This window comes from Haloarcula sp. Atlit-120R (assembly GCF_003665885.1).
Classification (GTDB): domain Archaea; phylum Halobacteriota; class Halobacteria; order Halobacteriales; family Haloarculaceae; genus Haloarcula; species Haloarcula taiwanensis.
This window is the reverse complement of sequence record NZ_QPLN01000001.1, coordinates 443,752-499,997: the sequence shown is the minus strand read 5'-3', so window position 1 is coordinate 499,997 and position 56,246 is coordinate 443,752. Positions and strand designations below refer to the sequence as shown.

The window sequence follows — 56,246 nt, the reverse complement described above, 5'->3', positions numbered from 1 at the left end:
GAGCCTATCACGCGTCACCGCAGCGACTCGTGACTCGAAGTCTGTGCCGGCGCTCGATACCCGTTCGCCGTCCACGGTGACACCGCTCATCGCAGCCTCACCGAGTAGTCCTGCGACGGTCCCGTGACTCGTCCGTTGCCGCCGTGTCGCGTGGTCGGGCGGCCTGCCGTACTCTGACGGTGGGACGAGCAAATCGTACTCGACGCTTGCGGTACTCGTCGCCAGCGTCGACGCGTGGTCAGCTGCAGGGCTTGTGGTCGCCGCCGGCTTCTCGACGCTGACGCCGCTCACGAGGGTCCCTGCGGCCGCACCAACGAGCAGGAGGAATACTGTCACGTCGGCGACGGCACTCATCGCCCTGTTCATCGCCACACCCGAACCGTGAGCGTTCCGCGACGGACTGCCCCCGATCCGACTCGCACGCTCACTGTTCTGGCTTCGATGTCAGCGCTGGTCGGTGGCTTTTGGCCACCGCTCCATCGCGCGCCGGTCGTCGCTGTGATGGTCGCGTTTCCGTGGTAGTTTTCTGGCACGCCCTCGAGCGCACCGTCGAGTTTTTCGGGCCGAACGACGCCAGCCGACGAGAGCCGCTGTTCCACAGTATCGGCGGTCGGCGTGGCGATATTTCGGTCGTCGTCAAGTGTGCTGAACGCGTCGTCTACCACACCGGCATACAGGGACACGCCAAACGTGACGGCGAAGACAGCGACAAGCGCGACCAGCGGTTCCGTCGTCGCTCTATCCGACGACCGTGACATCGGTTCCTCCCCAGGCGACGTGCCTGACAGTCACCCGGTCCGGAGCCGGTCGCCACCCGTCGTTCGCGGTCCGTGCCTGTCGGGTCGCTCGACTGAACGCGACCGGTGATTCGTACACGGCCTCCGGGCGCTCGCCGTTCACCACATTCTGTAGCCGGTCGGTCTGTGCCGGGACGGCCGTTCGAGTCAGTCGCGCGGTGGCTGACCCGCCGTCGTTGCGGAGACGGATTTCGCTGCCATCGAACGCCCACTCTGTAGCGACGAGTCGTCGATGTGCGACGGACCCGGGCGGGCTGGTCGTGACCTCATCGATAGTCGCCGCTGCCGCCGTCGCGTCCGGCGCTGCGGTCGTCGGGAGGCCGACGACGACACCAAGGACGGCCACGCTCACTGTTCCTAGGCCGACCCAGAGAGACAGCGTGTCGACGTGCGTCTCGAACATGGACCGTCTTGGCCGCGTTCTCCGGTTTAAACACTTAGACCAGCAGCCCGGTCGCGACGACGGCGGCGAGGAAGGTGGCCGTGGCCGAGAGGAGCGCCAGACCGGTTCGGTACCCAGCGAGCGCGCGGTCGAGGCCCCGATGCAACCCCGTCGATAGCATCGTCAGCAACACAGCCAGAACGAGCACGTACCAGCCGACAACCGGCCCCAGCAGCGCACTCGAAACGGTAGCGAACTGCTCGCCGCCGCCCATCGACCCGGCCAGCGCGACGGTCGCACCGCCAATAAGCGGACCGAACAGCGCAGCGGTGTTTGACAGCGTTTCGGTTATCTGTGCGAGGTCTCGGCGCGTCTCGCGCTCAATGGCCCGGAGCGCGTCGAGATGCTCGCCCATCGCCGTCACGGATGTTCCCGCCGGTGGCCCGATTGTCGCGGCCGTATCCAGCAGGATTGCCGCACGATGGGTGCGACGGCTCGGAACGTCAGCGAGCGCCCCGCCGGGACCCAGAAACGCTCCCTCGACGCTGGTCCCGAGGCATTCCTGACGCGCGACGGCGGCTTCGATGACGGCACTTGTCGGTGTGGGTGTCTCATCGACGGCCTCGACAAGCGCGGTTTCGACTGACTCGCCGCGACCCAGCCGTCGACCGACAGCCGATAGCACGTCCGGCAGGCCTGCTTCAACGTCGGTGACGTAGTCCCGGACCTCGGCGACGGGTCGGTAGTAGCTGACGAGCGCGCTCCCGACGCCGGCCCCGAGTGCCCCGATAGGAGACGCCCACGCAGCGACGAGCGCGCCGGCAAGGAGCCACCCCCCGATTCCGGCGCCGATTCCGACCACAACTGAGGGGAGTGCCGACGCCGGCACGTCCGGGTGGCTTCGCGGGATTGTTGCAGGCGGGAACGCGACCGGTCGCCGTCCTAAAAGCCAGCAACAGGCGACCAGCAGCGCGGCGGGCATGACGACGCCGTAGGTCCCAGCCAACACGGGAGCTGTCACTGGCACACCTGCGGCAGCGGCGGCGGGCAGCAGTGACGCCATCGCCAGCGGCAAGAGCACACCGAAGGCGTACAGGCCGGTCGCCGGTCCGCGAATCGAGGCCGCAAAGGCCGCCATCTCGTCGCGCGTCCCGTCGAGGATGCATCGCCGTGCACGTTCGAGGATCTCGGGCCGCTCCTCGGCCGGGGCCGCCGTCGCGTTCTCGACCAATCCGACTGCGCGTTCGAGCGCCGGGAACCGGTCGCTCCAAGCCGCCGCGAACGTTCCCAGACCGCTCCGTGGCGTGCCCGCGGCTCGCTGCCGATGGTGGTCCAGCCGTGTGGCGAGGAGCCCGCGTCCGGTTCGTCCGGCGAACGCCGCCGCCCGTTCGGCGCTTGGCCACAGTGTCACGCCGAGCACCAGCGTCGTGACAAGCGAGGGTGCGGCCCCCAGCGTTCGAATCCGCTTTGCTTTCGCGGCGAACGGCACGCCGTACCGTCCCAGCGCCGCAACGCTCAGAGACAGGGCGAGGAACCCGAGGCTGACGGTTGTCGCCAGCAGTCCGGTCACCGTCACAGCGACGAGCAGTGCGAGCAGGGAGCCACACACGGCAACGACGTAACTCGCCGCCAGCAGTGCCTCAGGCGGAGTCGTAACCGAGAGCAACTGACACGCTCGCCGGTAGTCGTCTGGTACCTCGACAGTGCCCGGGTAGGCCGCAACGACCGCGGTTGTGAGCGGTGCGGCTGGTGCCGTGCTCGCGCTGTCGCCGGAGTCGTCTGAACCGCTGGCGTAGCTCACGGCTGGGCCTCGTCTGTGGGCGGCTCGTTCCCGCGTGTCTCGACAGCCACCGACTCCTCGAATCGTTTGGTTCGCGCCTCGATAGTGTCGAGTACCTCGGCGTAGGACTCGTCGGGCGCGGCGATGGACTCCACCAGACGGCTGTTACCCCGCGTCAGGCGACCGGTAGCTGTCGCTGTCGGTCCGTCGCGTTCGTAGAGTGTCTCGAAAGATACACAATCGCCATGAGAGACGATTTCCGCGACAGATTCGATACCGCGGCCGTGCGCCGACGCGGGCGGAGCCAGCGTTATCACGAGGTCTGTCGCGGCGAACGACTGGACCGGGACGTCGAGGTCCGACACCAACCGTTCCCGAACGGCTTCGGGGCCGTTGCCGTGAATCGTCCCGAGGACGGCCCCGTCGCCGCCACCGACACGCATCGCCTCGTAGAGAACGCCGGCCTCCTCGCCGCGGACCTCTCCAACGGCGAGCGCGCCTTCGCCGAGTCGGAGCGCGGTCCGCAGGGCCTCTGTAGCATCTACTGATGGTCCGTCTCCGCTGGTGGTCCGAAGCGCCTGCACGTCCCGGCCGTCGGACTGCAACGACGACGCCGGAAGTTCGGGCGTGTCCTCGATCAGGATTGTCCGGACCTCGTGGGGAAGTTCCCAGAGCAACGCCCCGAGCGTTGTCGTCTTGCCCGCACCGCGGGGACCGGCGACGAGGCAGGCCCTGCCGCGCTCCACGGCGACGGAGAGCAGTCCGGCGACGGCGGCCGGCATCGTCCCGTTGTCGACGAAGTCGGCCAACCGCCACACGTCGCTGTTGTGGGCGCGAAAGGCGAAGGCGAGGCCGTCACTGACCGGTTCACTCACACCGGCGACGCGAATCTGCCGGTCAGCCACCGTCGCCGTTGCATCGAGCGTCGGGTTCGCTCGCGAGAACGCCCGGCCGCTCGACCGCCTGAATGTCGATGCAAGCGTGTCCGCACCTGAAGGCGTCAGCCGGACGTTCGTTCGCATCGTTTCACCGTTACAACGCACTCGGAGCCGGATGTCACTCACTGGGGCTGTGGCGAACACGTCGGACACCCGCTTATCGGCGAAGATATCTTCCAAGATCCCGAGCCCGCCCGTGTGCTTTTCGAGCACGGCACCGACCGCGGTTGCCGTCGTACTGTCACCGGCCACCGCGGCAGCTGCATCGTACGGGTGACAGCCGCCGTCGGTGGCAGCGGTCGCGACTCGCCTGTACGCTTCGACAAGCGTCTCCATCGTGTCTGGGTCGAACCGCTGTTCGCGGGGCTCGATATGATACACCGGCAGTTGGTCGCCGTGCGCGTCGTATCTCCGAACGATGGCATCTGTCGGGAGCGCCTGCTGGCCCCGGAGCGTCGCATCCGCCGGCGGCGCTGTCTCGACACGGGCGTCGCTAATCGTTGGCCCGGTGTAGGCAGTAAGCACCTGTTCACTGGTGTCGAAGCCCTCGGTGGCGACAACCAATCCGGTCTCTGCCGCTAGGTCGGCGACCGGCCCCGCTCGGCCGACTGCCTCTGTCGCGGCAGCGACGGGGTCCCGTCGGGCACGGGCTGCGAGGCGGTCGTCCAGCGCGGTGACTCTGGTCGCGAACCGGCCAGCCGCAGTGAGTACTGCCGCCGCCCGCTCGGCGTACACTCGCGCCTGTCCAGCTTGCGCTGTGACGACTGTCTCGATACCGGCCGACGAGAGCGAATCGACGACTGTCGCCCGGCAGTCAGCCGACGCGGCGAGGTCGCCGCCGCCCGGACACTCGTCGGCCGTCACCACCAGCCGCCCACTCTCGATAGTCGTTTCACAGCGACAGTCGGCCGCTGTCGATGACCCGAAGAGCCACTCACGCATGACTACGCCTCGCCGCGGCTTCGAACTTAAACCGATGGACCCGCAGCATCCGCTGGCCGTTTGACCGCGTCAGCACGAATACGAGCCGATGTGTGCCGGGTTCGTCGAGTCTGTCGGTCGCGGCTGTCGTTCGGATCGGAATGCTGACCAGCCGTTCGGTCTGTTTCCGGGACTCGACCGTCCAAGTCGCGACGCCGACACCGCCCCGATCCACGAACTGTAGCTGACTGACGCCGGCATTCGTGTAGGTCCCTACGGGAATTCGTATCGACACTGCTCGCCGTGCGTCGCCGTTCACTGTCGCGGCGTCGGTCTCGGCTAGCCTCGTCAATTCGGTCCTCAGCCCGTCTACTTGACGCTCCATCGTGCCGCTGGCTGCGTCCGCTCGGGCTGTCGACAGTGCCGGGGCTGTTACACCGAGGAGTGCGGTCATGACCACGACGGCAAGGACCAGCCGGTATATCACAGCAGCGCGCGAATGCGGCTGACGACGCCCGAATCAGGCGTCTCGTCCCTGTCGTGGGTGCTGCTGTCAGTGATCGCGGAGAAGTCGGTCGCGGTGTCGGGCGCTGCATGGGTGCCGTCCGACGAACGTGGAGCAGTCTGTACTCCCTCGGTTCGATTCTGATCGCTCTCAGCCGCCTGTAGACTAGATGCCGACGGCGACGACAGTGCGTCGTTGAGTTGCTCCTCCAGTCGGTCAGTGGCCGCCAGCGCCGCATCGGCGCGCTGCTCGATATCCTCGTTGACCGTGCGAACATTCCCCACGTAGCCGCGGAGGGCCTGTGTAGCGGCTTCGAGTTCCGCCGTCCGCTCGTCGATGTCGTCGATACGCTGCTCGACGGCGTCCACGCGCTTCTCCAACTCAGCGAGTTCCGTCACTTCCGGGAACTCCGTCGTTCCGTCTGTGACAGCGCGTTCGACCGTACGGAGCCGTTCGGCCAGCGTCTCGATATCTGTCATGCTCGGCGCTGGTCCCGTGCTATTATTTGAACGCTTGGACGGGGTCCTGCGGGAAACGCACCGGTCGCTGCCAGAAAACGTTCGCCCCGCCCTACCCGCCGAGGATGAACAGCGCGAGGATGACGGAGATGAGCAGGGTTGCCAGAATCAGCAGCGCGACGACTGTGATTGACGAAAGCGCCGTGTCGTCGGAGCGGAATTTGCACAGCGGCATGATAAAATACTATTATTTCGTTGTCAGCTAGCACTATCGCAGGACCGTTAGTTCTATCGAACGAATCACCTCACTATCTTGTACGCGTTCTCGATCAGTTCGGTTGGGCGATTGTCTCCACAGCGTCATTATCTGCCTCGGTACCGGTGAACATTTATATAGGATGCCGTGGCCACGCCACGCTATGGCCGATAGCGACCAGGTGAAAGCGGCACTCTCGGCGCTCGCTGCCGGTGAGGGCAACAGCGACGACAGGGGCCAAGCGACCCGAGCAGCCGACCGAGAGGGCGATAGTACCACAGCCCGGATGGCGACCGACGAGACGGGCGGTGACGCCGGCTACCAGACGGTCATCGAGCGAGCGTCTCGGGCAACCGACGATTTAGACAGAGCAGTCGCCTTCGTCGAGACGTTCGGCGTCGGCCAACTCCAAGCGGCCGTCGAACAGGCCGAACACGAAGTGAGCGGGCTGGCAGATGAGGGGCGGGCGGCTTTGCGAGCGTTCCGGCGGTACCGGGACGCCGCGGCGGGGCCAAACGATGGGTCGTAGTCACCGGGTCAATTACAGTCCTGTCGACCACTTTCACTCCGCTCACGATACCCCTTTAGGTGGCGCTGGCTTACAGGTGGGCAAATGACACGGGTGATACACACCGGCGATACCCACGTCGGATATCAGCAGTACAACGTCCCTGACCGACGGGACGACTTCCTTGATGCGTTCCGGCAGGTGGTCCGAGACGCCATCGCGGACGATGCTGACGCTGTCGTCCACGCCGGTGACCTGTTCCACGACCGCCGTCCGGCTTTGGCCGACATCATGGGCACGCTGAGCGTCCTCGAAGAACTCTCTGAAGCCAGTATCCCCTTCCTTGCTGTCGTAGGAAACCACGAGGCAAAGCGGGACGCCCAGTGGCTCGACCTGTACGAGTCACTCGGCCTGGCGACGCGGCTCAACGACGAGCCGACTGTCATCGGCGACACCGCCTTCTACGGCCTCGATTTCGTGCCACGCTCGCAACGCGACGACCTCGACTATGATTTTGCCGCCCACGACGCAGACAGCGCCGCGCTGGTCACCCACGGCCTGTTCCAGCCCTTCGAGTACGGCGACTGGGACGCCGAAGAAATTCTGACCGAATCGTCGGTCGAGTTCGACGCGATGTTGCTCGGTGACAACCACGACCCCGGCAAACAGCAGGTCGAAGATACCTGGGTCACCTACTGCGGGTCGACCGAGCGCGCGAGTGCGAGCGAACGCGAGGACCGCGGCTACAACATCGTCACCTTCGACGACGAAGTACGCATCACACGTCGCGGTCTCGACACCCGCGAGTTCGTCTTTGTCGACGTGGACCTCGGGCCCGAGGAAGGCGTCGAACGGGTCCGGAGCCGCGTCGGCCAGCACGACCTGGCGGACGCCGTCGTCATCGTCTCCATCAGCGGCGACGGCGACCCGGTTACTCCGGCCAGCGTCGAATCATTTGCACTTGACCGGGGTGCGCTCGTGGCTCGCGTCACCGACCACCGGGAAATCACGGCCGAGGAGCGAGAAACGGAGATCAGCTTCGCCGACCCTGACGACGCCGTCACCGAGCGCGTCCGCGAGCTCGGACTGAGCGAGGCCGCCCACGACATCGACGAGACGATACGCGCCTCGAAGGTCGCCGACGCGAACGTCAAGGACGAGGTCGAACGGCACGTCCGCGAACTGCTTTCCGAGGAGTCAGATGCCCTCGCAGCCGACACCGAGACGGCGGCGAGCGATGGCGCGTCCGACACCGACGCCACCGCGGGTGCAAACGAGGGCGAAGGCGACGACGGAACACCAGCGAACGAAGCCGACGGCACAGACAGCGAGAGTCAAGCGAGCGTCGAGGAGTTCCTGTGATGGAGGGTCAACAATGAAATTCCAACGGGTCAAGCTATCCAATTTCAAGTGCTACGACGATGCCGACCTGCGACTGGACAACGGCGTGACCGTCATCCACGGACTCAATGGGAGCGGGAAGTCATCCCTACTTGAGGCCTGTTTCTTCGCGCTGTACGGCTCGAAGGCGCTGGACGAGAACCTCGGCGATGTGGTTACTATCGGGGCCGACGACTGCACTGTCGAATTGTGGTTTTCTCACGCCGGCGGCGACTATCACCTCACGCGCCGGGTCCGCGCGACCGGGGCGCAACCGACGACGGCGAAGTGTGTGCTCGAGACGCCCGAGGGGAACTACGAGGGGGCACGCGACGTGCGCCGACGCGTTACGGAGCTCCTACGGATGGACAGCGAGGCGTTCGTTAACTGCGCGTACGTCCGTCAGGGCGAGGTAAACAAGCTCATCAACGCCTCTCCCGGCGACCGACAAGATATGCTCGACGACCTCCTGCAACTGGGGAAACTGGAGGAGTACCGCGAGCGGGCCAGCGACGCCCGCGTCGGGGTCGGTCGCGTGCGCGATGACAAACAGGGGGCACTATCACAACTCGACGAGCAGATACAGGAGAAAGAGTCGAAAGACCTCCACGAGCGCCTGAACAGCTTGGAAACAAAGGAATCGGAACTGCAGGACGAAATCGAGCACATTGAGGACCAGAAGGCCACTGCCGAGGAGACGCTCACGCAGGCCGAATCGGTCCTCGAAGAGTACGAGGAGAAACGCGAGGAACTGGCGGCGCTGGAAGACGACATCGAAGAACTGGAGACGACCATCACAGAGACGGAGACGGAACGAACCGACCTCAAAGAGCGCATCGGGGAACTACAGGACCGCCGGGAATCGCTTCAGGAGCAACTCGCGGAAACGGTTTCCGAGACCGACCTCGACAGTTCGGAGCCGGACCCCGACACCGTCGATGCGCGACTCGAAGAGCGACAGTCTCGCGACGACGACCTGCAGGGCCGCATCGAGGACCAGCGCGTCGACGCAAAGGAACACAGCAGCACGGCTGATGCGCTCGCTGACAGCGCTGCCGACCTCGAATCCCGGGCCGAGGAGAAACGCAAAGAGGCCGACGAACTGGAAGCAGACATCGAAGCCGCGCGGGAGGCCATCGCCGAGCGCCGGGAGCAGATCAGCGACATCGACGACCAGATCGCTGCCCTCGAAGCCCGGTTCGAGAACGCGCCGACCGACCGCAACGGGGCGCAGTCGTACAAAGAATCTGTCGCCAGTGACCTCGAAGAGGCCCGACAGCAGGTGACCGAACTGGAGACGAAACTGGAGAGCGAGCGCGAGTCGCTCGCGGAGGCCGAGGCGCTGCTGGAGGCCGGCAAGTGCCCCGAGTGCGGGCAGGACGTGGCCGAGTCACCGCACGTCGACTCCATCGAGGACGACCGCGAGCGAATCGCGGAGCTGGAGTCGACGCTCGCAGACGCTCGCGAAGAAGTCGAAACACTGGAGTCGAAACACGAGACGGCGGCGGAGCTGGTCGAGACAGCGGACGAACTGGCGACGCTCGAAAACAACCGCTCGAACATCGTCCAACTCGTTGAGGAGAAGGCGAACGGGCTGGACGCGGATCAAGAGCGTATCGAAACCCTCCGAGAGGAAGCAGCGGACCACGAGTCCGAGGCCGAGACGAAACGTGAGAAAGCCGCCGAAGCCCGCGAGCAGGCGGAAGACTGCCGCTCGGTCGTCGCGGAGTGCAATCAGGAGCGCCAGCAGGTCAAGCAGTCGATTGAGCGTCTAGAGCGGGTCGAAGACCTGCTTGGGAAGATCGACGACTGCGACGACGACATCGAGCGCTTGCGGGAGAAGCGCAGTCAGCAGGCCGAACTAAACGACCAGCGCCGCGAACAGCTCGCGGAGAAGCGCGAGCGCAAGCAGGACCTGGCCGAATCGTTCGACGAAGAGCGAATTGATGAAGCCCGCAACGAGAAGCAACGCGCGGAACAGTACATCGAGCAGGCCGAAGAGGCGCTGGCGGAGAAACGCCAGAAGCGCGACGAACTACAAAACGCCATCGGCGGTGTCACGAACGAAATCGAGGAACTGGAGTCACTGCGGGACCGGCGCGAGAACCTCGAAGTGACCCTGGAGAAACTCGAAACGCTGTACGAGGAGACCGAGGAGCTACAGGAGATGTACGGCGCGCTTCGAGCGGAACTGCGCCAGCGCAATGTCGAAACCCTCGAACGGATGCTCAATCAGACGTTCGACTTGGTGTACCAGAACGACTCGTACTCACACATCGAGCTTGATGGACAGTACCAGCTGACGGTGTACCAGAAGGACGGCGAACCGCTGGAACCCGAACAGCTCTCCGGCGGCGAGCGCGCGCTGTTCAACCTCAGCCTGCGATGTGCTATCTATCGTCTGCTCGCGGAGGGTATCGAAGGAGCCGCACCGATGCCGCCGCTAATCCTCGACGAGCCGACGGTATTCCTTGATTCAGGCCACGTCACGCAACTGCTTGACCTTGTGGAGTACATGCGCGACGAGGTTGGCGTCGAACAGATTCTCGTGGTCAGTCACGACGAGGAACTCGTCGGTGCAGCGGACGACCTCGTCCGTGTCGAGAAGGACGCAACGACCAACCGCTCGCGGGTCGAGCAGGTCGAAGCGACGGTCGCGGAACTGGCCTGACCGCAGTCACGACGCTGACCAGACCTCAGTCGCGGAGCTGCGCCAGCCCATCGCTGGCCGTGTCGGTCGTGTCGTACCCCGGCTGGCCGTGGACTCTGGCCTCCGTGAGCAGGCCGGCGGCGCGAAACTCGGCTAGCAAGCCGTGCAGGTCGCTCTCGCAGAGATCGTAGGCTGAGAGCAGTTCCGCCACGGGGAGCGGCCCGCGCTCGTCGAGTTCCACGAGCAGGCCTAGCGCGCGCTCATCATGGGCCGCCGTAATGACTTGACGGGTGGCGTCGGGAACGGCTTTGGCGGCCGTGGTCAGCGGTGAGTCGCCATCCACAGGTTCGAGGTCGGCGTTCGGAACGTGTCGTTGTTCACCGGTTTCAGGGTCCCTGACCAGACTCGAATCGGTGGACTCCTTCAGCAGTAAGTACCGCGTGCCGTCGTCGTCCCGCACAGTACGCATATAATGCTTCGTAGCTGGCCGGACCGGTTAGCCGTTGTGGTCGCCTGACTCTGTGCCGTCGGACTGCGTATGTGTGGTCTCGGCTGTGTCGCCCTCGTCGTCCGATTTGCGCTCGCGCTCGAACTGGATGTACCGAAACGTTCCGTAGCCGAAGGCGATGACGCCGACGAGGAATATCCGGACCCCGAGGTCGACCTGTCCCTCGAAGTACGCAAGCATCGGGCCGAGCGAGAGGGCAAGCAGCGCGACGTTGAACACGATGACGAGTTTGACGAACAGCCCTGTGGTGTCGCCGCTGTAATCGCCGTCCGTCGGGGACGGAACGTCCGGTCCGAGGCTCTCTGGGTCGAACTCCTCTGGTTCGTACTCGCTCTTTTCCGAGAGGACGCCGCCGCTCTCGTTCGGGTCGTCCTCGCCGGGGATGTCCATCACACTAGCTACGACGCGTGGACGCTAAAAGTACTTCCTGTCAGGCGATTTCCTGTAAAGTGAGCGCCGTATCAGTCTGTAGCCACGCAAGCGGGTTCTCGGCGTCGTAAAACACTGTCCCCTCCTCGGTCTCGTAGGTCTCGGTCGTCTGGATGGCGTCCGGGAGCGCCGGCTCCGACCGCAGTTCTTCGGACCTATCCGCCTCGCCGTGGGGGGATGCGTGGTGCGACATTGGCCGTCAAACTTGGGTATGTTACTCGATGGCATATACTTTCTGCCTGTGGCAATACCCCGTCGACCGCCGGTGTTTTTATGCGGCATCTCGAAACAAGGCCAAGAATGAGTGACGGCACCCAGGGCACGCTGGGGGACTTCGGGCAGGACGCGGGCACAGACGACCGCCCGGTCGCCGACGAAGCGGCGGCCATCGCGGGCAACGGTGGGAGCGACGGCGGGACGAGCGTCGTCGATCTCGACGAGCGTCAGTTCCCGCCCGTCGAGGAGACCGTCGAGTTCGTCGTCACGCAGGTCGACTACACCATCGAGGGCCAGGGCGACGACGAATTCCCGGTCGTCCACGTCTTCGGCCGCACCGACGACAACGAACCGGTTCACGCTCGTGTCTTCGATTTCAAGCCGTACTTCTACGCGCCGACCGACAGCGTCACCGACGACGGACTCCGTCAGTACGATAGCATCACTGGCTGGGAAGAAGCCGACGCGGACGGCGAGCCCTACGAATCGATTCGGGGCGAGCGCCTGACGAAGATATTCGGCCAGACGCCACGCGACGTGGGGCAGATACGCGACGACTTCGACCACTACGAGGCGGACATCCTCTTTCCCAACCGGCTGCTGATCGACAAGGATATTACGAGCGGCGTGCGCGTCCCCGCCCGCAAACTCGACGACGGGAGCCTGAAGGTCCACCACGAGGAGATTCAACCGGTCGAGGCCCACGCCGACCCGCGGGTCAACACCTTCGATATCGAGGTCGACGACAGGCAGGGGTTCCCCGAGGACGGCGAGGAACCGATCATCTGCCTTACCTCCCACGACTCCTACCGCGACGAGTACGTCGTCTGGCTGTACGAGTCCCCCGACGGCATCGACGGCCCCGAGGCGCTGGCCGGCTACGACCCGATTCGGGAGGACTTCGAGGCCGACGTGCGCGTCTTCGGCGAGGAGGAGGCCATGCTGGAGGCCTTTGTCGACTACATCATCGACACCGACCCCGACGTGCTGACGGGCTGGAACTTCGACGACTTCGACGCGCCGTACTTCCTCGACCGCCTAGAGGAACTCCAGAGTTACAACCACGACTACGACCTGTCCGTCGACCGCCTCTCCCGCGTCGACGAGGTCTGGCGGTCGGGCTGGGGCGGCCCCGATATCAAGGGCCGGGTCGTCTTCGACCTCCTGTATGCCTACAAGCGTACGCAGTTCACCGAACTCGAATCCTACCGGCTCGACGCCGTCGGCGAGCAGGAACTCGGCGTCGGCAAGGAGCGCTACACTGGCGACATCGGCGACCTCTGGGAGCAAGACCCCGAGCAGTTGCTGGAGTACAACCTCCGGGACGTGGAGCTGTGTGTCGAACTCGACCGCGAGCAGGACATCGTCGACTTCTGGGACGAGGTCCGCACCTTCGTCGGCTGCAAACTGGAGGACGCGACGACGCCTGGCGACGCCGTCGACATGTACGTCCTGCACAAGCTCCACGGCGAGTTCGCGCTGCCCTCGAAGGGCCAACAGGAGAGCGAGGACTACGAGGGCGGCGCGGTGTTCGACCCCATCACCGGCGTCCGCGAGAACGTCACCGTGCTGGACCTGAAGTCGCTGTACCCGATGTGCATGGTGACGACCAACGCCAGCCCGGAGACGAAGGTCGACCCCGAGACCTACGACGGTGACACCTACTGCGCGCCCAACGGCACGCACTTCCGGAAGGAACCGGACGGCGTCATCCGGGAGATGGTCGACGAACTCCTGACAGAGCGCGAGGAGAAGAAAGAACGCCGGAACAGTTTTGACCCCGAAAATCCGGAGTACGAGCGCTTAGACCGTCAGCAAGCGGCAGTGAAGGTGATAATGAACAGCCTGTACGGCGTACTTGGGTGGGACCGCTTCCGCCTCTACGACAAGGAGATGGGTGCGGCGGTCACCGCCACCGGCCGCGAGGTCATCGACTACACCGACGAGGTCGTCGCGAGCGAGGGCTACGAGGTCGTCTACGGGGACACCGACTCTGTCATGCTCCAGTTGGGCGACATCGGCCCGGCGGACGTCGAGGGCGACGTGACCGTCACCGACGAGATGCGCGAGAAACACCCGGAGATGAGCGACGACGAACTCGAACTCATCGCCGCGACCATCGGGAAGGGGTTCGAACTGGAGGAGACCATCAACGACTCGTACGACGAGTTCGCGATGGAGGAACTCAACGCCGACGAGCATCGCTTCCAGATAGAGTTCGAGAAGCTCTACCGGCGGTTCTTCCAGGCCGGCAAAAAGAAGCGCTACGCGGGCAACATCGTCTGGAAGGAGGGCAAGCACGTCGACGACATCGACATCACGGGCTTCGAGTACCAGCGCTCGGACATCGCGCCCATCACCAAGCGGGTCCAGAAGGAGGTCATCGACCGCATCGTCCGCGGCGAAGACGCCGAGTCCATCAAACAGTACGTCAGCGATGTCATCGAGGACTATCAGGACGGCAACGTCAATTATGACGACGTGGGCATCCCCGGAGGCATCGGCAAGAAACTCGACAACTACGACACCGACACTGCGCAGGTCCGGGGCGCGAAGTACGCCAACCTTCTGCTGGGGACGAACTTCCAGAGCGGCTCGAAACCCAAGCGCCTCTATCTCGACCGGGTCCACTCGGACTTCTTCCAGCGCATCGAGGAAGAGGAGGGACTGGACCCCCAGCGGGACCCGCTGTACGGCGAGTTCCGACGGGACCCCGACGTTATCTGCTTCGAGTACGCGGACCAGATCCCCGAGGAGTTCGAAATCGACTGGGACAAGATGCTCGATAAGACACTGAAAGGACCGATTGCTCGGATCTTGGAAGCCATGGATATCTCCTGGGAGGAGGTCAAGTCCGGGCAGGAACAGACGGGACTCGGCAGCTTCATGTAACCCACAGAAAGCAGGGGCTTACTGCTGCAAGAAATATTATTTCTATATACAGAAGTTGAGTTCGCAGCAATGCGAAAGCTTCATGGGTGAAACGTACCTTCTTTCGGTTGACCTAAGAGATACCTATGGCGAAACTCGAAATCAACAATCTCCACGCAGAAGTCGCAGAAGAGGACGGTGAGACGATTCTCCGCGGTGTCGACCTCGAAGTCGAGTCCGGTGAGATCCACGCGCTGATGGGTCCCAACGGCTCGGGGAAGTCGACGACGGCGAAGATTATCGCCGGCCACCCGGCCTACGAGGTAACCGACGGCGAAGTGCTCATCCACCTCGAAGAGGACGAGTTCGGCGACGAGGAGATCCCAGAAGATCTCCGCACCTGGGACCTGCTCGACCTCGAACCGAACGAGCGCGCCGCGCTCGGCATCTTCCTCGGCTTCCAGTACCCGGCCGAGATTGAGGGCGTCACGATGGTGAACTTCCTGCGGACCGCGCTCAACGCCAAGCTCGAAGAGCGCGAGGAACTGTTCGAGGACGACGACGAAGAGGAAGCTGACGCAGAGGGCGGCGACACCAACGAGGACGCCGCCGGCTACGACACCTCCCCGATGGAGGGCAACGTCGAAGAAGGAGAAATCGGCGTCGCCGAGTTCCAGGAAATCCTCCAGGAGAAGATGGAGCAGCTGGACATGGACGAGAAGTTCGCGTCCCGGTATCTCAACGCTGGCTTCTCGGGTGGCGAGAAGAAGCAAAACGAGGTCCTCCAGGCCGCGATTCTCGAGCCCTCGATTGCCGTGCTCGACGAAATCGACTCCGGACTGGACATCGACCGACTGCAGGACGTCTCCAACGGCATCAACGCGCTCCGTGACGAGCAGGGCGCAGGCATCCTCCAGATTACCCACTACCAGCGCATCCTCGACTACGTCGAACCCGACCACGTCCACGTGATGCTCGACGGCCAGATCGCCACTTCCGGTGGTGCCGAACTCGCCGAAAAGCTCGAAGACGAGGGGTACGACTGGGTCCGAGAGGAAGCCTACGAGGCCGCGTAACGCCCTTCCGTACACAGCGATAACACTACACACACTATGAGTTCAGATCAAGACCACCTCAAGGAAACGGACACCGAGAAGCGCTTCGAGTTCAAGAAAGAGGAGAAGTCCGCCTTCGAAGCCGAGAAGGGCCTCACGGAGGAGACCATCCGGGTCATCTCCGAAGACAAGGACGAGCCCGAATGGATGCTCGAACGCCGCCTTCGCGCGCTCGAACAGTACAAGGAGATGCCGATGCCGGACGGCTGGCCGGGCGCGCCCGACCTCTCCGAGGTCGACGTGGACGAAATCGTCCCGTACATCCGCCCCGACATCGAGACACGCGGCGGCGTCGACGACTGGAACGACCTCCCAGAGGAGATTCAGGACACCTTCGACAAACTGGGCATCCCGGAAGCCGAGAAGAACGCGCTCTCAGGCGTCGGCGCGCAGTACGAGTCCGAGATCGTCTACCAGAACATGCAGGAGCGCTGGGAGGAGAAGGGTGTCATCTTCTGTGACATGGACAAGGCCGTCCAGGAACACGAAGACATCCTCAAAGAGTACTTCATGACCAAGGCCGTGCCGCCGAGCGACAACAAGTTCGCGGCGCTGCACGGCGCTATCTGGTCCGGTGGGTCGTTCGTCTACGTCCCCGAGGACACCACGGTCGATATGCCGGTCCAGGCGTACTTCCGCATGAACTCCGACGGCATGGGCCAGTTCGAGCACACGCTCATCATCGCCGAGGAGAACTCCGAAGTCCACTACATCGAGGGCTGTTCCGCCCCGAAGTACTCGGAGTTCAACCTTCACTCCGGCGGCGTCGAAGTGTTCGTCAAGGAGAACGCTCACGTCCAGTACTCGACCGTGCAGAACTGGTCGAAGAACACGTACAACCTCAACACCAAGCGCGCCATCTGCGAGGCCGACGGCACGATGGAGTGGGTCTCGGGCAGCATGGGCTCGAAGGCCACGATGCTGTACCCCTCGACCGTCCTCAAAGGGCCCGGCGCGACGGACAACCACATCACCATCGCCTTCGCCGGCGAGGGCCAGGACATCGACACGGGAGCGAAGGTCTACCACAACGCCCCAGAGACGAAGTCCACCATCGAGTCCAAGTCCATCAGCAAGGACGGCGGCCGCACGAACTACCGCGGTCTCGTCCACATCGCTGACGGTGCCGAAGACTCTTCGACCTCCGTCGAGTGTGACGCCCTGATGTTCGACAACGAGTCCACGTCGGACACGATGCCGTACATGGAGATTCAGGAGTCCAAGGTCGACGTTGCCCACGAGGCGACTGTCGGCAAGATCGGTGACGAGGACGTCTTCTACCTCCAGTCCCGCGGACTGGACGACGACGACGCAAAGCAGATGATCGTCGCCGGCTTCATCGAGCCGATCACGGAGGAACTGCCGATTGAGTACGCCGTTGAGCTGAACCGCCTCATTGAGCTTGAGATGGAGGGGTCGCTCGGATAACCATGAGTACGCAGGTACACGCCAATCTCACAGAGGCCCAAGTGGAACAGATTTCAGACGATCTCGGCGAGCCGGAGTGGCTGCTTGAGACGCGAAAGGACGCGCTCGCGGCGCTCGAAGAGCTCGAAATGCCGGACGTTATCCGGACGCCGGGTCGGACGTGGACGAACCTCGACGCGCTCGAATACGAGTCGCTGGTCGACCCGCTCGACTACGCACAGGACAAGGACCGCGTCGACGCCGAGGGCGTCGAGGTCCTCTCTTGGAGCGAGGCGCTCGACGAGCACGAAGACCTCGTTGAGGAGCACTTCGGCAGTACCGTCGACCCGCAGCGAGACTACCTCACCGCGCTGTCGACGGCCCTGTTCTCGGCCGGGACGGTCGTCTACGTCCCCGAGGGCGTCGATGCCGAGGACGTGAAGATCCGGACGACGATGAACAGCCAGTCGCTGTTCAACTACACGCTCGTCCTCGCCGAGGAGTCCTCCTCGGTCACGATTCTGGAACGCCAGCAGACCGGCGAGACGACCGACGCTGACCAGTACTACTCTGGTATCGTCGAGGTCGTCGCCGAGGAGAACGCCTACGTCCAGTACGGCGCGCTCCAGAACCTCTCGGAAGAGACCTACAACTTCCAGGTCAAGCGCGGCCACGCCGACACCTACGCCACGGTCAACTGGATCGACGGCAACATCGGCTCCCGACTGACCAAGTCTAACGTCGAGACCCGACTGCTGGGTGACTCCTCCGAGTCCCAGATTCTCGGAGCCTTCTTCGGCCACGAGGACCAGCACTTCGACATCGCGTCGCGTGTCTGGCACGAGGCTGAACACACTATCGCCGACCTCGTCACCCGCGGCGTCCTCGACGATGACGCCCGCTCGGTGTACGAGGGCGTGCAGGATGTCGGTCGTGAGGCCTGGGACACGTCGTCCTACCAGCGTGAGAACACGCTCATGCTCTCCGACGATTCCGAGGCCGACGCGTCGCCGAAGCTCATCATCAACAACCACGACACCGAGGCCTCCCACTCCGCGACGGTCGGGCAGGTCGACGAAGAGGACATGTTCTACATGACCTCCCGCGGTGTCGACCCCGAGAGCGCGAAGAACATGCTCGTCGAAGGGTTCTACGTCCCGGTACTCGAAGAGGTGCAGGTCGACGAACTCCGCGAAGACCTCGACCAGCTCATCTACGAGCGTCTTCGGGAGTAACGAGGTCCCACAGCGGCCTCGAACTGCAACGGACCGGCCCGCGAGACGCGGCTTGTTTTTGCTGTTTTTTGTGACCGTCTGCAGTCAGTCACCAGTCGCGCTTATCGCCACGGAGCCAGACGTAGTCACACGGATCCAGCAGGAAGGTGACGCCGCCGTCCTCGATGTGATAGCCGCCGTCACCGACTGCCTTCGACGTGTCGGCGTCGGGGACTTCCCACTGGAGGACGGCTTCGCGGTACTCGTCGGCGAAGTTATGGGCGAAGATGAAGGCGGTGTCACCGGTGTCGACGCGGTGAACGAGCACGTCCTTGTGGCCCGATTCGGTCAGATGGAGGTCGCCGCCGCTGAGTTCTGGGTTGCGCTTGCGGGCCGCGACGAGACGCTGGATGTGTGACAGCAGCGAGTCAGGGTCGGCTTGCTGGTCAGCGACGTTGATGTGCTCGAAGCTGTACTCCTTCCCGACGACCGGCGGGTTGTAGCAGTCCTCGCGAGCGGCCGTCGAGAAGCCGCCGTTCTCGGTGTCGTCCCACTGCATCGGCGTCCGGACAGACTCCCGTTCGTCGAGCCACAGGTCCGAGCCCATGCCGATCTCGTCGCCGGAGAGGATGACCGGTGTCCCCGGATACGCAAAGAGGAGGCTGTGAGCCATCGCGATGCGGTCGTGGTCGTGGCCGAGGAGGTCTGCCAGCCGGAGCCGGTGACCCCGACCGAAAATCCACGAGGAACCGTCATCGGGGCCAAAGTACTCCCGGGCGTGTTCCAGCGCTTCGTGGGGGAGTTTCAGGAGGTTCCACTCGTCGTGGTTCCGGAGGAAGTTCGCCCACTGTCCGATCCCTGAGATGTCCGGCAGGACCTCGTTCGCGCGGTGGAGTGGCCAGGTGTCTCTGACGCCGACGCCGTACACCATGTGAGCGTTCAGGACGAAATTGAACAGGAGGTCGAACGCCTCGCCGTCACCGAAGTAGTAATCGAGGTGTTCGGGCTGGTCGTCGGCCTCGGCGATGAGGATGGCGTGGTCCTTCGTCTCCCTGACGACGCGTTTCAGTTCTTTGAACAGCTCGATGTCCTCGGTTGTCCCGTTGTGCCCCTTCGGCAGCAGCATCGGGTGGGCGGCGTCAATACGGAAACCGTCTGCTCCCTGGTCCAGCCAGAAGCGCATCACGTCGTGGATTTCGTCGCGGACAGCGGGGTTGGCGACGTTGAGGTCCGGCTGATGGTGGTAGAACTGGTGGAAGTAGTGCTTGCCGGCGACCTCGTCGTAGCTCCAGACGCCGTCCTCGCGGTCGGGGAAAATGTTGGTCGTCTGGTACGCATCGTCGAGGTGGCTAGTCCAGAGGTAGTAGTCGTGGTACTTCGAGTTGGGGTCCTCGCGGGCGCGCTGGAACCACTTGTGGTCGGTCGATGTATGGTTGAACACGAGGTCGGTGAGGACACGGATGCCGCGGTCGTGGGCGCGGTCGGTGAGTTCTCGGAAGTCTGCCAGTGTTCCCATCCGGTCGTGGACGCTGTAGTAGTCGGCGACGTCGTACCCGTTGTCCCGGAGTGGACTCGGATAGAACGGGCGGAGCCAGAGGCAGGTCACGCCGAGGTCCTCGATGTAATCGAGCTTCTCGATGAGGCCCCGGAAATCGCCCCAGCCGTCGCCGTTGCTGTCGTTGAACGTCTTTACGTCCAGTGTGTAGATGACCGCGTCCTCGTGCCAGCCGTGTTCGACCATCTCGTGTGTGCCATCGAGTCCCAGCCTCTGGTAGTTTCGGGTCCGTCCGCGGACCGAGCCTGAACGGCTTCAGTTCGACGACAGGGAACCGCTTAAGTCCGGCCCTCCCCGAACTACGTGTATGACTGGAGCACAGCACCGAGTGGGGGTTGTACCGTGAGTCTCACACAGCCAGTGGTGTCCGATCATCAGCTGGCCCGGTTGCTACAGATCGGCATCGTCCTCGAAGAGGTCGTCGAGGCACGGGCGGCCAAGCACGCCGAGGAAACGAGCGGAGAGCACGAACAGGCGGTGCTCGACCTCCTCGCGCACGCCGAGACGGAGTCGGCCGAGCACCGCCGGCAACTGGAGGCACTCATCGACGACCTCGAAGCGGACACCGTTCCGTTCGAGGAAATCGAGATGCTAGTCGAGGCCCAGTACGAGGCCGACGAGGACTTCGACGGCGTGTTGTACGACCAGCTCTGTAACGAGGAGACGGCGTACAAGTTCTACGACGACCTCATCGAAGCCATCGAGGCGTCCGACGTGACATTCACTATCGACCGCGAACGGCTGCTTGCCGTGCTGTCGGATATCCGCGAGGACGAGGCAGAAGGTGTCGAAGACGTGACCGACCTGATGGAGGACTATCAATGAACACGCAGGCCCAGTATCTGAAAGCGATCTATCTCACGCAACAGCAAGAAGACGGTCCGGCATCCACCGGCGACGTGGCCGATATGCTTGATGTCAGTCCGGCGAGCGCCAACGAGATGATCGGCAAACTCGAAAGCCGTGGGCTGCTGAACCACGAGAAGTACAAAGGCGTCGACCTCACCGACGACGGCATCGCACAGGCTCGCGAGGCGCTCCAGAACTACTGTATCATCGAACGGTTCCTCATCGAGGTGCTAGAGGTCGAGGAGTTCCGGGCCGAGGCAAAGCAGCTGGAGGGCGTCATCGACGAAACGGTCGCTGACCGTCTCGATACGATTATCGACCGTAAACCGCAGTGTCCCGACTGTTTCGACCCTGAGGGGGATGTCTGTGGCCTGCTCGAAGTCGAGGCTGAAGTCACCAGCGACTGACCGGCCGCTCTCGAAGCGTTCAAGTGCGTTCCGTCGATTATCCTGCATACGGATCGCTCATAGCGAGTGACGTCCCGTGGTGGTGAGCAAATCCTGTGGATTTGCGCGGTACACGGGACAGACGAAGTGAATGAAGTCCCGTGGTGTAGTGGCCAATCATAAGGGCCTTTGGAGCCCTTGACGGCGGTTCGAATCCGCCCGGGACTATCCTCCGACAAACGAACGTGAGAAGTGGGTGGCTCTCGCGGATTCGATATTCAGAAGACGAGAGGATTCGAGTCTTCGCGGTTCGAATCCGCCCGGGACTATTCAGAGCAAGCTTGTGAACCGTAGATATCCTCGGCGAGTCGAACTCAGCGGACGAGAAAATTCGAGTCCCCGTGGTCTGAATTCCACTGAAGTGTCGGCTACCAGAACACAAACAGCGGTCACATTTCTAGAGGGTGCGATAGCAGCGCTAACGGGCTGACACGTCCCATTCGAGGCAACAAATCGCAGCGCCCTCACATGAATAGCCCAACGAGTGTCCCAAATTCTGACACCGAACTGTAGATTTATGATGTTTCGTGCCAACTAGTGGCATATGAAAATCAGGGAGGCAGTGTCGTCGGACAGGCCGGCTATCCGTGACGTGGCGCGTCGCTCGTTAGAGGCGTCGTATTCGCTGGGGCCGAAGGCGATCACGAGCGCTATCGAGGAGTGGTACGACGAAGAGCGTATCAATCAAATACTTACCGAGGAGAGTAACCGGTTGATTCTCGTCGCTGAGCAGGATGGGCAGGTGGTCGGTCTCTCCGAGAGCGTCCTCTCAGGGGATAGCATCGGAACGATACTCTGGCTGCACGTCGACCCAGCGTACCGCGGCGAAGGGATCGGGTCGGCACTGTTTGACGAGACCCACGGAGAGCTCCACGACCGCGGTGCCGAGACACTCCAAGGGCGCGTGCTGGCCGACAACGTCGAAGGCAACAGCTTCTACGAGGACCGCGGCTTCGAACGCGCTGGCACGGGCGAGGTCGACATCGCTGGGCGGACCTACGTCGAGAACCTCTACACCGACGCCGAAGAGCTCGGCCGCGAACCGATAACCGACGACGGCCGGGCGGTCTACGTCGACCACAACAACCACGAGTCCGGGTCGATAGCGCCGTTCCACGTGGTCCACGTCACCGAAGAGGGAAGCGACCGCTACGGGTACTTCTGTAGTAACTGTGAGACGCTGGCGAACGCGATGGATTCGATGGGCCGTATCGAATGTAACAACTGCGGGAACGTTCGCAAGCCGATGCGGTGGGACGCCGCCTATCTGTAACTACGGCGGCGACTGGTCCCCTGTGCGCTGTGACGATTCCTGTCTGTTTGCCGGGAGGAGTATCAGCTTGTAGTACAGGCCGAACAGGCACAGGGCGATACCGACGCCGACGAGCACATCAGTCACCGCGTGTTCGTTCGCCGCGTGGGTCACGATCGACACATCGCCGACGGGCATGTGGAGTGGCTGGAGAGGCATGTATGCTGATTTATCTATTAGATGTAAAAAGCTGGACTGATGTTCCCAGCCGCTGAGAACCAGTCGCTGGCTGGCTCCCAGTAATGACCCTACCTGACACAGCGTCCGAGATAGTAATGCGTCCCTTCGGGAGACTGCGACGACGGGGTTTACCCCGCTATCTCCATCTGAAAATGCCGGTGTAGCAGCCGTTCTCCCTGTCGTAACGCTAAAGAGTCGAACGTACGTCTATATGTGTAAGATGACTATCGAAATCCGTTTCGGGAGGTGGTGCTGTGGGCGTCGAGATTAGGGAGTCACCTGTCTCAGCCGACGCGTTCGAGGAAATGAAGGAGTTCGTCCACGACTACCTCGCGGCGAGCGTCGAAAACGAAGAAGAGGGCGGCCGGATGCGCTGGTATCCGTGGCACTCCGCGGAGTATCGCTTCAACCACATCCTCAACGTCGTCGACATCGCGACAAAAATCGCCCGCAAGGAGGGCGCAAACGTGGACGTGACTCGCGTTGCAGCGTTGTTTCACGACATCGCGAAACTGGAAGCCGAGCAGGACCTCCATGCGGAAGCCGGCGCTCGGATCGCACGCGAGTATCTGCGGGCACACGGTGACTACCCAGAATCGTTCATCGAACAGGTCTGCGCCGCCGTCGAGGCTCACTCGTACCAGGGGCCGCTGGACGACCTGCCGCTGGAAGTACAGTGTCTCATCGAGGCGGACATCCTAGACAAAGTCGGCGCGAACGGGACCGCCCTGATGTTGTTGCGCATGGGCTATGAGTCCCGGACGCATATGGACGCGGCCGAGATGGTCGACCGTGTCATCGAGCGCGGTGAGGACGCGCGCGAGCGCGTGCAGAGTGACACCGCCGAGTCTATCGTCCACCAGCGGCTCAAGCGGACCCGTTGGTTCCAGGAGTGGCTAACGATGGAAGTCGCCGACATGGCTGTCGAAGACGACCTCGACGAGGTGGCGACTGGGATGGGCGATTCATAGCGCCCGCAGCAGGAACAGAACCCCAGTCCCGGCGAGAACAGCGGCACTAATCCACGCGACCAGCGGTGCGAGCCGCTCGATACGCGTTCTCGCGGCGACAATCGCCGCCGGAAATCCCGTAATCCAGATACCGATCCCGCCGAAAAACCCACCCAACAGCACCGGGTGGCCGGTTTGGACGGTTAATGCGTCAGACCCGACCGCGGGCACGTACGACGCCACGTCGACCACACCCGGTTCAAGGAGGCCCACGCCGACGGTGAGCCAGAAGGCGACCTGATAGGGGTTTGTCAGTGCCAGCACGAGCGCCTTGCGAAAGCCCCGGCTGTCCCCGGACGCGACCGACGACTCCCCCTCGGTAACTATTGTATTGGCCTCCTGAACTGCTCCGTACGCGAACCAGAGCATCAGGAGCCCGCCGGCACCGATCATCACTCGTCGAAGTCCCGGCGTCTCGGTGATGATCGTAGCGGCGCCGAGCACAGCGAGCACAAGGAAGCAGGCGTCAGCAGTCATCGCGCCGAGGCCAGCGAGGAAGCCGGCCCGCCAGCCCCGCAGTGCACTCTCCTCGGCAATAACGGCGTTCATCGGACCCGGTGGCGCGGCGAGCGCGAGGCCAAACAGGATTCCACCGAGAGCTGTCGGGACGAGCGAGAGCGCGCCGAGCTGGAGCAGGCCAGGTGAGTGATGCATCTATGGTCCGAGAAAACAGAGAGAAAATCCCGCAGACTTACAGCTTGCCGGCCTTCTGGAGCTTCATCAGGTCCTCGGTGTCGAGGGTCTCGCCTTCCTTGAACTTCTGGTAAATCTCCTCGGCTTCCTCGCGAGCGGCTTCCTGCTTTTCTTCACGCTGGGAGCGCTCCTGCTCTTCTTCCTTCTTGTCGAGCTCGCGGAGGCGCTTCTGGACGCGGACGAAGTCCTCGTGGTGCTGGTCGGCCGCTTCCTGGGCCTCGACGAACTCCTCGTGTTTCTCGTCGGCCTCGTCACGGATCTCGTCGGCCTCGCGGTAGGCCTCGATCATCTCGTTGTGGTGCTTCTGGGCCTCGTCGGCCAGTTCCGTGACCTTCTGGTGGTGCTTCGAGGCTTCCGAGCGGACCTCTTCCGCTTCCTCTTTGAGCTCTTCGAGGTCGCCGCCCTGGTCGAGCTTCTCCTGTTTCTCCTGGAGCTTCTCGCGCTTGGTCTCGATTTTCTCGATGAGCTCCTTCTCGTCCTCCGAGGAGAGCACTTCGGTCTGTTGCTTGAACTCGAGATCTTCGATCTCCTCTTTGAGTTGTTCGACCGACGTGCCCTCGTCGAGTTCGAGGTCGTTTTTCAGGTTATCGACTTTGTCGAACAGCTCGTTTGCTTCCGCATTGAGCTCGTTTCGCTTGTCCTTGTGCTCTTGGACCTGCTCGTTGAGCTCGTCGCGTTTCTCGCGGTGTTCCTGGGCTTCGTCGACCTTCTCGCGAGTCTTCGCGTTCAGGTCGTCGCGGGCGGAGGCCCGCTCGGACGCCATCTGGTTCAGCTCGTTCCGTCGGTCGCGGAGCTGGCCGGCGAGTTTGATGAGCTCGCCTTTCGATTTGTTTTCGAGATCCTCTTCGGTTACTGTAACGTTCTTTGATTCGTCTATCGAGTCTGCCATTGTTGAATCCTCTATGCCATCACCGCTTCAGCACAGACAGTCGGCCCACTACTGAGGGGCTGACACCAATAACAAGGGTTCCCTCTCATGTTGGGCTGAAAGCGATACTGCCTGAACGCGGAAGCGTTCTGGTGTCTACGAATAGAGGTGGATATTGTTTAAACATTCCGGTGCACTGAATACCGCGTCAACGTCTCACACGCCCTATTTCGGGGGCGAGACGGTCACTATCGTCTGTGGTTCCCTTGTATATCACGGGCATATATCACTCGCTAATACGGTACTCGTTCTTGACGACAGTCTGGCCGTCGGTGGCGGCGAGCGTCACGTCGTCACCGGCTGAAAGAGTAAGCGTGTCGACGGTGACGCGGGCGAACGGACCGACAGTGTGTTCGGCCTGTTCGCGGTCCCCGTTGCAGTCCCATTCCACGGTGAGGTCCGCTTTTTCTGGACGGTCGTGGAGGACGACGACATCCCGCTCGCCGGGTGCTGGGTCCGAGAGTATTACCTGCGTGGGCTCGTAACAGTCGGCAAGAACACTGAACGCCGTCTTCCCGGTGCCATCCGTGGTGAGCAGACCCATACCGGCGTCACCGACATCTCGGAGGCTATCCACGATCATGAGTGGCGTGGCGCGGCGCCGGAGCGACTCGGCAACCTCGCGGACGACGCTGGCCTGATACGCCTGTGACGCGTCGAGGCCGCCGTCGACGTGTCGGTCGTGGCAGGCGCGATCGAACCCGGGACTGTCGCCCGGGTCCGGCCGCCCAAGCGCACCGGCACCAAAACCGGCGACGACATCGCCAACGCCGAACGTGGAACAGAGCCACGGGAGGTCGGCCGTGTCGGCATACTGCCACCCCGGGTACAGCGTGGCCGCGTCGGGACCGATTCCGGGCGGACCGACCACCGGAAACGTCGGAACGGCGTCGACGCTCCCGGCCACTGACTTGGCGTCCGTGCTGTCGTAGCCGGCTCGCCAAGCGCGCCATCGGACGCGAAGTCTGTCGAGGAACCCAGAGCCCAGCCCGTCAGCGTACGGAGATACTGGCTCGTCGTGAACACCGACCGCCGCGAAACTGGGATGCTGTGCGTAGGTCGTATCGAGCCGCGTTGCGAGGGCAATTCCTCGTTCGCGGTCGAATGAACCAGGGCCCGACAGCGGGAGGTCCTGCCAGAGCAGGACGCCGTGGTCGTCACAGGCGCGGGCCACTTCGGGCGGCGTTCCCTGTGCCCGAATCCGAACCAGATTTGCATTGGCGTCGACAGCCCGTGCGACATCTTCAACAGTTGGGTCCAGCAGCGTTACGCCGCGAACGGGCACGGCCTCGCCGTTGACCCGCAGGCCGTCGTCGTAGGAGACGGTGCGCAGTCCCGTCGTCACCGAGTGCTCGTCGTCGCCGAGCTTCGCCCTGAGAACGTAGCGGGACTGCGCGCCGCGGTCGTGGGGCCACCACAGTGACGGGTCGCGCACGTCCATCGTATACGTCACCGTCGCCGTCTCCTCGTTGGTCGAGACGCGGGCCCGATCCATCATTCCGCCGCCACGCACGTCGCCTTCCGGCCGCAGAGAGAGGGTTATCCGGTCGTCGAGCGGCTCGTCGGTCAGGACGGTCGCCGACACCTCGACCGTCGCGTCGGACACGTCTTCTTCCGACACCTGTGGCTGGACTGAAAGCTCGCTCACGCAGGGGTCCGGTCTGGTTTCGATGCTCGCATCCCACCAGATGCCCGGGACGCAGCGCTCCGGCGGAAGCTGGTCGGTCGCGTGCAGGCCGCCAAAGCGGTCCTCTGGCGTGCGACACTCCACGACGATCCTGTACTCCTCGCTCTCGGGGAGGCGAATCCGGAGCGGTTCGAAGTAGGCATCGTGGCTGCTGAGTAAATCGCCGTTGCACCACACGCGTGTGTGCGCGTATGTTCCGTTCAGTACGAGCAGGGCGTGTGCGTCGCTCTCGTCCCGCGGGTCCGAGAACGTCGTTTCGTAGGCCACGGCCTCGGCGCCGGCGAACTGTTCTGGCCGGCCGGGTACCGACACCGGTTCCCACGCCTCCGGGGACGGCATCTCGTCGTCCGGCGCAACCGCCGCGCCGCGCCACTCCAGCGACATACCTTGTGGCCCGTTCCCCGAGGGCATATCCTTTGCCCCACGCCTTCACTTTCACTTTCACTGCGGGGACGGCTCGCTTTGACATAGGTAGCCACCTATTATCCAGATATGCTCACTGAACTGCACGAGGCAGCGACACCGACCTGCGAGGCCCAGCACTGCGAGCGCTCGCTCGGGGAGCCGGCGCTGGTGTTCGAGACCGACGCTGGCCGCCGCGAAGCGCACGAGTGCGTCTGCGGTGCGGTGACGGTTACCGTCGTCCGCTCCGAGTCGTCCCGCTGAAGTATGCCCGGCGGCGAGCGAGAGGTATGACACTCGAAGAAGTGGTCCACGCACAGGGCCACGAGAACGTCGCCGGCGAGCACGCGAGCACGCTAGAAGTGACGAGCGACGACTTTCTGACACCGGCCGGTGACTGCATTCTAGCTATCGAAGCTGACCGCGTCCCCGCCGACTTCGATGAGAAGTTCGTAGCGGCCTGCCAGGACGCCGACGCGACGATTACGGCGATTATCGAGGCTGGTGACCACACTGTTACCGTGACCGGAACCGGCCATCCAGACCTCTCCTTCGAGAACGACCGGAGCCACGTCCTGCGGACGAGCGACTACGTCGATGACCGGACTGTGATGGTAAACGCCGACGCGGCGGCCGGCGACGTGGACCGGGACCTCGTCGAAGCGCTCGCTGACGGGGCCGATGCGACGCTGACGCTTTCTGTCGAGCCCAGCGGCGACTGAGCGGTGGTTTCTACAGCGGTCGCGCCGCTCTCTGGCGCGGTCAAAAGAAAACAGGTTTGACGTCTAAACCAGCTTAGCTCGACGAAATAACGTCGTCGATGCGGACGATCATCGTCGCCGCCTCGGTGGCGGAGTCGACCGCTTCGCGCTTGACAGCGGCGGGGTCGAGGATGCCGTACTCGACGGGGTCAGCAACGACACCAGTCTGGCCTTCGCTGATGACGCCAGCGATGCCCTCGCTCTCGTGTTCGGCGCGGAGGTCGACGAGCGCGTCAATGGCATCGAGACCCGTGTTCTCGGCGAGCGTGCGGGGCAGGACGTCGACAGCGTCGGCGAACGCTTCGACGGCGAGCTGCTTGCGGCCCTCGATTGACGCTGCTTCGGAGCGGATGTGGTCGGCGATGGCAATCTCCGTGGCGCCTGCGCCGGGGACCACACCGCCAGCGTCGAGCGCGGCGATGACCACGTCGAGCGCGTCGTTGAGCGCGCGTTCGAGTTCGTCGACGACGTGTTCGGTGGAGCCGCGAGCGATAACTGTGACGGACTCGGCGGTCGCGCCGCCGGTAATGAACGTCACGTCGTCGTCGCCCTGCTTTTCCACGTCGACACTGTCAGCGTGGCCGAGCGCGTCCTCATCAAGAGCTTCGAGGGAGCCGACGCGCTTTGCGCCGGTCGCCTCAACGATGTCCTTCGCGGTCGAGGAGCTGATGCTGTCGGCGACGAAGACGCCTTCCTTGGCGAGCTGGGAGGCGACGCGGTCGGCGACGTCCTCGGTGACGAAGGCGACGTCAGCGCCGCTCTCGACGACTTCCTCGGCGTAGCCCTGCAGTTCGCTCTCTTCGGCGTCGAGTGCGGCGTTGAGCTGGTCGACGCTAGAGACGTTGTACTCGGCGTCGATGTTGCTCTCGCGGACGTCGAGCTCGGTGTCGATGACCGCGATGGACGCGTTCTCGACCGAGGACGGCATGTTGTCGTGGACGGCCGTCTCGTCAACGATGACGCCTTCGACGAGCTTGGTCGCGGAGGAAGCCGCACCCGTCTGGGTGTGGACTTCGATGTTGTCCCGGCGAACGCCGTTGTCGCTCTTGGCGTGACGGACGGCGTCGACGACGACTTCGGCGAGTTTCTCGGCCTCGACATCACCAGTGCCCTTGCCGGTCATCGATGATTCGGCGACCTCGACGAGCGTCTCGTCGTCGAGGTCGACATCGAGGACGATCTCGTTGATGGCCTCCTGTGCGAGTTCGGCGGCAGCGGAGTATCCCTCGACGATTGTCGTCGGGTGGACGTCGTCGTCGAGCAGGTCCTCGCCTTTCGTCAGCAGTTCCCCGGCCAGCACGGACGCGGTCGTCGTTCCGTCGCCCACTTCGTCCTCCTGGGTCTGGGCGACCTCGACGATCATCTGGGCCGCGGGGTGTTCGATATCCATCTCGGAAAGGATGGTCGCCCCGTCGTTGGTGATGACCACATCACCGTCGTCGGAGACGAGCATCTTGTCCATGCCGCGGGGACCGAGCGTGGTCCGTACGGACTCGCTTACGGCCTTTCCGGCGGAGATGTTCGATGACTGTGCGTCCTTTCCGTGTGTGCGCTGGGCGTCCTCATCAAGGATGAAAAGAGGCTGGCCGCCCATGCGTCGCTGGCCAGATGACATATGTGTTGAACCTCACTTAAGACAAGGCAAGCGGTTCTATATAAAACTTTCTAACGGCGCAGACCGCTCGTTGGGCGACAGCGCGGTTCCTGTCTCTGTAATCCTGGCCGGACCTACACATCTTTTAATATGGGTCTATACACACCGTATAGTAGATGCTGGAGCTGGAGCACGGCTTTCGGGTCGTCGACGTGCACGCACGGCTGGAACCCGACGAGCAGCGCCGGCCCCGAGACGGCATGGGTGACCCGGAGCAACTGGAACGGGAGATGCACCAGGCCGGCGTCGTCCGCTCCGTCGTCTTCCCTGGCGAGCGAGACGGGTCGTATCTGAAAGCGAACAACGCCGTCGCCCGGATGACCGTCGAGCGACCGATGGTCGCCTTCGCCAGAGTCAACGGCGCTCGGGACCCGGGGTCCGGCCCCGGGTCGGCGCTTCGCAACCTCGCAAGTAGTCGCACAGATGACCATACCTCGCCTGCGGACATCGAACAGTACGCCTACGACGACCGGTTCTACGGCTTCAAGCTCCATCCACCGACCGACGGGCTACCCGATGACGAAGTCCTCGCAGAACTGGAGTCAGTGTCGCTGCCCGTTATCGTCCACGGCGGCGAAGGGTTCCCGCCCGAAACTGTCGCCGAATCGCTGCTATCGTACGACTTCCCGGTCATTCTCTCACACTTCGGCGCGCATCCACTTCGGCAGGACCTGATGGAACGAGCCATCGACCTGCTGGCGGCCCACGACAATCTGTATCTCGACACCAGCGCGGTCCGCTACCGGGGGCCGATGGAACGGGCGGTTCTGGAACATCCTGACCGTGTTCTCTTCGGGAGCGGCGTCCCCAGCGTTCACCCGAACGTGGCTGTCATGGAGATTCTGACACTGGATGTCCCCGAAGACGCGATGCGCAAGGTGTTCTCGAACAATCCAAACCGCGTCATCGAAGCGCTGGCGCCCTGATCGCCGGCAGCCGCCACACCGGTAGAACGGGCGACAGTCGTGGGTTACCGCCAGTCGTACACAGTCACTGCGCGGTCCGCACGCGCGGACCGACCGTTCGGATTCCGGCGGAGTGTCCGGTCGGTCACGCGTGCCCTGACTCCGTCGACGATTCCCGACCCGACGCCGCCGAACACGTCCTGCCCGTTGCCGAGCCACTGCGACGGCGTCGTTTCCCCGCGCACGACATCGACCAGCGCGTCTTTCGCGTCACCGATCGCGTGGCTGAGGAGTCGCCGCACCACAGTCGGCCGGACGTTGTAGTTTTTCACAAGTCGATACGCGAGCGAGCGGTACTTCCAGTTCCAGTCGGTCTCTGCGATGCCGCCGTCGGCCTCGAACTCGCGGCTGACACACATTTTTGTGCTCCAGTCGACACCGTACTCACTGGCGGCCATCCGGTGTGCGAAGTCCCGGGCGCTGCCGACATTCAGATACTCGTCGAATCCGTCCAGTGCTTCCAGTACCTCGGCATCGAACGCGACGTTGCCGGGGTTGAAATACGTCACGTCGCGGCCGGCTATCGTCCGTGTTTCTTCTGTTTCGGTCGTCATCCCGGCCCACAGTTGCTGGTGTGTCGGTCCGGTGATGGCTTGCGCGGTCCCCGAAAGCCCGTCTCTCACGGCGTCAGCCCAGCCGGACTCGACTGAGAGCGACTGATGGACGAGCGCGATAACGTCCCCCGTCGCCCGGTCGATGCCAGCGTTGCGGGCGACTGTCACCGAGCGGTCGGCGATTTCGACGAGAATAGACACGTCGTCCCGGTCGCGGATCATGCCAGTCGTCCCGTCGGCTGACGGGCCGTTGACGACGATTACTTCCGCATCCGGAACCTGCTCGGTGAGTGCGTCCAGACAGCCGGCCAGCTCTTCCCGGCCGTTCAACGTCGGGACCACTACCGAGATATCCATACCTCTGGGTAGGACGGCGAAGGCGCTTAAAAGTCGCGGGAGGCGGACGCGAACTCTCCGCTACAAAACCGGGAGCGTTTGAGCGGCGATGCGCTACACGTGGGTGTTCCAGTACGACACCGACGCCAACTTTTCGCCGAGCGGTGTGCCGCCAAGCGCCGTATCGAGCGAGCGGAACGAGGCGGCCAGTTCGTTCGGAATCTTCCGATAAAACCCGTACGGAAGGAGCCAGTCGTGGTTCGCGTCGGTCAGTTCCAGTCCGGCCCCGTCTAACAGCCGGTCGATCTCCCAGCGGGAGTAGAGCCGCGACCCCATCGGGAGCGCCCAGTTGTATATCGACCGGGTGGAAAACCGGTTGAACGTATCGAAGAAAACCTGCTCCTTCGAGACGCGGCGCATCTCCGCGAGAAACGCCGCAGGTGTGTCCGCCAGATGGAAAAAGCGCATCGCAAACACAGTGTCGAAATGGTCGTCCGGGAACGGGAGTCGGGCGGCGTCGCCCCGCATGAACTCCACGTGGTCGTCGACACCGGTCGCCTGTGCTTTCTCACGGCCCTGCTGGAGCATCGGTCCCGAGATGTCCAGCCCGGTGATATTCGCGCCGCGCTCGGCCAGCATCACAGTGAACCGGCCGGTCCCGCAAGCTACCTCTAATACGTCCTTATCGGCCACGGGGCCGATTGCGTCGAGGACGGCCTGCTTCTCGCGTCGGTCGATCAGCCGACCACCACGGGAGAACCGCTTGGCCTCGTACTCTTCGGCCACGGTGTCGGCCTGATACCACTCCTGCCCTTTCACGGTGTATTGCTCACCCCGCGGGGGATAAAACGATACTGGAATCCCCTTTCATCGGTCGGGTTGTTTTCCAGTCAATCCGGAACCGGCCACACTCCCGACCCTGAAAAATCCGGGCAAATCTTCCTGCTACCGGCCGGAACCGCACGATGGCGGTTTTGTATAAGGACACATTAAACACTTCATAGAATCTGTATTGTTTGGTCATGCATATAGCCAAGTTTTACCAGTAAGTCTGGAATATCAGCCACTATGAGCGCATTAACTGAAAACGCTGCACCGGCACCGTTTACCGACGAGGAGTTCCGCGACACGCTGCGTGAACTCCCGCCGAGCGCGAAGCTCGTCGCGAAGGTGCTGGAAGACGATGCTCCGTTGTCACAGGGCGACCTGGCCGAGAACTCGCTGCTCCCGGACCGTACTGTCAGGTATGCCTTGAACCGGCTGGAGGAGTCTGATTTGGTAGACTCGCGGTATAGTTTCACCGACGCACGCAAACAGGTTTATTTCCTCACGGTCTGACCGGCCGGCATGAACTGGCAGCGGGCCGACGTACCCGTCTCGACACGGGCACCAACTGGCAACACGGCGGCATACGTTTGTGGCGACGAGGCGGCGCTTCTCGTGGACCCTGCGGCGACGAACGATGCGCTCGATTCGCTTCTCAGCGACCGCACCCTCGCACACATTGCGCTCACGCACCATCACCCTGACCACGCTGGTGCCGTTGCACACTACGCCGGAGAGACGGGCGCGACGGTGTGGGCGCGCCACGGTCGAGCAGGCGCGTTTGAAGCTACGACCGGCGTTTCCCCGGACAGACTGTTCAGCGGAGGGACGACGATTCCGACTGATGCCGGCCCAGTGACCGTCATCGATACGCCGGGACACGCGCCGGAGCACGTTGCCTTCGCAACAGACGGGGCCGTCGTCTCCGGCGACCTCGCCGTCGCTGAGGGCAGCGTCGTCGTCGGTGCACCCGAGGGCGACGTTCGGGCCTATCTCGCGTCACTGCGCCGCCTCCACGCCAGAAACCCCGACGTGCTGTTACCGGGTCACGGTCCGCGTATCGAGACGCCACGGGAGACCTGTGCACGACTCATCAATCACCGACTGGAGCGTGAGCGGCGTGTTCGGGACGCTGTCGACCACGGCGCCACTACGCTGGACGAAATCCTCGACGCCGCCTACGAAAAGGACCTCACCGGCGTGCGCGACCTGGCCCGCGCGACGGTGCTGGCCCACATTGAGAAACTCGCTGTCGAAGGCGTGCTCTCGTGGGACGGCGACCGGGCCGTGCCGAACCCGGCGGAGTGACGCCTTTTTGCCCGTCGGCCCGCTAGCGATGCTGTGGACTCCTTGGAAACCGAACTTGAACGGGCCCGTGCCCTCGACGAGTCGGACTTGGCCGACGCAATCGAGACGATCGGGTTCGAATGCACCCGCTGTGGAGCCTGCTGCAAGGCCGAGTCAGCGTGTAGTGCGGGTGGCGCGAGTGACGGACCCGATGGGTCCGACGAGCAGCCCAAGTCCGCTGAAACCGATGCTGAACCCCACACTGCGACGGTGTTTCCCGACGAGATCCGGCAGCTACAGGCGACCGGGGAGTACGACTTCCGCGACGTGGCTCGACCGATGCCGTACGGACTGGCTGACGGCCCTGACGGCCCCGAAGGCGAGACGTTTGAGTGGGCGCTCCAGACCGATGACTGCGGCGACTGTACGTTCTACGCTGAGGACGGCGGCACGGGTGCCTGTACGGTCCACGGCGACCGCCCGCTCATCTGCCGGACCTACCCGTTCAGCGTCGCGCTCGGCGGGACGAGCCAGCCGATGGGCGAAGCCGTCGACGAGGCGGGGATGGTCCGGGCCCACGAATGTGAGGGGCTCGGTCGGGATATGTCCAGAGCCGACGCCGAGGAGTTGGCAGCAGCGCTCAAGGAGCGCGCCGTTCGAGAACTGACGGAAGCAATCGGCGTCCGCGACAACTACCGGCCAGTCGACCAGTCAGCCGGACAGGTCGTCGTCCACGACTCCGAAGGAGCCAAGCGCCCAGACGGCAGCCCCTACGAGTAGCGTCACACGTCGTCGATGATTTCGCCGACCGCGAAGTTCGACTTGACCTCGGTCACTTCGATCTTGACACGTTCGTCGATTTCGGCTCCCGGAACGATGATGACATAGCCGCGCTCGACGCGGGCGATGCCGTCGCCCTGCTTGCCGATGTCTTCAATCTCGACGTAGCGCGTCTCACCCGGTTCGACCGGCGGTTGTGGCTGATCCGGTGGCGTCTCCGCCACTGTCTCCTCGTCCGCCTCTGTCCCCTCGTCTGCGGAGATAAGCGCAACGCGGTAGGTACTGCCCGAGTCGACTGCGCCCGTCTCGACCTCTCGACGAGGGATCTCTACGACGTACCGGTCCCCCTCGCTGCGGATATCGGCACTGAACAGACACAGCAGTTGATCCGAGATTTCCAATGTGATAGACCTCCGTTCGGCCACAAAACGGCCCATTACTAAAGAACTGCCGGAGCGAGCGACCGCGGTGTTTCCCGCCTGTACCAACCGACTGTCGCGTGGCCCAACTCGCGGCAGTATGTCCGCTTCGAATGAGAGAAAACCGCAAGACTGCGGGCCGTTAACCGTCTGTACCAAATCCAATAAGGGTGTCTCGGTGCTGCTAGTAACTGTACTAATGAGCGCCACCGCACAACCCACCGACAGTCCGCTCTCGGACAAGCAGCGACGTATTCTGGAGTATCTCCGTTCCAATGCTGACGACCAGACGTATTTCAAGTCCCGGCTTATCGGCGACGAACTCGGGCTCTCGGCGAAGGAAGTCGGCACGAACATGACCGCAATCGCCGACGGCGACCACGACGTGGCCGTCGAGAAGTGGGGCTACTCCTCCTCGACAACGTGGATGGTCGAAGCGTAAGCCCGGACTCCGCCGAACGAGCGGTGCTGTCCCCCGCGCAGAGACGGTTCGGTGTCGTCGCTCACTTTTCCGTCAGTCACGACCCCTTGAGATGCATGCTTCTGTCTGCCGATCTGAATGTGCATATTCATAACAGTTGACGGCATAGTCGGACCCAGTAATGGGAGAGGCTGGTTCCCCGATTCGAGTCCTCCACGTCGACGACGACCTGCAGTACGCGGAGACGACGGCGGCGTTTCTCGAACGAGAGCGGGCCGCGTTCGACATCGAGACCGCGACGAGTGCATCGGAGGGGCTGGCCCGACTCGAATCGGCGACGTTCGACTGCATCGTCTCGGACTACGAGATGCCCGGCGAAAGCGGCATCGACCTCCTTGAATCCGTCCGCGAGGCGTACCCGGAGCTACCCTTTATTCTGTACACGGGCCGAGGCAGCGAAGCAGTCGCCGGGGATGCTATTTCGGCTGGCGTCACCGACTACCTGCAGAAGACGTCTGACACCAGCCACTACGCACTTCTGGCCAACCGCATCACCAACGCCGTCCAACAGTACCGGTCACAGCGCGCCCTCGAAGAGAGCACGGACCGGCTGTCGCTGTTTATCGACCAGTCGCCGCTGGACTTCGTTGAGTTCGACTCCGACTTCGAAATCGTTCGGGTCAACGACACCCTCACCGAGATATTCGGCTACACCGAAGACGAACTGCTCGGGGAGACGTGGGAGGTGTTCGTGAGTCCGGACAGCTACGACGACGTCGACGCGGTCACCTCTGCCCTCAGTGAGGCCAGCGGCGGCTACCACAGCGTCGACGAGGACGTCCGGAAAGACGGCGAGCGTATCATGGTCGAGTGGCACAACCGTCTCGTCACCGACGACGCGGGCGATGTCGTCACTATCTTCTCGCACTGTCAGGAGGTCACCGAGCGTATCGAGCGCGAGCGGAACCTCGCCCAGCTACGGGACTTCTTCGCCGAGGCGGAGGAACTGGGTGACCTCGGCGCGTGGGAGTTCGACGAAAGCGGGATGTCGACCTGGACAGCGGGCACCCGCCGCATCCACGAGGTCGACGACGACTTCGAGCCGACAGTCGAAGGTGGGCTGTCGTTCTACCATCCCGAAGACAGGGAGACGGTCGCGGACGCCGTCGATGCGGCCCTCGAAGACGGGGAACCGTATGACCTCGAAGTCAGGCTCATCACCGCGACAGGCGACTGTCGGTGGGTCCGGACCCGCGGCAAACGAGTCGAGGACGCGGAACGCCGCACGGTTCGGGGGTTCATCCAGGACATCACCGAACAGAAGGAACGTGAGCGCCGGCTCCGCGTCCAGAACGAGCGGCTCGAATCCTTTGCCAGCGTCGTCAGCCACGACCTTCAGGGGCCGTTGACGGTCGCGCAGGGCCACTTGGAACTGGCCCGTCAGGAAGGGACCGACGACCATCTCGACAGCATCGACAGCGCCCACCAGCGGATACAGACGCTCATCGACGACATCCTGACGCTCGCACGCGACGGCCGCGAGGCGACGACCACCGAGCCGGTCGACTTACACACCGCCGCGACCGCCTGCTGGCAGACCGTCGAAACTGGGGACGCGACCTTAGAGACCGACACCGACAGCGTCGTCGTCGCGGACCCCCGGCGGCTGCGTCGCCTGCTGGAGAACCTGTTCCGGAACAGCGTCGCACACGGATCCATTCCCACCCAGGGACAGGATGGGGATGTCGAACACAGCACCACGCCGCCCCAGTCGGACGCCGTCGTCGAGCACGGCGACGGCGTGACGGTCACCGTCGGCGACATCGACGACGAAAGCGGGTTCTACGTCGCCGACGACGGGCCGGGCGTCCCCGAGGACGAGCGGGACGCGGTGTTCGAAGCCGGCTACTCGACCGCGTCCGACGGCACCGGCTTCGGCCTCGCAATCGTCGCTGACATCGCCGCCGTCCACGGATGGGATGTGAGCGTGACCGACAGCGAGGCGGGCGGGGCCAGGTTCGAGATAACAAGCATCGTCGAAGGGGGGTGAGACGGACGCGGCTGGGTTGACAGCCGGAACCCGAGCGTCACGGGTCGTACCGCAGTAGCGAGTCGGCCTCGCCGGCTAACGCGGCCACATCGTCGCCGAACGAATCGGCGTACCGAATCAGCAGTGTCAGCACGGTTTCGGGTTCCGTAACTGCGTAGCCGTCTTCTCTGGACAGGAGCCCGGCGGCCTCCAGATCGGCGGCGTAGTTGCTCACCGTCGGCCGTGAGACGTCCAGTTCAGTGGCCAGTTCCGACGCCGTCGCGTCCGGGCGGCGCAGCAGGGTGACGAGCATCCCGCGAGCCGTGGACCGCCGCAGGTAGCCAAGCGCCACCTGTTCGAACTCGGAGAACTGCCCGGCCGGGAAGTACCTGCGGTAGTCGCCGTCCTTCTGTGACGTGACGACGGCCTCGTTTTCCAGCCGGTGGAGGTGGTGCTGGGCCTCACCAGTCCCGAGTTTGAGGTCGTCACGAAGCTTCGAGAAGTGGGTCCCGGGGTGTGTCGAGACGTATCCGGCGATGGCGTCGGGCGCGTCGCTCTCGCTTCCGCTGTCGCCGAAGCGGGCAAACGGACTTGCTGCACCGAGGGCGGCAAAGCGACGGAGTGTCGCTCGTTTATCCTCGTCCACGTCGCCCTCACGCGTCATTGCTACCGAAAAGGTGGGTCGGTAATAAAACGTCTTCGCCTGATTCTCAGTTAGTTGTCTTTGTCGACTTCCGACGTTCGCGTCGTGTCGTCGGGACCGCCGGCCACGTCAGTCGTGCCCGAGTCGTTGTCTATCTCAGCGTCCATCTCCTCAATGACGTCGTCGGCGCTGTCGACGCCGGAGTCTTCGCCGTGTTTGATCTTCTGGGCTTCCTCTTCCATCGCTTCGACATCGACCTGCGCTTCCTCGTCGATCTGGCCGAGGATTTCCTCGATATCGTCCAGACCAAGCATCTCGCGGGTCTCGTCGTCGAAGTCAAGCGCTTCCAGCGAGTGACCGTTCTCCTTCACGTCGGAGCCCTGGAGGTGCTTGCCGTAGCGGCCCACCAGCGAGGTAAGCTCCTGCGGGAGGATGAACTTCGTCGACTCGCCCTGACCGATTTCCGCGAGCGTCTCCATCCCCTTGTCGATGACGGCGCGCTCGCCCATCGACTCGGCGGATTTCGCACGCAGGACGGTCGAAATTGCGTCACCCTGTGCTTCCAGAATCTGGCTCTGTTTCTCACCCTGTGCGCGGATGATGTTAGACTGCTTGTCACCTTCGGCCGTCTCGATGGCGGAGCGCCGTTCACCCTGGGCTTCCAGAATCATGGCACGGCGTTTCCGCTCGGCGGAGGTCTGTTGCTCCATGGCCTGCTGGACGTCCTTGGACGGGTTGACCTCGCGGACCTCCACGCTCTCGACGCGGACACCCCACTCGTCGGTGGGTTCGTCCAGCTCTTTCCGGATGCGGGCGTTGATTTCACCCCGCTTGTTCAGCGTGTCGTCCAGTTCCATGTCACCTAGGACGGCACGAAGGGTCGTCTGGGCGAGGTTGGAGACGGCACGTTCGTAGTTGTCGACTTCGAGGAACGCCTTCTTCGGGTCCATCACCTTGATGTAGACGACGGCGTCGGCGGTCACCGGCGAGTTGTCGCGGGTGATAGCCTCTTGCCGCGGCACGTCAAGCGTCTGGGTACGCATATCGAACCGCGTCACGTCGGAGACAAAGGGATAGATGAAGTGAATCCCCTGGTCGAGGACGCCGCGATAGGTACCAAGGACCGTGTAGGCACCTTTCTGGTACGGGCGGATGATCACGACGCTGGAGTACACCAGCGCGATGGCGATCAGGAGGAAGATTACGGTAACGAAACCGACGAGTCCTCCCAGACCTTGCAGCGGTGCTGTCGCGGGGAACATGACAATCAGAACTCCGGAGCGCGCAATGAAAAGGCTTCGGTGTCCCTGTCACAAACTACCGAATTGCACACCTACGCCCGCTCGGACTCTCGCTCCGGCTCGGCGTCCGCATCGCTCCGGTTTCGGTCACGTTCGAGCGCGCGGTCGATTTCGTCGCCTGCCGCCTCCACCGCTTCGACTTCCAGGACGTTCCCGCCGCCCGGGTCGATGACGATTACTTCCGTCCCCTCCTCAATGGGATCGCCGGAACTGCGAGCCTGATAATAGGGATTGAAACCGCCGTCTTCCAGTTTGACCTCGCCGTCGCTTCGGGTTACGCGCTCGGTAACCGTTCCGAACTGGCCCGTAAGCGAGTCAGAGCTGAGCGTCTGGCCCCGGCCCGGTGCGGCGAAGTCGAGCTTTCGATACCCCCATAGCGTGACCGCTGTCGTTGCAAGGACAACGACAGTAAGGATGAGTGGGGCGAGGATACCGAGGCTTGCTGGAATGAACAGCCCGACCAGCCCTGCCGTCAGCAGGGCCACCCCGAGGACGAAAAAGTGCGTCCCGGGGGCGAGCGCCTCGCCCACGATGAGGCCCGCGCCGGCCAGAAACAGCAGAATGGAGAGCGACATACCTAACAGTGGTTCGGCCTGCAGCAGGGCAACTGTCGCCAGCGGATTCACCATGCTCTCACCTAGTGTCGGAGCAGGATTAAGTGTCGGGGTCGGGCGTGACACGCCCGGCACTGCTGTAGCGTTACGCGTCGCTCGTCCGGACGAAGAACCCGTACAGTACTGCGGTTCCGAGCGCGACGGACAGGACTACGCCGCCGAGTACGGACGGTGTGTACATCTCCGCCCCGAGGAACATCCGCCCGAGCGCGAGGATTGCGATACAGACCCCCAGCGCGACGAAGACGACATTCTCAGGCTTCGGCGCGTCGGGCGTCACCTCGAGGTCCGGAGCGAGCGAGCCGGCGACCGCGCCCTCCACGTCGTCAGCCGCGTCGCTATCTGGGTCGTCCTCGAGCTGAATAACGTCGGCTTCCGTCGCCAGTTCGTACTCCTCGGTGAACGTATCACCCGTAGCGGCCGCATCGTCTCGTGCGGCCCCGTCGTCATCCATGGTCCGCGGTACGTGCCGTGACTACAAAAGCGCTGGCGACTGCGATTACTTGATTCGGGTCCCCAGCGGGGCGTCCTCGTGCGTCGTCAGCAGATCCGCCTCGTCGCCGGCGGCCAGCACCATCCCGTTGGATTCGATGCCGAACAGCTCGGCTTTCTCCATGTTCGCAAGGAGGATGACGCGCGTCCCGGGGAGGTCCTCGGCGTCGTGGAGCTGTCGGAGGCCGGCGACGACCTGCCGGACCTCGTGGCCGATATCGACCGCTAACTTGAGAAGCTTGTCCGCGCCCTCGACCGGCTCGGCGCTACGAATCTCGCCGACGCGCATGTCGACACCCTCGAAGTCCTCGAAGCTGATGCGGTCCTCGACGAGCGGCTGGAGGTCGGCGGCGTCTGTATCCCCGTCGTCCGCTTCGTCGCCGGCCGCCTCAACGCGCTCCTGTAGCTCCTCGTTCAGCGCCTCGATGTGGTCGTCCTCGACTTGCTCGAACAGCTCCGCGGGCTCGCCGAACTCGGCCGGCGGCGCTTCGAGCGCGCTGTCGAGGGTCACGTCGGCGACCGACCCCTGCTCGCCCAGCTGGCCCCACAGGCGCTCGGCTTTGCCCGGCAGGACGGGCTGGATGAGCACCGCGACGGCCTTCGTCAGCTGGACGCAGTCGCGGATGACCTGCTCGGCTTCCTCGGGGTTGTCGTCGACGAGGTTCCACGGCTCGTTGCGCTGGATGTACTCGTTGCCGTAGTTCGACAGCTCGATGGCGATTTCGGCGAGGGCGCGCACGTCGTACTCGCGGACGGCGGCCTCGAAGTCGTCGATGGCCGCCTCGATGCGTTCGCGCACGTCGTCGCTGACGGGCGCGTCGGGCGTGCCGTCGTAGTTGCGCTCGGCGAACAAAAGCGAGCGGTAGATGAAGTTCCCGACGTTGCCGACGAGTTCGCCGTTGACCCGCTCCTGGAAGCGGTCCCAGGAGAAGTCCACGTCGGTGTCGATCTGTGCGCCGGTGGCGATGTAGTACCGGAACAGGTCGGGGTGGAAGCCGGCCTCCAGGTACTCGTCGGCCCAGACCGCGCGGTTGCGCGAGGTCGAGAGGGCCTTGCCGTCGATGCCGACGAAGCCGGTCGCGAGGATGGCCCGGGGCTCGTTGTAGCCCGCGCCCCGCAGCATGGCGGGCCAGAAGACGGCGTGGTGCTGGATGATGTCACGGCCGATGACGTGGATTATCTCGCCGTTGTCCTCGCTCCAGTCGTCGTCCCACTCGGTATCGTGGCGCTCTTCGCCGTCGACCTTCCAGACCTGTTCCCAGTTGTACTCATCGTCGCCGACGCGCTCGGAGTACTGCTTCGTCGAGGCGACGTACTCGATAGGTGCGTCGACCCAGACGTACAGCACCAGATCCTCCCCGCCGTCGACGTCCTCGGGATAGTCGACGCCCCAGTCCATGTCCCGCGTGATACAGAGATCCTGCAGTTCACCCTCGATCCACTCGCGGGGCTGGTTCTGGGCGTTGTCGGTCCCTTCGAGACGGTCGAGGAAGTCCTGCAGATACTCCTGGAAGTCCGAGAGGCGGAGGAACTTGTGCTCGCGGGTGCGGTACTCGGCGGGGTTGCCCGTCAGCGTCGAGACGGGGTCCTCGATTTCGCCGGGTTCGAGGTGGCGCTGGCATCCCTCATCGCACTCGTCGCCGCGGGCCTGCTCCCCGCAGTAGGGACAGGTCCCCTCAACATAGCGGTCGGGGAGGGGCTGGTCCTCCTCGGTGTCCCAGGCGACCTCTATTTCCTTCTCGTGGACGTGGTCGTTTTCGACCCACGAGCGGACGAACGACTGAGTGAGTTCGACGTTGGTCTCGTCGTCGGTGTGCCCGTAGTTGTCGAATTCGATGTTGAACTGCGGGAACGTCTCGGCGTAGGTCTCATGGAAGTCAAGCGCGAACTCTCGCGGCTCGACGCCTGCTTCGGCGGCGTTGACCGCTACTGGCGTGCCGTGCATGTCCGATCCCGAAACGAACGCCGTCTGCTGACCGATCCGTCGGAGAGCGCGTGACAGCGCGTCTCCGTCGACATACGTCCTGAGGTGGCCGACGTGCAAGTCACCGTTCGCGTAGGGCAACCCACAGGTCACGACCGCCGGCTGGTCCGTCGGAAACTCGTCGTTGCTCATACCTGTTCGTGTGCCACCGACGGGTCAAAAGGGGGTTGGTTTCGGCGTGGTGGCCGCGCTCCGGGGTCACAGCAACGCGAGCGTACCGCCTGCCAGCCCGAGTGTCACGACGAGCCGTCCGGCACTGCCGAAGAACGTCGCTGCGCCGAACCGATAGTAGTCGCGTTCGAGGACGGTGAACGCGTAGATAGAGATGGTGTCGGGGAAAAACGGCACACAGAGCGCGAGCGCCAGACCGACGTACCCGTACTTCTGTGCTAGCTGGACCGTTTTCTTTTCCGACCACTCGATGATGTTGAACCGTGAGCGCTTGATTCGGCGAACGAGCGGGCCGTACTCCTTTGCCTCCTGACCGATATGGAAGGCGACGAGACTGCCAAACGCCTTCCCCAGACCACTGACGATGATAATCGCCACCAGATTCCCGTTCGTGGAGAGTCCAAGTCGAAGGGTTTCGGCCGGAACCAGCACGACCTCGCTCGGAAGCGGGAGAATGAACGCGATCAGAAACGAGTACACCGCGATGATACCCAGTCCGGTCGGACCAGTGGCCGTACAGACGGCTTCTTCGAGCGGCGACAGTGGGGTGCCAGCGGTCGTACAGTCACCGATGAAGGCGATGAACGCTGCGGTCGGTACTACCAAGTCCACGTCTCTCTGTAGCAAACAGGCACTTCTAAACCTTCGTATGTCTTCTCGGGAGCGCTCAGTACGGATACGTTTGACACTAGAGAAGCGATTCAGTACCAATCGAGGCCAGCGGCTCAGTACCAGTCGAGATCCGCGACAAATGAGCGTAGCATCGACCGCGTGACGTGGGGCATACACACGACGCGCATCTCACCGGCCCCGGTCTTCGAGACCCGCCAGCCGCGATCCCGCAGTTCGTCGGTCATCGGCATCGAGAGGTCGGCCGCGACAAGCGGAAGTTCGGGCCCGACCACGTCGTGGCCCCGCGCTGATAGCTGGTCAGCCAGCCAGTCGGCGTTGGCCATCGACGTTTCGTACTGTTGCTCGTAGCCTGCCGGCCACAGCGATTCCATCGCCGCGACAGCCGAGGCCACGCCAGCGCCCGACCGCGTCCCCGTCAGCGTGAGCTGGTCCGTCGATTCCAGATACGGCGTTTCGACGGCGAGTTCGTCGAGCAGCGACCGGTCCCGAGCCAGCAGTCCGCCGGCGGGAACCGCCGCCTGTCCGACCTTGTGGGGGTCGATGGTCATCGTGTCGATGTCCGCGTGGCCGAAGTGCCAGTCGTGGTCGGTGAACGGAAGGTAGAAGCCGCCCCACGCGGCGTCGACGTGACAGAGGGCATCGACCGTTTCTGCGAGGTCGGCGATGGCCGGAATCGGGTCGACGTAGCCGTACTCGGTCGAGCCGGCGACGCCGACGACACACACCGTGTCTTCGTCGACGAGTTCCGACATCGCCGCCATGTTGACACGGTAGTCCGTTGCCGGCGCAGTCCGCAACTCAACCCCGAGCACGTCAGCGGCCTTCGTGAATGAAAAATGCGCGTGGACGGGCGCGACCACGTTTGGGTCGTCCGTATCGGCGCGGTTACGGGCGATGCGTATCGCCTGCAGGTTCGCCTCTGTCCCGCCCGAGGCGACGTAGCCCGCGGGGTCCGAGAGGCCGGTCATCCCGCCGAGATAGTCGACGGCCTCGCGTTCCAGATCGGCGATGGTCTCGTACGTACCCGGGTCTCCGGGGTTCGTCGCGAGGAAGCGTTCCGCCGCTTCGCGTGCCGACGGGTGTGGCACGGTACACATCGACGAGAGGACGCGCTCGAAGTCCTGTGGCTCTGCCCGCTGGAGCATCTATCGCCAGTATAGAGGGGGGAGTGGTTTAGCCGTTGTGCTCGGGCGTGTCCGTTGTCTGCTGTTTATTCTTCCTGACCGTAGTCAGGCGGTAGAGCCACTCGTACTCGGTCCGGGAGCGCGCTTCACAGCCGACTTACCAGTTCGACGGCCCGATTTTCTTCGTCGCCTTCGCGCGAAAGCCTGTGGGACCGATCAGCGACTCGAACACAGTCTGGCGCTCAGAGTCGAGCGCGCCGCCGAAGGAGCCGACCCGCATGGTCCGATACGTCTCGAAGCCCTTGTCGTTGGAGTAGAAGTAAACGCTGCCGTGCAACAGCCCATGAATGAGCGCGTCCGACCGCACGTCGCCGGCGGGTCGGTCGAGTTTGACGAAGGCTACGTTCCCCCAGTTGACGACCGCCTCCCGGAGCCCCATCAGGAACGCGATCTCGTGGTTCTGTGGCAGGCCGAACTCCGTCGCCCGTTCGAGGTCGGTCAGCGAGTCGATGACGATGAGCGTCTCTGCGGCGTCGCTCACCCGGTCGCTGATATCGGAGAGAAGTTTCTCGAACGTCTCCGAAGCAGGCTTTCGCTCCGGTAGCTCCGCGTCGGGCTGTTCGATTTCGGCGTCGCTCCGGCGGGCATCGAACAGTGGTTCGGGGACTGGCAACAGCTCCATAAACCGCTGGGAGAAATCGGCGACGGCCATGTTATCGGTGAGCGTATCGAACTGGTAGCCGTCGAGCACGGCGTCGAGTTCGCTGTAGACGTGCTCGCGGTCGTGCGAGAGCGTGATGTAGGTCACCGACTCTGGAATTGCCTCGCTGCGCCGGGCGATGCCGTTCGGAACCATTTCCGGGCGGTGTTTCGCGAGCATCAGCGTGGCGAGGCTGGTGTACGTGAAGGCGTCGCCTCCCGCGTCGGAGGCCCCCGCCAGCAGGACCGTGCTCCCGGTCGGAATCCCGCGGACCTGTCCGTCCAGCCCAGGGATGCCGAATGGGATGTACGACACGCCGGAGCTGATACTCTTGGCTTCCGGCGTCGATTCGGATGCCATACCGCAACGAGGCGAACGGCGCAAAAAAACCTGCTGGCTACGTCAGGCGGCGGCCTCAGCGGACCGATTCCAGCAACAGGCGCTGTTCGACGCGCTTGACCTCGTGTTGTACGTCACGCACAGCGTCGATGTTCGGCGAGATGGAGGTGACTCCCTCGTCGACGAGGAAGTCGACCATCTGTGGCTTCGAGGCGGCCTGTCCGCAGATGCTCGTCGACACGTCGTGCTCGCGGCAGGTCCCGATGACCTGGCGCATGAGTTCGAGGACGGCCGGGTGGAGTTCGTCGAAGCGGTCGGCGACGTTGCCGTTGTTGCGGTCGACGGCCAGCGTGTACTGGGTGAGGTCGTTCGTCCCGAAGGAGACGAAGTCGATGCCGGCGTCACAGATTTCCTCGATGGACAGCGCGCTCGCCGGCGTCTCGACCATGACACCCCAGTCGCGCTTCTCGGGGTCGATGCCGACCTCCTGCATCAGCGACTTCGCCCGCAGGATGTCCTCGGCGTCGGTCACGAGCGGCAGCATCAGCTCGACGTTGTCGTAGCCGAGGTCGTACAGGCGCTCGAACGCGCGGAGTTCGAGCTTGAACTCGCCTGGCCGGTCGAGCGAGCGCCGGATGCCCCGGTAGCCCAGCATCGGGTTGTGCTCGCTGGGTTCGTCCTCACCGCCCTGGAGCTGGCGGAACTCGTCGGAGGGGGCGTCGAGCGTGCGGACCCGTACCGGCCGCGGGTAGAACGCCTCGGCGACCGAGCGGACGCCCTCGACGATTTCGTCGACGTAGGCGCGCTCGCCGTGGTCCTCGACGTAGCGGGCGGGCGTCTTGTCCGTCGAGAGAATCATGTGCTCGATTCGCAGCAGACCGACGCCGTCGGCCCCCGTCGCGGCGGCCCGCTCGGCGGCCTCCGGAATGGAGACGTTGACCTTGACTTCCGTTCCGGTCATCGGCTTGACCGGCGAGTGTCCCTCGACCGCCCCGGCGTCGTCCTCGTCTTCGCTCGTCTCCGGGACCTTCGCCCCTTTCTCGACTGTGCCCTTGTCGCCGTCGAGCGTGACCGTCTCGCCGTCACGGAGCTTCTGTGTCGCGTCCTCTGCGCCGACGACGGCCGGGACGCCGAGTTCGCGGGAGACGATGGCGGCGTGGCTTGTCATCCCGCCTTCGTCGGTGATAATGCCGTTTGCCCGTTTCATCGCCGGTACCATGTCCGGCGTGGTCATTTCGGCGACGATGATGTCGCCGTCCTCGACCTTGTCGAGGTTGTCGAGCTTGTCGACGATACGGACGACGCCGGTGACCCGGCCCGGCGCGGAGCCGATGCCGGAGAGCCGGACCGACTCCGACTGGCTCTCCATCGCCCCACCGTCGGCGACGCCCGACTGCGCCCCCGGCGGCTGACTCTCGGCTTCGTTGGCCGAGCCGGCGCTTCCTTCGGGGTCGTCGATGGTGGTAATCGGGCGGGACTGGAGCAGATACACCTCGCCCTCGTAGACTGCCCACTCCACGTCCTGTGGAGTGTCGTAGTGGTCCTCGACGCGCTCGCCGACCTCCAGGAGCCGGTGTATCTCCTCGTCGGAGAGGACTCGTTCGTTGCGCTTCTCTTCGGGAACGGAGCGTTCGATGGTCTCGCCGTCCTCGCCCCGTACACACATTACCTTCTTGTCGGCGACAGTCACCTCGTCGATGGTCCCCGTCTCGCGGTCGATGATGTAGTTGTCGGGCGAGACCGCGCCGGAGACGACCGCTTCACCCAGTCCCCAGGCAGCTTCGATGATGGCCGTCGGACCACCGGTCGAGGGATGGCTGGTGAACATGACGCCCGATTTCTCCGCGTCGACCATCTGCTGGACGACGACGGCGATGTCCACGGCGTCGTGGGCGAAGTCGTTCTCGTTGCGGTAGTAGATGGCCCGCTGGGTGAAAAGCGACGCCCAGCACTCCTTGACTCGCTGCAGGAGGTCTGCACGCGAGACGTTCAGGTACGTGTCCTGCTGGCCCGCGAAGGAGGCGTCCGGGAGGTCCTCCGCGGTCGCCGAGGACCGCACCGCCACGTCCTCGTCCCCCATCTCGTCGTAGGCGGCCAGCAGGTCCTCGCGGACCGACGGCGGGGTGTCGGTCTCTAGGATCAACTCCTGGGCGCGTTCAGCCGCCTCGGCCAGTGCCTGCGAGTCGTCGCTGTCGACATCGACGGCCTCGAATAACGGCTCGTCGATTCCAGTTGCTTCGATGAACGACCGATACGTGTCGGCGGTAACGACGAACGCCGACGGAACGGGCAGGTCCGCTCCGGTCAGTTCTCCGAGAGACGCCGCCTTGCCGCCGACCCGCGCCAGGTCGTCGGCACCGATTTCATCGAGCCACAGTGTTGGCATGGACTCACTCGTACCATCTCCAACGACAATTAAGGAAGTTCCGGTTACAGCCAGTGATGCGGCCGCTCTTCACTCGATTTCGAGTGAATTAGGCGGTCACGCCGCCGGTGCGGTTGCGTGGTCACGCCTCGATGATGTCATCATCGTCGACAGCGGGGACGGTCACTGTGCCGTCCAGTGCAGTGACGGCGCGCCCGCCGACCCACACCTCGGTCCCGTCAGTATCGACTGATACCGTCCCGGGTCTGTCACGGAAGTGCCCGCCCTCAGCGATAATCTGCTCGATAGTGTCATCAAGCGCGCCGTAGCGGCGGACAAACGCCGCACAGGCCCCCGAGGCCGCCGCGGTCACCGGTTCCTCGGTCCGGCTCCCCGCTCGGAAGGCGCGTCCGTGGAACGTCGACCGGCGCGTCGCGTCGGCACCGACGGTATCGAACGTGAACGGATACACGCCGGCTACGTCCAAGCGGTCACAGAGTGAGGCGACGGCGGCCACGTCAACGCTGAGAGCGCTCAGATGCTCGAAGTAGTTGACTGGGACCATGAGCCACGGCTCGCCCGTGTCGGCCGTCACGAGCGGGAGATCAGCGCCCACGTCCTTGAGCGTGGCTTCGTCGAGACCGAGTGCGTCCGCAACATCACTGTAGGGGAGGTCGACTTCGGTGATGTCGGCCCGGCCCTGTTCGACCCAGACCATCCCGTTCTGTTTTGTCTCGACAGCGACTTCGCCGGCGGCGGTAGCGACCGTCCACTCGCCGTCGCTGATTTCACCACGCTCGGAGAGCGCTGCGTGCGCGGCGACCACTGCCGTCTCCGCCTGTGCCAGTTCCTCGGTCGGCGAGAAGCAGCGAAGTTGGCGGTCGGTGTCTTCCGCCGGCAAGACGAACGCTGTCTCGGCGGCCCCCAGTTCGCTGGCGACGGCCCGCATCTGGTCTGCAGTCAGTCCGTCGGCATCGGGCACTACGCCGGTCGGTGTGCCGGCCGTCGGCTCCGCAGCGAACGCGTCGACAAGCAGCGCCTGTCGGGTATCCATGGCACGGAGTTGTGCTGACCCGCAGATAACCTTTTCCGGAGCTAGCCGTGGCCGTCCGGTGGTGAGACATGCGTCGATGACCGGGACGCACCCCTGACGGACGACTTTAGTACAGGGAGGTATCACTGGAACGCATGAGCGATGACGTCGATCTCCCTGAGAGCCACCCCCGCTACGAGTCGCTTTTGACCCGCCACCGGATCGAGGCGGGCGTCGACCGCGGTATCACCTCCCGACAGGGCCTCATCGCACAGGGCCGTGGCGAGGCCTTCGACTACCTGCTGGGTGAACAGACGCTCGACAGCGCCGACGACGCCGAGCGTGCCGCTGCGGCACACATCCTCTCCGCCGACCACGCCGTGATTTCGGTCAACGGCAACGCCGCCGCGCTGGTCCCCGGCGAACTGGTCGAACTGGCCGAGGTGACCGGCGCTGACCTCGAAGTGAACCTGTTCAACCGAACCGAGGAGCGCATCGAGGCCATCGCCGAGTACCTCCGCGAACACGGCGCGACAGACGTGAAGGGGCTGACCGCCGACGGGCGCATCCCCGGCCTCGACCACGAGCGCGCGAAGGTCGACGCCGACGGCATCGGCGCGGCGGACGTGGTGCTCGTCCCGCTGGAGGACGGCGACCGCGCCGAGGCGCTGGGCGAGATGGGGAAGACGGAACTGGTCATTGACCTCAACCCTCAGAGCCGCTCGGCAGAGGTGGCGGCGGTCCCCATCATCGACAACATCATTCGCGCGATACCGAACATCACCGAGCATGCCCGTGACCTCCGCGGCGACCCGGCCGCCCAGCAGGACGCTATCGACACGTTCGACGCCGACAGCGCCCTGACCGCCGCCGAGCGGCGGATTCGGGAGGGCGACCTCGAATGAGCTTGCCGCCGTACATCTACGCCGACCGGCGGGTCCCCGACGAGGAGGCCGTCAGAGAGACGCTCGACCAGCGGACGATGACGGCCTTCGGCGATACCGAGCGACTCGAACGGCTCCACCGAGTGTTCTATCCGGTGTTCAAGGTCGACTACGAGTACGAGACCGGCGAGGGCAGACTGTTCGGCACGACGAGCAAATCCGAGACGGCGTTTCTCGACGGCCTCTGGGCGGACAACGACCGGGCCGTCGCCCAGTACGTCGACGACACCGACGCGGTGGTCCGGCGGGCGACCAGCGACTACGACTTCGGCCGTAGCGACCCGGCGCTCGGTCGCTCGGTCCTGTTGCAGTTCCAGGTCACCGACGACGACGCCCGGTCGCTACTGCCCCAGCGTGTCGCGGAGTACCGCGAACAGCGCCACGACTCCGCCTCGGGCGCGGCGAACGTGTTCCTCCGGAAGCTGCGCGAGTCCTACGGCCTGCCCGGTGATTTCGACCCCGACGGGTTCGACGGCGTGACCGCCGTCGACCGGCTCTACCTCCCCTTCTGGCTCGCCGAGTACCACTCGCCTGACAGCACGGATGTCAAGCTCGTCACGTTCCGGGACCCGGACGCCTCAACCGAGGACCTCAAACGCCACGGCTGGCTCGCGGAGTTTTTGAGCGCCGAACCCCGACGGCTGGCCGAGTACGGCTACGAGGTCAACCCCGACCGGCTCGAACGGAACATTCGGGAGCGGATCGACCAGTCCGACGACTCCGGCTCGGCCGAGACGAGCGGCGATACCGACCCGGGCCGGGCCGACGGCGCGCCCTCGATAAACCGCGAGCGACCCTCGGACGATGGGACGGTGGTCCAGCCCGACGGCGTCGACATGGAGGCCGACGGGCTGGTCGACCCGAACCCGTCCCGAAGCTTCGCCGACGTGGGCGGGATGTCAGAGCTACTGGAGACGCTCAACCACAAGGTCGTCCGGCCGCTGCAGGACCCGAGTGCCTTCGAGGAGTACGGCATCGGTGTCGTCAACGGCGTCCTGTTGCACGGCCCGCCCGGGTGCGGGAAAACCCACGTCGCCGGCGCGCTTGCGGGCGAGGTCGACCATGCCTTCATCGAGGTCACGCCCGCCGACGTGACCAGCAAGTACATGGGCGAACCCGCACAGAAGGTCGAGGAGCTGTTCCAGATTGCCCGCGCGAACGCCCCGTGTATCCTCTTTATCGACGAAATAGACGGCATCGCTGGCGCGCGTGACGGCGATAGCAACATGAACAGCAGCGAGCAGCAACTGGTCAACCAACTGCTGACCGAACTAGAGGGTATCGCCGACGAGGACGTGGTGGTGCTCGGCGCGACGAACCTCGTCGAAGACGTGGATGACGCCATCCGCCGCTCGGGGCGGTTCGACGAGCGGGTGGAAGTCCCGCCGCCGGACCCGCAGGCCCGAAAACAGATTCTCGAGATTCACCTCGCCGGCCGGCCGACGGCCGACGACATCGATTTGGACCCAGTCGTCGAGGAGACCGCCGGCTTCGCCGCCAGCGACATCGAACTCCTCGCGGAGGACGCCGCCCGCAAGGCACTGCGGGCGGACGCCCCCATCGGGACGAACCACTTGCTGCAGGCCGCCGCGGAGACCGACACCAGCATCCCGGACTGGGTCGACCCCGAGATGGTCGCGGAAAACGGCGTCGTCCAGCCCGACGGCGTCGACCTGCAGGCCAGCTCGCTCGTCGAGACTGACCCCGGACGCGACTTCGCAGACGTGGGCGGCATGGGCGAACTGAAGGAGCGGCTCGAAGACACGGTCCTCGACCCACTGGCGAACGCCGACGCCTACGCCGAGTACGGCATCGACGTGCTGTCCGGACTGTTGCTGTACGGCCCGCCCGGCTGCGGAAAAACCCACCTCGCCGGTGCGCTCGCGGGCGAACTCGGCCACAGTTTCGTCGAAATTAGCCCGGCAGACGTGACGAGCAAGTGGATGGGCGAGCCGGCCCGCAACGTCGCCGAGGTGTTCGAGGTGGCCCGCGCGAACGCTCCCTGCGTGCTGTTCATCGACGAGATCGACGGTATCGCTGGCTCGCGACGCGGCTCGATGAACACGAGCGAGCAACAACTGGTCAATCAGCTGCTCACCGAACTCGAAGGCGCGGCGGCCGAGGACATCGTCGTGGTCGCCGCGACGAACTTCGTCGAGGACATCGACGCGGCGCTCCGGCGCTCCGGCCGCTTCGACGAGCGCGTGGAGGTCCCGCCGCCGGATGCTGAGGCTCGAAGACAGATTCTGGAAATTCATCTACAGGACCGACCCGTCGCCGGCGACATCGACTGGAACGCCATCGTCGAGCCGACGGCTGGCTACGCCGCCAGCGACCTCGAACTCGTCGCCGAGGACGCGGCGCGTCACGCCTTGCGAGACGGCTCGGACATAACGCAGGCGCACCTCGAAACCGCCGTCTGGGAAACGCATTCGAGCATTGCCGACTGGGACGACCGCGACCGCTATCAGGGGGCTGAGGGCACCGCGGACCTGGGGCTCGGGCCCTGAGGACGGCTCACTCTAGCTCCTCGTCGAGGGCCGCAGCAACCCGCTCGGTGAAGGCCGGTGACTCGACAAGCGCGCCCGCGGCCTCGATGTCCTCGTGGACCGGTCGGTCTGTGGTCAGCTTCGGGACCACTGCACGGACGGCGTCGTAGGCCTCGGCCGAACCGACGCCCAGTTCGAGGGCATCGTCGACGAAATCAGCGGCCTGTGCCCCACAGCACAGCTCGACGCCGAGAATCGCGGCGGCGTTTCGGGCCGCGTTTCGGGCCAGATAGGCCGACTGCGCGCTCATGCTGACGTGGTCCTCCTGATTGCCGCTGACGGGCGTGTTGTCCATCGAGGGCCGGCCAAAGGACCGACATTCGTTCAACAGTGCGGCAGCGGTGTACTGTGCGATCATGTAGCCCGACCGGACGCCGCTTCGCTCGGTGAGAAACGGCGGGAGGTGTGGCTCCTGCAGATTCGGATTGAGCATCCGGTCCGTCCGGCGCTCCGAGATGGCCGCGAGTTCGGTGAGCGCGTTCGTCAGATAGTCGAGGCGCATGGCGAGTACCGCGCCGTGGAAGTTCCCGCCGGACAGCACGCCCGCGCTGTCGGAGCCGGAGGCCCGGTCCCCAACCGCCTCGCGGGGGAATACCAGTGGATTGTCGGTCGCGCTGTTGAGTTCTACCTCGACGGCCTCCCGGAGATGGGCGACGGCGTCGCGGACCGCGCCGTGGACCTGCGGCAGACAGCGCATCGCGTAGGCGTCCTGCACGCGGTCGCAGTTTCGGTGGGACTCGACCACATCGGAGTCGGCCGTCAGCCGCCGGATGTTTCGCGCGCTCGCGGCCTGGCCGGCGTGGGGCCGGACGTCGGTGATGGCTTCGTGGGACGGTACTGTCGAGGAGAGGGTCACCTCCGTCGTGAGCGCACCGGCGATGTCGGCGGCGGCGACCAGCCGTTCCGCGTCGGCGAGGAGGAGTGCGGCCACGCCGACGGTCAGTTGCGTCCCGTTGATGAGCGCCAACCCCTCCTTGGCCCGGAGCGTCACCGGTTCGAGGCCGGCTGCGTCGAGTGCCTCGTCGCCGGGGAGTCGGTCCCCCTTCACCTCGGCTTCCCCCTCGCCGATGAGTACCAGCGACATATGGGCGAGCGGAGCGAGGTCACCGCTCGCACCGAGACTGCCTCGCGATGGGACGACCGGGTGGACACCAGCGTCGAGCATCGCCACCAGCAGATCGACGACGGACTCGCGGATGCCGGAATACCCCTTCGCCAGCGTGTTCGCTCGCGTGACCAGCATCGCCCGGACCTCCGCAGTCGTCAACTCCCGGCCGACAGCGGCGGCGTGGCTCCGCAGGAGGTTCCGCTGGAGGTCGTCGAGGTCCGCGTGTGGGATGCGCTCGTCGACGAGATCGCCGAAGCCGGTAGTGACGCCGTACACCGCCTCGCCGCTGTCCAGCACGCTCTCGACGCGTTCGCGGGACTCACGGATTCGCTCGCGAGCGGTTTCGGCAACCGTGACGGTCGCGCCGTTCCGGGCGACGGCGACCACGTCGGCGGGCGTGAGCGACTCGCCGTCGAGGACAACTTCGGCGGTCATGGGTTGACCTCCCGGTCGTATGACTCATGCGTTGGGGTGCTGACGACTGAGCCGTCTTTCAGGACAGTGTCGACGACGTTGGTCCCGTACTGGTAGGGTATGTGGACGTGACTCGGCGCGGCAAGGACGACAACGTCACCGGGCGCACCCGCACGAAGCGTCCCAAGTCCGCCGGTCCTGTTCAGTGCGAGCGCGGCGTGGCTCGTCCCAGCGACCAGCGCTTCGGCCGGCGTCAGTCCCATCTCGACGCAGGCCAGCGACAGCGCAAAGCCCATGCTGTGGCTGTGGCAGTTCGGATTGAAGTCCGTCGCTACCGCGACGGGCGCACCCCGGTCGCGGAACGCCGTCGCGTCCGCGTACGCTGCGCCGAGACCGAACGCTGTCCCGGGTAGCAACACCGGCGTCACGCCAGCGTCGACAAGCGCGTCGATGTCTTCGCCGGTCGCGTGCAGGAGGTGGTCGGCACTGGCCGCGCCCACGTCCGCCGCCAACTGCGTCCCGCCGATATGGGCCAGTTCCTCGGCGTGGACCTTCGGTGTCAGCCCCGCGGCCGCGCCTGCTTCGAGGACCCGTCGGGACTGCGAGACCGAGAAGACCCCTTCCTCGCAGAACACGTCGCAGAACTCGGCGATGCCCTGCGATTCGACAGCCGGAAGCTGCTCGTCGACGACCGCCGCGGTGTAGTCGTCGGCGTCCCACCCCTCGGGAACAGCGTGTGCGCCCATGAACGTCGGGACCACGTCGACGGGATGGACGTCGTCGGCCCTGTCGATAACTCGGAGCATCCGTAGCTCCGTCTCCGTGTCGAGTCCGTAGCCGGACTTCACCTCGACTGTCGTCGTCCCGTGAGCGAGCATGGTGTCGAGATGGGCCAGCAGGTTCGACAGCAGCGTTTCCTCGTCGGCTTCTCTGACCGCTCGGACCGTTCTGAGGATGCCGCCGCCCGCTGCGAGGAGGTCCTGATATGACTTGCCGCGCAGTTTGGCGGCGAACTCGTCCGAGCGGTCGCCGGCGAACAGCGCGTGGGTGTGGGGGTCGACGAAGCCCGGAACGACGGCCTGACCGTCGGCATTGACAGCGTGCCCGGCGTTCTCCGGCGGGTACTCGGCAGTCACCTCCGTGGTTGGACCGACAGCGGCGACAGTGCCGTCCACGATGGCAACTGCGCCGTTCTCGTAGGTCTCCAGACTGCCGCCGTCGGCTGCCGGGCCGGCGACGAGTTCGGCCGCGCCGTAGACCACCGCATCGAGGGTTGTCATCGGTCACCTCCAAGGCCGCTGAGGAAGTGTGCGACGGCGCGGGCCCCGGCGCGGGCGGTCCGGTCCCCGGCGTCCAGCGGCGGCGCGCACTCGACTACCTCGAAGCCGGCGATACGATTGTCCGACGCCACGCGGCCCAGCATCCGGAACAGTTCCCGTGTCGAGATGCCGCCCGGCGTCGGCGCGCTCACGCCCGGCGCGGCTGTGGCGTCGAGCACGTCGAGGTCTAAGCTAACATAGACGGCGTCTACGTCACCAAGCGCGTCGAGCGCGTCGTCCACCGCGCCGGCTGGATCACCGGCCACCGACGCCGGCGGCAGGACTGTCCCGCCCTGCTCGGCGAGGTAGTCGTGGTACGCCGTCGAGGTTTCGAAGTGGCGCGCGCCGACAACGGCCAGTGCGTCGAGGCCTGCATCGTGCAGCTGCCGGTACGGCGTCCCGCTCGTCGGCTCGTCCCGAACGGCGCGGCAATCGAGGTGGGCGTCGAAGCTGACTGCGCCGACCGTTTCGTGAGCCACCAGCGGCGCGGCGTTCGGGAACGTCAGCGAGTTGTCGCCACCGAGAAACACCGGTACTGCGCCCGCTGCGTGAATCTCAGCCGTCATCGAGCGGACAGCGTTCTGGACCCGTTCGACACCGCCGGCCGGAATCTCAATGTCGCCGAGGTCGGCGACCGAGCGGACCGGCCCGCGTTCGACGTGATGGGTCTTTGTTCCACCGAGTTCGCGCCGGAGGGCCGCAGGGCCAGCACGCGCGCCCGACCGTCCGATGACGGCCCTATCGTACGGCTCTCCCACCAGTACAGCGTCGTACTCAGACGCGGTCGCGAGCGTGGCCGTCTCGACGATGTCGCCGAACTGCTCGTCGTTCGGGTCGCCGGAGGGGCCGGTCCACGGCGACGGGGCTGTCAGGTCAGTCATCGGTCGCGGTTGCGGTCACGCATCGGGACCGCGACGTCGTTCTCGTCGGCCATTTCCTGTGCGATTTCGTAACCGGCGTCGGCGTGGCGAATGACGCCCATCCCGGGGTCGGTCGTGAACACACGGCGGGCCTTCTCGGCTGCGAGATCAGACCCGTCGAGGACGACGTGGTTGTTCGTGTGCAGGGAGTTGCCGATTCCGACG

The 56,246-nt window shown here is 64.3% G+C and carries 55 protein-coding genes and 1 tRNA gene (2 of these 56 only partly in view); 22 read left to right on the top strand and 34 right to left on the bottom strand.

Annotated features, from left to right (window positions below):
- From DVK01_RS02650 to DVK01_RS22780, 8 genes are all read right to left on the bottom strand, one after another.
- Positions 1-354 carry the 5' end (the start) of a hypothetical protein gene (locus DVK01_RS02650; RefSeq protein ID WP_121535288.1) on the bottom strand. It extends 507 nt beyond the left edge of the window, so 354 of the gene's 861 nt are visible here — the first part of the coding sequence; the start codon lies at positions 352-354; its stop codon lies beyond the left edge, outside the window.
- An 8-nt stretch (positions 355-362) separates the two neighbouring features.
- On the bottom strand, positions 363-758 hold the full coding sequence (locus DVK01_RS02645) for a hypothetical protein (RefSeq protein ID WP_121535286.1): 396 nt from the start codon (positions 756-758) through the stop codon (positions 363-365).
- A complete protein-coding gene (locus DVK01_RS02640; RefSeq protein WP_101350764.1) occupies positions 739-1,200 on the bottom strand; it encodes a hypothetical protein in 462 nt (153 codons plus the stop codon). The genes DVK01_RS02645 and DVK01_RS02640 overlap by 20 nt, the downstream gene beginning before the upstream one ends.
- Positions 1,201-1,234: 34 nt before the next feature.
- Positions 1,235-2,980: a type II secretion system F family protein gene (locus DVK01_RS02635; RefSeq protein WP_121535284.1), complete on the bottom strand. Its 1,746-nt coding sequence runs from the start codon at positions 2,978-2,980 to the stop codon at positions 1,235-1,237.
- Positions 2,977-4,839, bottom strand: coding sequence for an ATPase, T2SS/T4P/T4SS family (locus DVK01_RS02630; protein ID WP_121535282.1), 1,863 nt, complete (start codon positions 4,837-4,839; stop codon positions 2,977-2,979). The genes DVK01_RS02635 and DVK01_RS02630 overlap by 4 nt, the downstream gene beginning before the upstream one ends.
- Complete coding sequence (locus DVK01_RS02625) at positions 4,832-5,305, bottom strand: hypothetical protein (RefSeq protein ID WP_121535280.1); 474 nt, start codon at positions 5,303-5,305, stop codon at positions 4,832-4,834. Before DVK01_RS02625 ends, DVK01_RS02630 begins: the two co-directional genes overlap by 8 nt.
- Positions 5,302-5,802, bottom strand: a complete 501-nt coding sequence (locus tag DVK01_RS02620) for a hypothetical protein (RefSeq protein ID WP_121535278.1) — start codon at positions 5,800-5,802, stop codon at positions 5,302-5,304. The genes DVK01_RS02625 and DVK01_RS02620 overlap by 4 nt, the downstream gene beginning before the upstream one ends.
- Positions 5,803-5,893: 91 nt before the next feature.
- Positions 5,894-6,016 (bottom strand): hypothetical protein, encoded by a 123-nt coding sequence (locus DVK01_RS22780; RefSeq protein ID WP_255410197.1) that lies wholly within the window; start codon positions 6,014-6,016, stop codon positions 5,894-5,896.
- A gap of 184 nt (positions 6,017-6,200) precedes the next feature.
- Between DVK01_RS22780 and DVK01_RS02615 the strand changes: the two genes are divergently transcribed.
- The 3 genes from DVK01_RS02615 to rad50 all read left to right on the top strand — a co-directional run bounded on the left by DVK01_RS02615 (position 6,201) and on the right by rad50 (position 10,596).
- Positions 6,201-6,566, top strand: coding sequence for a hypothetical protein (locus DVK01_RS02615; protein WP_101350759.1), 366 nt, complete (start codon positions 6,201-6,203; stop codon positions 6,564-6,566).
- 84 nt (positions 6,567-6,650) lie between these two features.
- Positions 6,651-7,907: a DNA double-strand break repair protein Mre11 gene (gene mre11, locus DVK01_RS02610; RefSeq protein WP_121535276.1), complete on the top strand. Its 1,257-nt coding sequence runs from the start codon at positions 6,651-6,653 to the stop codon at positions 7,905-7,907.
- A gap of 13 nt (positions 7,908-7,920) precedes the next feature.
- Complete coding sequence (gene rad50, locus DVK01_RS02605) at positions 7,921-10,596, top strand: DNA double-strand break repair ATPase Rad50 (protein ID WP_101350757.1); 2,676 nt, start codon at positions 7,921-7,923, stop codon at positions 10,594-10,596.
- A gap of 25 nt (positions 10,597-10,621) precedes the next feature.
- Here the strand turns inward: rad50 and DVK01_RS02600 are convergent, their stop codons facing one another.
- The 3 genes from DVK01_RS02600 to DVK01_RS02590 are packed head-to-tail and all read right to left on the bottom strand — an operon-like array spanning position 10,622 to position 11,705.
- Complete coding sequence (locus DVK01_RS02600; RefSeq protein ID WP_101350756.1) at positions 10,622-11,044, bottom strand: hypothetical protein; 423 nt, start codon at positions 11,042-11,044, stop codon at positions 10,622-10,624.
- 27 nt (positions 11,045-11,071) lie between these two features.
- On the bottom strand, positions 11,072-11,473 hold the full coding sequence (locus DVK01_RS02595) for a hypothetical protein (RefSeq protein WP_101350755.1): 402 nt from the start codon (positions 11,471-11,473) through the stop codon (positions 11,072-11,074).
- 40 nt (positions 11,474-11,513) lie between these two features.
- On the bottom strand, positions 11,514-11,705 hold the full coding sequence (locus DVK01_RS02590; protein WP_004517169.1) for a hypothetical protein: 192 nt from the start codon (positions 11,703-11,705) through the stop codon (positions 11,514-11,516).
- Between the two features lie 107 nt (positions 11,706-11,812).
- Between DVK01_RS02590 and DVK01_RS02585 the strand changes: the two genes are divergently transcribed.
- The 4 genes from DVK01_RS02585 to sufD all read left to right on the top strand — a co-directional run bounded on the left by DVK01_RS02585 (position 11,813) and on the right by sufD (position 18,356).
- Complete coding sequence (locus DVK01_RS02585) at positions 11,813-14,620, top strand: DNA-directed DNA polymerase (RefSeq protein ID WP_101350754.1); 2,808 nt, start codon at positions 11,813-11,815, stop codon at positions 14,618-14,620.
- A 125-nt stretch (positions 14,621-14,745) separates the two neighbouring features.
- Positions 14,746-15,675: an ABC transporter ATP-binding protein gene (locus DVK01_RS02580; RefSeq protein ID WP_101350753.1), complete on the top strand. Its 930-nt coding sequence runs from the start codon at positions 14,746-14,748 to the stop codon at positions 15,673-15,675.
- A gap of 36 nt (positions 15,676-15,711) precedes the next feature.
- Positions 15,712-17,142: a Fe-S cluster assembly protein SufB gene (sufB, locus tag DVK01_RS02575; RefSeq protein ID WP_004517166.1), complete on the top strand. Its 1,431-nt coding sequence runs from the start codon at positions 15,712-15,714 to the stop codon at positions 17,140-17,142.
- A 2-nt stretch (positions 17,143-17,144) separates the two neighbouring features.
- Complete coding sequence (gene sufD, locus DVK01_RS02570) at positions 17,145-18,356, top strand: Fe-S cluster assembly protein SufD (protein WP_101350752.1); 1,212 nt, start codon at positions 17,145-17,147, stop codon at positions 18,354-18,356.
- Between the two features lie 88 nt (positions 18,357-18,444).
- On the opposite strand, the gene DVK01_RS02565 is transcribed toward sufD, so the two are convergent.
- A complete protein-coding gene (locus tag DVK01_RS02565; protein ID WP_121535274.1) occupies positions 18,445-20,076 on the bottom strand; it encodes an alpha-amylase family protein in 1,632 nt (543 codons plus the stop codon).
- 156 nt (positions 20,077-20,232) lie between these two features.
- Between DVK01_RS02565 and DVK01_RS02560 the strand changes: the two genes are divergently transcribed.
- The 4 genes from DVK01_RS02560 (at position 20,233) to DVK01_RS02545 (ending at position 22,458) form a co-directional block, all read left to right on the top strand.
- Positions 20,233-20,715 (top strand): rubrerythrin, encoded by a 483-nt coding sequence (locus DVK01_RS02560; protein ID WP_101350750.1) that lies wholly within the window; start codon positions 20,233-20,235, stop codon positions 20,713-20,715.
- Positions 20,712-21,146 (top strand): metal-dependent transcriptional regulator, encoded by a 435-nt coding sequence (locus DVK01_RS02555; protein ID WP_053967475.1) that lies wholly within the window; start codon positions 20,712-20,714, stop codon positions 21,144-21,146. The genes DVK01_RS02560 and DVK01_RS02555 overlap by 4 nt, the downstream gene beginning before the upstream one ends.
- Before the next feature lie 134 nt (positions 21,147-21,280).
- A tRNA-Gln gene (locus DVK01_RS02550) sits at positions 21,281-21,353 on the top strand.
- A gap of 376 nt (positions 21,354-21,729) precedes the next feature.
- Complete coding sequence (locus DVK01_RS02545; protein ID WP_121535272.1) at positions 21,730-22,458, top strand: GNAT family N-acetyltransferase; 729 nt, start codon at positions 21,730-21,732, stop codon at positions 22,456-22,458.
- Here the strand turns inward: DVK01_RS02545 and DVK01_RS02540 are convergent, their stop codons facing one another.
- Positions 22,459-22,656, bottom strand: coding sequence for a hypothetical protein (locus DVK01_RS02540; protein WP_101350748.1), 198 nt, complete (start codon positions 22,654-22,656; stop codon positions 22,459-22,461).
- 275 nt (positions 22,657-22,931) lie between these two features.
- Here DVK01_RS02540 and DVK01_RS02535 point away from each other — a divergent pair, with 275 nt between their 5' ends.
- The gene (locus DVK01_RS02535) at positions 22,932-23,648 is read left to right on the top strand and encodes an HD domain-containing protein (RefSeq protein ID WP_053967478.1); all 717 of its coding nucleotides are present in this window, start codon (positions 22,932-22,934) and stop codon (positions 23,646-23,648) included.
- On the opposite strand, the gene DVK01_RS02530 is transcribed toward DVK01_RS02535, so the two are convergent.
- The 3 genes from DVK01_RS02530 to DVK01_RS02520 form a co-directional block, all read right to left on the bottom strand.
- Positions 23,643-24,341 (bottom strand): LysE family translocator, encoded by a 699-nt coding sequence (locus DVK01_RS02530; RefSeq protein ID WP_121535270.1) that lies wholly within the window; start codon positions 24,339-24,341, stop codon positions 23,643-23,645. The two genes, DVK01_RS02535 and DVK01_RS02530, sit on opposite strands and share 6 nt — an antisense overlap.
- Before the next feature lie 37 nt (positions 24,342-24,378).
- Positions 24,379-25,269, bottom strand: coding sequence for a coiled-coil protein (locus tag DVK01_RS02525; protein WP_101350746.1), 891 nt, complete (start codon positions 25,267-25,269; stop codon positions 24,379-24,381).
- Between the two features lie 265 nt (positions 25,270-25,534).
- Positions 25,535-27,379: a hydrolase gene (locus DVK01_RS02520; RefSeq protein WP_121535268.1), complete on the bottom strand. Its 1,845-nt coding sequence runs from the start codon at positions 27,377-27,379 to the stop codon at positions 25,535-25,537.
- A gap of 108 nt (positions 27,380-27,487) precedes the next feature.
- Between DVK01_RS02520 and DVK01_RS22060 the strand changes: the two genes are divergently transcribed.
- On the top strand, positions 27,488-27,661 hold the full coding sequence (locus DVK01_RS22060) for a hypothetical protein (protein ID WP_199722308.1): 174 nt from the start codon (positions 27,488-27,490) through the stop codon (positions 27,659-27,661).
- Positions 27,662-27,687: 26 nt separating this feature from the next.
- A complete protein-coding gene (locus DVK01_RS02515) occupies positions 27,688-28,119 on the top strand; it encodes a DUF371 domain-containing protein (protein ID WP_101350744.1) in 432 nt (143 codons plus the stop codon).
- 73 nt (positions 28,120-28,192) lie between these two features.
- Here DVK01_RS02515 and thsA read toward each other — a convergent pair whose 3' ends face one another.
- A complete protein-coding gene (gene thsA, locus DVK01_RS02510; RefSeq protein WP_101350743.1) occupies positions 28,193-29,752 on the bottom strand; it encodes a thermosome subunit alpha in 1,560 nt (519 codons plus the stop codon).
- A 176-nt stretch (positions 29,753-29,928) separates the two neighbouring features.
- Here thsA and DVK01_RS02505 point away from each other — a divergent pair, with 176 nt between their 5' ends.
- Entirely contained in the window at positions 29,929-30,738 is an 810-nt protein-coding gene (locus DVK01_RS02505; protein WP_101350742.1) for an amidohydrolase family protein, read from the top strand.
- A gap of 44 nt (positions 30,739-30,782) precedes the next feature.
- On the opposite strand, the gene DVK01_RS02500 is transcribed toward DVK01_RS02505, so the two are convergent.
- The gene (locus tag DVK01_RS02500; RefSeq protein ID WP_101350741.1) at positions 30,783-31,688 is read right to left on the bottom strand and encodes a glycosyltransferase family 2 protein; all 906 of its coding nucleotides are present in this window, start codon (positions 31,686-31,688) and stop codon (positions 30,783-30,785) included.
- 93 nt (positions 31,689-31,781) lie between these two features.
- Entirely contained in the window at positions 31,782-32,486 is a 705-nt protein-coding gene (locus DVK01_RS02495) for a class I SAM-dependent methyltransferase (protein ID WP_004517150.1), read from the bottom strand.
- 249 nt (positions 32,487-32,735) lie between these two features.
- Here DVK01_RS02495 and DVK01_RS02490 point away from each other — a divergent pair, with 249 nt between their 5' ends.
- The 3 genes from DVK01_RS02490 to DVK01_RS02480 are packed head-to-tail and all read left to right on the top strand — an operon-like array spanning position 32,736 to position 34,559.
- Positions 32,736-33,005, top strand: coding sequence for a helix-turn-helix domain-containing protein (locus DVK01_RS02490; RefSeq protein ID WP_005537824.1), 270 nt, complete (start codon positions 32,736-32,738; stop codon positions 33,003-33,005).
- A 9-nt stretch (positions 33,006-33,014) separates the two neighbouring features.
- Positions 33,015-33,800, top strand: a complete 786-nt coding sequence (locus DVK01_RS02485) for an MBL fold metallo-hydrolase (RefSeq protein WP_101350740.1) — start codon at positions 33,015-33,017, stop codon at positions 33,798-33,800.
- A gap of 33 nt (positions 33,801-33,833) precedes the next feature.
- Positions 33,834-34,559, top strand: a complete 726-nt coding sequence (locus tag DVK01_RS02480; RefSeq protein WP_121511591.1) for a YkgJ family cysteine cluster protein — start codon at positions 33,834-33,836, stop codon at positions 34,557-34,559.
- A 2-nt stretch (positions 34,560-34,561) separates the two neighbouring features.
- On the opposite strand, the gene DVK01_RS02475 is transcribed toward DVK01_RS02480, so the two are convergent.
- A complete protein-coding gene (locus tag DVK01_RS02475; protein ID WP_101350738.1) occupies positions 34,562-34,960 on the bottom strand; it encodes a TRAM domain-containing protein in 399 nt (132 codons plus the stop codon).
- 217 nt (positions 34,961-35,177) lie between these two features.
- On the opposite strand from DVK01_RS02475, the gene DVK01_RS02470 reads away from it, so the two are divergent.
- Complete coding sequence (locus DVK01_RS02470; protein ID WP_101350737.1) at positions 35,178-35,420, top strand: hypothetical protein; 243 nt, start codon at positions 35,178-35,180, stop codon at positions 35,418-35,420.
- 160 nt (positions 35,421-35,580) lie between these two features.
- A complete protein-coding gene (locus DVK01_RS02465; RefSeq protein ID WP_121535266.1) occupies positions 35,581-37,449 on the top strand; it encodes a hybrid sensor histidine kinase/response regulator in 1,869 nt (622 codons plus the stop codon).
- 37 nt (positions 37,450-37,486) lie between these two features.
- Here DVK01_RS02465 and DVK01_RS02460 read toward each other — a convergent pair whose 3' ends face one another.
- The 10 genes from DVK01_RS02460 to DVK01_RS02415 all read right to left on the bottom strand — a co-directional run bounded on the left by DVK01_RS02460 (position 37,487) and on the right by DVK01_RS02415 (position 48,848).
- Positions 37,487-38,092, bottom strand: a complete 606-nt coding sequence (locus tag DVK01_RS02460; RefSeq protein ID WP_101350735.1) for a MarR family transcriptional regulator — start codon at positions 38,090-38,092, stop codon at positions 37,487-37,489.
- A 50-nt stretch (positions 38,093-38,142) separates the two neighbouring features.
- Entirely contained in the window at positions 38,143-39,333 is a 1,191-nt protein-coding gene (locus DVK01_RS02455) for an SPFH domain-containing protein (protein ID WP_053967492.1), read from the bottom strand.
- A gap of 71 nt (positions 39,334-39,404) precedes the next feature.
- Positions 39,405-40,001 carry an NfeD family protein gene (locus DVK01_RS02450; protein WP_101350734.1) on the bottom strand — a complete coding sequence of 199 codons (597 nt, stop codon included), beginning with the start codon at positions 39,999-40,001 and terminating at the stop codon, positions 39,405-39,407.
- Between the two features lie 70 nt (positions 40,002-40,071).
- Positions 40,072-40,440 carry a hypothetical protein gene (locus DVK01_RS02445; protein WP_101350733.1) on the bottom strand — a complete coding sequence of 123 codons (369 nt, stop codon included), beginning with the start codon at positions 40,438-40,440 and terminating at the stop codon, positions 40,072-40,074.
- A 45-nt stretch (positions 40,441-40,485) separates the two neighbouring features.
- Positions 40,486-42,594, bottom strand: coding sequence for a methionine--tRNA ligase (metG, locus tag DVK01_RS02440; RefSeq protein ID WP_121535264.1), 2,109 nt, complete (start codon positions 42,592-42,594; stop codon positions 40,486-40,488).
- Positions 42,595-42,660: 66 nt separating this feature from the next.
- Positions 42,661-43,245 carry a YqaA family protein gene (locus DVK01_RS02435; protein ID WP_053967496.1) on the bottom strand — a complete coding sequence of 195 codons (585 nt, stop codon included), beginning with the start codon at positions 43,243-43,245 and terminating at the stop codon, positions 42,661-42,663.
- 113 nt (positions 43,246-43,358) lie between these two features.
- A complete protein-coding gene (gene mfnA, locus DVK01_RS02430) occupies positions 43,359-44,411 on the bottom strand; it encodes a tyrosine decarboxylase MfnA (RefSeq protein ID WP_101350731.1) in 1,053 nt (350 codons plus the stop codon).
- Positions 44,412-44,547: 136 nt separating this feature from the next.
- On the bottom strand, positions 44,548-45,450 hold the full coding sequence (locus tag DVK01_RS02425; protein ID WP_121535262.1) for a chemotaxis protein CheY: 903 nt from the start codon (positions 45,448-45,450) through the stop codon (positions 44,548-44,550).
- A gap of 55 nt (positions 45,451-45,505) precedes the next feature.
- Positions 45,506-47,815, bottom strand: a complete 2,310-nt coding sequence (gene ppsA / locus DVK01_RS02420) for a phosphoenolpyruvate synthase (protein ID WP_121535260.1) — start codon at positions 47,813-47,815, stop codon at positions 45,506-45,508.
- Positions 47,816-47,936: 121 nt separating this feature from the next.
- The gene (locus DVK01_RS02415) at positions 47,937-48,848 is read right to left on the bottom strand and encodes a PhzF family phenazine biosynthesis protein (RefSeq protein WP_121535258.1); all 912 of its coding nucleotides are present in this window, start codon (positions 48,846-48,848) and stop codon (positions 47,937-47,939) included.
- A 134-nt stretch (positions 48,849-48,982) separates the two neighbouring features.
- Here DVK01_RS02415 and DVK01_RS02410 point away from each other — a divergent pair, with 134 nt between their 5' ends.
- Complete coding sequence (locus DVK01_RS02410; protein WP_121535256.1) at positions 48,983-49,732, top strand: 4-phosphopantoate--beta-alanine ligase; 750 nt, start codon at positions 48,983-48,985, stop codon at positions 49,730-49,732.
- Positions 49,729-52,281: an AAA family ATPase gene (locus DVK01_RS02405; protein WP_121511602.1), complete on the top strand. Its 2,553-nt coding sequence runs from the start codon at positions 49,729-49,731 to the stop codon at positions 52,279-52,281. The genes DVK01_RS02410 and DVK01_RS02405 overlap by 4 nt, the downstream gene beginning before the upstream one ends.
- Positions 52,282-52,288: 7 nt before the next feature.
- On the opposite strand, the gene hutH is transcribed toward DVK01_RS02405, so the two are convergent.
- The 4 genes in view from hutH to hutU are tightly spaced (each overlapping or abutting the next) and all read right to left on the bottom strand, a layout consistent with a single transcriptional unit that may run on beyond the window.
- Positions 52,289-53,863 (bottom strand): histidine ammonia-lyase, encoded by a 1,575-nt coding sequence (gene hutH, locus DVK01_RS02400; RefSeq protein ID WP_121535254.1) that lies wholly within the window; start codon positions 53,861-53,863, stop codon positions 52,289-52,291.
- Positions 53,860-55,122: an imidazolonepropionase gene (hutI, locus tag DVK01_RS02395; RefSeq protein ID WP_121535252.1), complete on the bottom strand. Its 1,263-nt coding sequence runs from the start codon at positions 55,120-55,122 to the stop codon at positions 53,860-53,862. Before hutI ends, hutH begins: the two co-directional genes overlap by 4 nt.
- A complete protein-coding gene (gene hutG / locus DVK01_RS02390) occupies positions 55,119-56,042 on the bottom strand; it encodes a formimidoylglutamase (RefSeq protein ID WP_121535250.1) in 924 nt (307 codons plus the stop codon). Before hutG ends, hutI begins: the two co-directional genes overlap by 4 nt.
- Positions 56,039-56,246: the final stretch of a urocanate hydratase gene (hutU, locus tag DVK01_RS02385; RefSeq protein WP_121535248.1), read on the bottom strand. The gene runs 1,541 nt beyond the window's last position; 208 of the gene's 1,749 nt are visible here — the last part of the coding sequence; the start codon falls outside the window, past its right edge — the gene reads right to left on this strand; its stop codon occupies positions 56,039-56,041. Before hutU ends, hutG begins: the two co-directional genes overlap by 4 nt.

Excerpts from the sequence above, each read along its gene's own strand:
- DVK01_RS02645 (WP_121535286.1), bottom strand. The coding sequence starts at position 758 with ATGTCACGGTCGTCGGATAGAGCGACGACGGAACCGCTGGTCGCGCTT.
- DVK01_RS02640 (WP_101350764.1), bottom strand. The coding sequence starts at position 1,200 with ATGTTCGAGACGCACGTCGACACGCTGTCTCTCTGGGTCGGCCTAGGA.
- DVK01_RS02630 (WP_121535282.1), bottom strand. The coding sequence starts at position 4,839 with ATGCGTGAGTGGCTCTTCGGGTCATCGACAGCGGCCGACTGTCGCTGT.
- DVK01_RS02620 (WP_121535278.1), bottom strand. The coding sequence starts at position 5,802 with ATGACAGATATCGAGACGCTGGCCGAACGGCTCCGTACGGTCGAACGC.
- DVK01_RS22780 (WP_255410197.1), bottom strand. The coding sequence starts at position 6,016 with ATGCCGCTGTGCAAATTCCGCTCCGACGACACGGCGCTTTCGTCAATC.
- DVK01_RS02615 (WP_101350759.1), top strand. The coding sequence starts at position 6,201 with ATGGCCGATAGCGACCAGGTGAAAGCGGCACTCTCGGCGCTCGCTGCC.
- mre11 (WP_121535276.1), top strand. The coding sequence starts at position 6,651 with ATGACACGGGTGATACACACCGGCGATACCCACGTCGGATATCAGCAG.
- rad50 (WP_101350757.1), top strand. The coding sequence starts at position 7,921 with ATGAAATTCCAACGGGTCAAGCTATCCAATTTCAAGTGCTACGACGAT.
- DVK01_RS02600 (WP_101350756.1), bottom strand. The coding sequence starts at position 11,044 with ATGCGTACTGTGCGGGACGACGACGGCACGCGGTACTTACTGCTGAAG.
- DVK01_RS02595 (WP_101350755.1), bottom strand. The coding sequence starts at position 11,473 with ATGGACATCCCCGGCGAGGACGACCCGAACGAGAGCGGCGGCGTCCTC.
- DVK01_RS02590 (WP_004517169.1), bottom strand. The coding sequence starts at position 11,705 with ATGTCGCACCACGCATCCCCCCACGGCGAGGCGGATAGGTCCGAAGAA.
- DVK01_RS02585 (WP_101350754.1), top strand. The coding sequence starts at position 11,813 with ATGAGTGACGGCACCCAGGGCACGCTGGGGGACTTCGGGCAGGACGCG.
- DVK01_RS02580 (WP_101350753.1), top strand. The coding sequence starts at position 14,746 with ATGGCGAAACTCGAAATCAACAATCTCCACGCAGAAGTCGCAGAAGAG.
- sufB (WP_004517166.1), top strand. The coding sequence starts at position 15,712 with ATGAGTTCAGATCAAGACCACCTCAAGGAAACGGACACCGAGAAGCGC.
- sufD (WP_101350752.1), top strand. The coding sequence starts at position 17,145 with ATGAGTACGCAGGTACACGCCAATCTCACAGAGGCCCAAGTGGAACAG.
- DVK01_RS02565 (WP_121535274.1), bottom strand. The coding sequence starts at position 20,076 with ATGGTCGAACACGGCTGGCACGAGGACGCGGTCATCTACACACTGGAC.
- DVK01_RS02555 (WP_053967475.1), top strand. The coding sequence starts at position 20,712 with ATGAACACGCAGGCCCAGTATCTGAAAGCGATCTATCTCACGCAACAG.
- DVK01_RS02545 (WP_121535272.1), top strand. The coding sequence starts at position 21,730 with ATGAAAATCAGGGAGGCAGTGTCGTCGGACAGGCCGGCTATCCGTGAC.
- DVK01_RS02540 (WP_101350748.1), bottom strand. The coding sequence starts at position 22,656 with ATGCCTCTCCAGCCACTCCACATGCCCGTCGGCGATGTGTCGATCGTG.
- DVK01_RS02530 (WP_121535270.1), bottom strand. The coding sequence starts at position 24,341 with ATGCATCACTCACCTGGCCTGCTCCAGCTCGGCGCGCTCTCGCTCGTC.
- DVK01_RS02525 (WP_101350746.1), bottom strand. The coding sequence starts at position 25,269 with ATGGCAGACTCGATAGACGAATCAAAGAACGTTACAGTAACCGAAGAG.
- DVK01_RS02520 (WP_121535268.1), bottom strand. The coding sequence starts at position 27,379 with ATGTCGCTGGAGTGGCGCGGCGCGGCGGTTGCGCCGGACGACGAGATG.
- DVK01_RS22060 (WP_199722308.1), top strand. The coding sequence starts at position 27,488 with ATGCTCACTGAACTGCACGAGGCAGCGACACCGACCTGCGAGGCCCAG.
- DVK01_RS02515 (WP_101350744.1), top strand. The coding sequence starts at position 27,688 with ATGACACTCGAAGAAGTGGTCCACGCACAGGGCCACGAGAACGTCGCC.
- thsA (WP_101350743.1), bottom strand. The coding sequence starts at position 29,752 with ATGGGCGGCCAGCCTCTTTTCATCCTTGATGAGGACGCCCAGCGCACA.
- DVK01_RS02505 (WP_101350742.1), top strand. The coding sequence starts at position 29,929 with ATGCTGGAGCTGGAGCACGGCTTTCGGGTCGTCGACGTGCACGCACGG.
- DVK01_RS02500 (WP_101350741.1), bottom strand. The coding sequence starts at position 31,688 with ATGGATATCTCGGTAGTGGTCCCGACGTTGAACGGCCGGGAAGAGCTG.
- DVK01_RS02490 (WP_005537824.1), top strand. The coding sequence starts at position 32,736 with ATGAGCGCATTAACTGAAAACGCTGCACCGGCACCGTTTACCGACGAG.
- DVK01_RS02485 (WP_101350740.1), top strand. The coding sequence starts at position 33,015 with ATGAACTGGCAGCGGGCCGACGTACCCGTCTCGACACGGGCACCAACT.
- DVK01_RS02470 (WP_101350737.1), top strand. The coding sequence starts at position 35,178 with ATGAGCGCCACCGCACAACCCACCGACAGTCCGCTCTCGGACAAGCAG.
- DVK01_RS02465 (WP_121535266.1), top strand. The coding sequence starts at position 35,581 with ATGGGAGAGGCTGGTTCCCCGATTCGAGTCCTCCACGTCGACGACGAC.
- DVK01_RS02460 (WP_101350735.1), bottom strand. The coding sequence starts at position 38,092 with ATGACGCGTGAGGGCGACGTGGACGAGGATAAACGAGCGACACTCCGT.
- DVK01_RS02455 (WP_053967492.1), bottom strand. The coding sequence starts at position 39,333 with ATGTTCCCCGCGACAGCACCGCTGCAAGGTCTGGGAGGACTCGTCGGT.
- DVK01_RS02450 (WP_101350734.1), bottom strand. The coding sequence starts at position 40,001 with ATGGTGAATCCGCTGGCGACAGTTGCCCTGCTGCAGGCCGAACCACTG.
- DVK01_RS02445 (WP_101350733.1), bottom strand. The coding sequence starts at position 40,440 with ATGGATGACGACGGGGCCGCACGAGACGATGCGGCCGCTACGGGTGAT.
- metG (WP_121535264.1), bottom strand. The coding sequence starts at position 42,594 with ATGAGCAACGACGAGTTTCCGACGGACCAGCCGGCGGTCGTGACCTGT.
- mfnA (WP_101350731.1), bottom strand. The coding sequence starts at position 44,411 with ATGCTCCAGCGGGCAGAGCCACAGGACTTCGAGCGCGTCCTCTCGTCG.
- DVK01_RS02425 (WP_121535262.1), bottom strand. The coding sequence starts at position 45,450 with ATGGCATCCGAATCGACGCCGGAAGCCAAGAGTATCAGCTCCGGCGTG.
- ppsA (WP_121535260.1), bottom strand. The coding sequence starts at position 47,815 with ATGCCAACACTGTGGCTCGATGAAATCGGTGCCGACGACCTGGCGCGG.
- DVK01_RS02415 (WP_121535258.1), bottom strand. The coding sequence starts at position 48,848 with ATGGATACCCGACAGGCGCTGCTTGTCGACGCGTTCGCTGCGGAGCCG.
- DVK01_RS02410 (WP_121535256.1), top strand. The coding sequence starts at position 48,983 with ATGAGCGATGACGTCGATCTCCCTGAGAGCCACCCCCGCTACGAGTCG.
- DVK01_RS02405 (WP_121511602.1), top strand. The coding sequence starts at position 49,729 with ATGAGCTTGCCGCCGTACATCTACGCCGACCGGCGGGTCCCCGACGAG.
- hutH (WP_121535254.1), bottom strand. The coding sequence starts at position 53,863 with ATGACCGCCGAAGTTGTCCTCGACGGCGAGTCGCTCACGCCCGCCGAC.
- hutI (WP_121535252.1), bottom strand. The coding sequence starts at position 55,122 with ATGACAACCCTCGATGCGGTGGTCTACGGCGCGGCCGAACTCGTCGCC.
- hutG (WP_121535250.1), bottom strand. The coding sequence starts at position 56,042 with ATGACTGACCTGACAGCCCCGTCGCCGTGGACCGGCCCCTCCGGCGAC.